We start from the raw sequence: 55,149 nt of genomic DNA, 5'->3' as shown, positions 1-55,149 counted from the left end.
CACTGACCAGGACGTTCTGCAACGGCATCGGCAGCGGGTCGGGCGCCCCCTCGGCGTCCCAGGCGTCGGTCCACCGGCTCTTGAGAATCCGCGCCGGCTTGCCGGAGTAGATCCGCCGGCGCACGGTGTCGGCCGATGTCGCCGCCAACAGCGCCTCTTGGATCACCGACGGTCCGGCGCCGCTGCGCACCCCGAGGTCGTATTCCTCGGCGGTCAGGAAGGCCGAGCCCATCCACACCCCGGATGCGCCCAGCGCCAGTGCGGCGGCGACCTGCCTGCCGGTCCCGATGCCGCCGGCGGCCAGCACCGCGGCCCGGTCGGAGACCGCATCCACGATCTCCGGCCACAGCACCACCGAGCCGATCTCGCCGGTGTGCCCGCCGGCCTCGTGGCCCTGGGCGATCACGATGTCCACGCCGTTGTCGGCGTGACGCTGCGCATGCTTGGCCGAGCCGGCCAGCGCGGCCACCGGCACCCCGGCGGCGTGCGCCTCATCGATGACGTCCTTGGGCGGCGAGCCGAGCGCGTTGGCGATCAGCTTGATCGGATGGCGCAGCGCGACTTCGACGTGGGACCGCGCGATCGAATGCAGCCAGCCCAGCGTGCCTTCATTGCGCGCGGCGTCCTCGGGCAGCGGCGGCACACCGAGGTCGGCCAGCGTCTTGGTGACGAAATCCCGGTGCGCCTGCGGCACGAGCTTGTCGATGTCGACGGCGGTGCCCTCGGTGGGGATCTTCGCCGGCATCACCACGTCGACGCCGTACGGCTTACCGTCGGTGTTGGCGTCCATCCATGCCAGGACGGCCTCCAGGTCGTCGGGATGGTTGAACCGCACACAGCCCAGCACGCCCATGCCGCCGGCCCGGGTGACCGCGGCGGCCACCTTCTCCGACGGGGTGAAGACGAAGATCGGGTACTGGATGCCGAACCGGTCGCACAATTCGGTGTGCATCAGCTGGCGGCACCCGCGTGCTTGGCGTGCACCTCGTCGGCCGGGCGCAGTTCGGTCTGCTGCTTGGCCCAGCTGTAGTCCGGCTTGCCGGCCGGCGAGCGCTTGACCTCGTCGACCAGCCACAGGCTACGAGGCACCTTGTAGCCGGCGATCTCCTTGCGCACGAACGTATCCAGCTCGGACAGTGTTGGCCGTGCTCCCTTGCGGGGCGCGACCACGGCGGCCACGTGGTTGCCGAAGCGCGGGTCGGGCACCCCGACCACCAGGGCGTCGAACACGTCAGGATGGCCCTTGAGCGCGGCCTCGACCTCTTCGGGGTAGATCTTCTCGCCGCCACTGTTGATCGACACCGAGCCGCGGCCCAGCATCGTGACGGTGCCGTCGGCCTCGACCTCGGCGTAGTCGCCGGGAATCGCGTAACGCACGCCGTTGTAGGTCCGGAACGTCTCGGCGGTCTTCTTCTCGTCCTTGTAGTAGCCGACCGGGATGTTGCCCTTCTTGGCGATGACACCGCGCACGCCGGAGCCGGGCTTGACCTCGTTGCCGTCCTCGTCGAGGACGACGGTGCGGTGGTCGATGCTCACCCGGGGACCACCCATGTGGTGCTCGCCCTTGGCCACGATGCTGGTGCCGCCGAAGCCGGTCTCCGAGGACCCGATCGAGTCGGTGATCACCCGGTTGGGCAGCAGCTCGAGCAACTTCTCCTTGAGGCTGGTGGAGAACAGCGCCGCGGTGGAGGCCAACAGGAACAGCGACGAGAAGTCGTATTCCTTGCCACTGTCCAGGGCGGCCTGCAGCGCGTCGAGCAGTGGCCGCGCCATGGCGTCACCGGTGAAGAACAGCAGGTTCACCTTGTGCTCGTGGATGGTGCGCCAGACCTCGTCGGCGTCGAATTCGGGTGAGAGCACCGTGGTTTGGCCCGAGAAGATCGACATCCAGGTGGCCGACTGGGTCGCGCCGTGGATCATCGGCGGGATCGCGTAGCGGACCATCGGCGGGTTCTCGGCCGCCGCCCGGGACAGGTCGTATTCGTCCTTGACGAACTCACCCGTGGCGAAGTCGGTGCCGCCGAACAGAACCCGGTAGATGTCCTCGTGGCGCCACATCACGCCCTTGGGGAAGCCGGTGGTGCCGCCGGTGTAGAGCAGGTAGATGTCGTCCTCGCTGCGCTCGCCGAAGTCACGCTCGGGTGAGCTCTCGGCGAGTGCGGAGTAGAACTCGACGCCGCCGTACCGCTGGTAGTCCTTGTCGCTGCCGTCCTCGATCACGAGGATCGTCTTGACGTCCGGGGTTTCGGGCAGGACGTTGGCGACGCGGTCGGAGTACTGCCGCTCGTGGACCAGCGCGACCATGTCCGAGTTCTCGAACAGGTACCGCAACTCGCCTTCGACGTAGCGGAAGTTGACGTTGACCAGGATCGCGCCGGCCTTGATCGTGCCGAGCATCGCGATCACGATCTCGATGCGATTTCGGCAGTACAGCCCGACCTTGTCGTCCTTCTTGACGCCGTGGTCGAGGAGGTAGTGGGCGAACCGGTTCGCCTTGTCCTCCAACTCGGCGAAAGTGATTCGGTCCTCGCCGCAGATGAAGGCAACGCGGTCGGGCACGGCATCGATGGCGTGTTCGGCTAGATCGGCTATGTTCAGGGCCACGGCACCCAAATTAGAACGTGTTACATTTCCTGACAAGTCTGTGGCAAAGATGCTGGAAGGCAGATACCCGTGAGCGAGCCCGAAAAACAAGCCGACGCCCTCATTGAACAGCGCGGACACACGCTGATCGTCACGCTGAACCGGCCCGAGGCGCGCAACGCCCTGTCTACCGAGATGCTCTCGATCATGGTCGACGCGTGGAACCGCGTCGACGAGGACCCCGAGATCCGGACCTGCATTCTGACCGGTGCCGGCGGATACTTCTGCGCGGGCATGGACCTGAAGAACGCGACCAAGGCGCCTCCCGGCGATTCGTTCAAGAGCGGCGCGTTCGACCCGACGAAGATCGAGGGCCTGCTGAAGGGCCGTCGGCTCACCAAGCCACTGATCGCGGCCGTCGAGGGCCCGGCCATCGCGGGCGGTACCGAGATCCTGCAGGGCACCGATATCCGGGTGGCCGGTGAGAGCGCGAAGTTCGGCATCTCCGAGGCCAAGTGGAGCCTGTACCCGATGGGCGGCTCCGCGGTGCGACTGCCTCGCCAGATCCCGTACACCATCGCCTGCGACCTGCTGCTCACCGGACGCCACATCACCGCCGCGGAGGCGCTGTCCTACGGGCTGATCGGCTATGTGGTTCCCGACGGGACCGCGTTGCAGAAGGCCCTCGAGATCGCCGAGGTCATCAACAACAACGGCCCGCTCGCCGTGCAGGCGATCCTCAAGACCATTCGCGAGGCCGAGGGCATGCACGAGCTCGAGGCGTTCAAGCCCGACACCGCCAACGGCATCCCGGTGTTTCTCTCCGAGGACTCCAAGGAAGGCCCGCTGGCGTTCAAGGAGAAGCGCGCCCCCGTCTGGAAGATGCGCTAGCCGCCCGCCGTCTGCGCCGCGGCGACCTTCTGCGCGGCGAACCCGGCGGCCTCGGCTGTCATCCCGTTGACGGCGTACGCCTGGTGGGCGCCGTTGTCGCCGCCGCCCGTGGTGGAACAGATCGGGTCGTCGGGCACGCACTGGTCGATGGTCTTGGCCGCGTACAGGTCACCGACGGTGATCGGTGGAGCGGTGCGGTCTATGCTGTTCAGGAAGCCGTTGGACGGTTTGCCGAACAGCGCCACGGCGGCGACGTGGTTGGCGATCTCGGGCGGCATGGGCCCGGTGATGCCGTCCGGCGGGACGTAGCCGTCCGGAATCTTGTCGGCGGTGACGTAGCCGACCACCGCCGCACCCTGGGAGTAGCCGCCGAGCACCATCTTGGTGTCCGGGCAGCGACCCGCCATGTCGCGGACCCGGTTACTGGCGTCGATCACCCCGTCGGCCGCGGTCGAGAAGTTCAGCGAGGCCGGGTAGTTCACCGGGTAGACGTCGACCGATTTGCCACCGAGCTCGGGCTCGGCCCGCAGCTGGTCGGTGAACGCCTGCCCGATGCCGCCGACGCCCGGCGGCTCGAACGTCCCGCGCGCGAACACCACCTCGACATCGGGACACGGTTGCGCTGCCGCGGTCGGGATGCCCGCCGGAGCGAGCACGACGGACGTGACGCTCAGCATTGCGGCGCAGAACAGCCTGCGCAGGTATCGGGCTCGGTCGGATTCGATGACGTTCATGTCGCCCCACAGCTCGTGACGGTGTTGCCCCGGGCACGCCACACCGCGATGCCCGGGGAGTGGGGTCGTGGTTCCCGAAAGTGGCGCCGCCCAAACAACGGAGCGTGTGGGCGGCGGCCAACTAGGCCAGCACAGGCGCCGACGGGGTGAACACCACCGGCATTGCCTCCAGACCGCTGACAAAGTTCGCCGGCCGCAGCGGCAGGGCGTTCTCGTCGGCCAGCCGCAGGTCGGGCAGCCGCTCGAGAATCTTGCGGACCATCGTGGTCAGCTCGAGACGGGCCAGTTGGTTACCGAGACAGAAATGTGTGCCGAAGCCGAAAGCCAGGTGGCTGTTCGGATTCCGGTCGATGCGGAAGTTCTCCGGATCACCGAACACCGACTCGTCGAAGTTCGCCGCCTCGAACATCAGCAGCATCTTCTCGCCCGCACGCAGCTCGGTGCCGTGGAACTCGACGTCGCGCATGGCGGTGCGGGCCATGTTCTTCACCGGCGAGGTCCAGCGCAGCATCTCCTCGATCGCGCCGGGTATCAGGTTCGGATCGGCAACCAGCTGCTGCCACTGATCCCGATGGCGCACAAGCTGTTCGGTGCCACCCGACAAGGTGTGCCGGGTGGTCTCGTCCCCACCGATGAGAATCAGCAGGGTCTCGAAGATGATCTCGTCGTCCGCCATCCGCTGGCCCTCGACCTCGGAGTTCACCAGGATCGAGAACAGATCATCGGTCGGTTCGGCCCGGCGCTTGGCGATGGTCTCGGTGGCGTAGGCGGAGTAGCCGGCGAAGGCATCCATGACAGCCTGCAGGGTTTCGGCGTCGGCGGCCGAGTTCAGCCCGCACACCAAGTCATCGGACCACTTCAACAGCGTCGAGCGCTCCTCGGGCAGCACACCGAGCATGTCGCCGATGACGGCCATCGGCAGCGGGGCGGCGATGTCGCGGACGAAGTCGCACTCGCCTCGTTCGCAGACCGCGTCGATCAGTGTGTCGCACAGGGTGTCGATGCCGGCGACCTTGTCCATCACCCGCTTGCGGGTGAAGCCCGCGTTAACGAGCTTGCGGCGCAACAGATGTCCGGGATCGTCCATATCGATCATGTAGGGCATGCCGGGCTGGTCGGGCCGGATGCCGCCGGTGTTGGAGAACGTCTCGGGGTCACGTTCGGCCTCGATCACCGCCTGATAGGTGGTGGCGGCCGCCAATCCGTTGCGATCGCGAAACACCGGCTCATTGGCCCGCATCCAGCGATAGGCGTCGCGCGCGGCGCCATCGGCATAGAAATTGCCGTCAGTCAGATCAACATTCGGCTTGGCCGGGGCCAGTGTGCCTGTCATCTATTTCCCTCCATACTTCGGTCCCCGCAAGGTGTCAAAGCGGATTACAGTGGCCGCATGTCTGATTCGCAGCACACCATCGCCGGCACGGTGCTCACCATGCCGGTGCGAATTCGCAAGGCCGACGTGCACACCGCGATGTTTTCGGTTCCGGCCGACGCCGCGCAGCGCCTGATCGACTACAGCGGATTGCAGGTCTGCCAGTTCCGGCCGGGCCGTGCGGTGGTGACGCTGATGCTCGCCCGCTACATCGACGGCGACCTGGGCAAGTACCACGAATTCGGCACCTGCGTGATGGTCAATCCGCCGGGTTCGGATGCCCGCGGACTGCGGGCTCTCGGCGACGCGGCGGCGTTCATCCATCACCTGCCGGTGGACCAGGCGTTCACCCTGGAGGCCGGGCGCACCATCTGGGGCTTCCCCAAGATCATGGCCGAGTTCACCGTGCGCGACGCCAATCCGTTCACCTTCGACGTCAGTGAGGGCGGATCCTTGATCGCCGGAATGGAATTCCGCCGCGGCCTGCCATTGCCGTCGCTGCGGCCGCGTAGCCAGGTCCTCAAGACCTACACGTTCTCCGACGGCACCACCCGCGAGGTGCCCTGGGAGATGCGCAACTGCGGGGTGCGCTTCCGGCCGGGCGGCGCCACCCTGCGCCTGGGCGACCACCCGTACGCCAAAGAACTGGCCACCCTCGGTCTGCCCAAGCGCGCGATGGTGTCGGGCTCGGTCGCCAATGTCGAGATGACGTTCGGCGACGCCCACATCCTGCGCTAAGCGCAACGTCATCCGGTCAATCTAGAGCCCTGGCTAGACAACTCGCAAGAAGTGTCTACAACAGGGCTGCGGCCTCGCGGATCTGTTCGGGGGTGCGGGCGCCGATCACCATCATGGTGACGCCGGCGGCTTCCCAGGCGACGATCTGCTTGCGGACGTAATCGATGTCGCCGACGATCGCGGAGTCGTCGACCAGTTCGTCGGGAACCGCCTTGGCCGCTTCGTCCTTGCGGTCTGAGCGGAACAGCCGGGTGACCTCGTCGACGACGTCGGCGTAGCCCATCCGCCGGTAGACGTCGGCGTGGAAGTTGGTGTCCTCGGCGCCCATTCCGCCCATGTAGAGCGCCAGGTGCGGCTTGATCAGATCCATGATCGAGGCCCGGTCATCGGTGACCACCACCTGGGCGGTCGCGCAGATCTCGAAGTCCTCGCGGCTGCGCCGGGCACCGGGCCGGGCGAACCCTTCGTCGAGCCACTCGTTGTACATCGGCGCCAGCCGCGGGGAGTAGAAGATCGGCAGCCAGCCGTCGCAGATCTCGGCGGCCAGCGCGACATTCTTGGGGCCCTCGGCACCGAGCATGATCGGGATGTCGGCGCGCAGCGGATGCACGATCGGCTTGAGCGGCTTGCCCAGACCGGTGGTGCCCTCCCCCGACAGCGGCAGCGGGTAGTGCGGGCCTGCGCTGGTCACTGGGGCCTCGCGGGCCCAGACCTGGCGGATGATGTCGATGTACTCGCGGGTGCGGGCCAGCGGCTTGGGGAAGCGAGCCCCGTACCAGCCCTCGACCACCTGCGGGCCCGACACACCCAGACCGAGGATGTGCCGGCCGCCGGACAGATGATCCAGCGTCAGCGACGCCATCGCGCACGCCGTGGGCGTGCGCGCCGAGAGCTGGACCACCGAGGTGCCCAGCCTCATCCGGGTGGTTTCGCGGCCCCACCAGGCCAACGGCGTGAACGCATCCGAACCCCACGCCTCGGCGGTGAACACCGTGTCGAAGCCGGCCTCCTCGGCCGTCGCCACCAATTCCGCGTGGTTGGTGGGGGGTTGTGCGCTCCAGTATCCGAGTTGCAGACCTAGCTTCATCGGTGCCGCCTTTCTGTCCGGGACACGGTCCTTGCCACGATTCTTAGAACCTGTTCTACTCGATGCTGTGACCACCAGCCAAAGCAGCCCGGTGCAGATCGACACGCATCAGAAGCCCCTTTCGGCACCGCTGAAGCTGTCATTCGACTACACCCGTTCAGTCGGACCACTCCTCAGCCAGTTCTTCACCGCCCTGCGCGGGCGACGCATCCTCGGCGTCCGCGGTTCGGACGGTCGAGTGCTCGTACCGCCCGCTGAGTATGACCCGGTGACCTATGCGCCGCTGACAGAGGTCGTCCCGGTCGCCAGCGTCGGCACGGTGCTGTCGTGGACCTGGCAGTCCGAGCCGCTCGAGGGACAACCGCTCGACAAGCCGTTCGCCTGGGCGCTGATCAAACTCGACGGCGCGGACACCGCACTGCTGCACGCGGTGGCCGTCGAGTCATCGGACGCGATCAGCACCGGTGCGCGGGTCCATGCCCACTGGGTCGACGAGCCGGTCGGGGCGATCACCGACATCGCCTACTTCCTCCCCGGTGACGAGCCGGAGCCGGTGTCCGACGAGCCCGACGACCGCGAGCCGGTGACCATCCTGGTCTCACCGAGCAGCATCGAAATCCAGCACACCGCATCGCTTCCGGAGAGTGCGTTCCTGCGCGGGCTCGAAGACGGCAAGCTGCTCGGCGCCCGCACCGGCGCCGACGGCAAGGTGTACTTCCCGCCCAAGGAGGCCGACCCGGCCACCGGCCTGGAGCTGGACAACTTCGTCGAGCTGCCGGACAAGGGCACGGTGACGACGTTCGCCATCATCAACATCCCGTTCGCGGGCCAGCGCATCAAGCCGCCGTACGTCGCGGCATACGTGCTGCTCGACGGTGCCGACATCCCGTTCCTGCACCTGATTCAGGAGATCGACATCGCCGACGTGCGGATGGGCATGCGGGTCCAGGCGGTGTGGAAGCCCCGCGAGGAATGGGGCCTCGGGATCGACAACATCGAGTACTTCAAACCGACCGGCGAACCCGACGCCGAGTACGACACCTACAAGCACCACCTCTAAAGGGATTCGCCACATGACATTTCGCGATGTAGCGGTCGTCGGCTTCGCGCATGCTCCGCATGTCCGGCGCACCAGCGGCACCACCAACGGCGTCGAGATGCTGATGCCGTGTTTCCATCAGCTCTACGAAGAGCTCGGCCTCAAGCAGACCGATATCGGCTTCTGGTGCTCCGGCTCGTCGGATTACCTTGCCGGCCGCGCCTTTTCGTTCATCTCGGCCATCGACTCGATCGGTGCCGTGCCGCCGATCAACGAGTCGCACGTCGAGATGGACGCGGCGTGGGCTCTCTATGAGGCCTACATCAAGATCCTGACCGGCCAGGTCGACACCGCCCTGGTGTACGGCTTCGGCAAGCCGTCGGCGGGCACACTGCGCCGGGTGCTGGCGCTGCAGACCGATCCGTACACGGTCGCCCCGCTGTGGCCGGACTCGGTGTCGATGGCGGGCCTGCAGGCCCGCCTCGGCCTGGACTCCGGCAAGTGGACGGCCGAGCAGATGGCACAGGTCGCCTTGGACTCCTTCGCCGTCGCCGAGCGCACCGACTCCGAGAAGCCGGCGAAGAGCATCGACGAACTGCTGGCCAGGCCGTACTTCGCCGACCCGCTGCGCCGCCACGACATCTCCCCGATCACCGACGGCGCGTCGGCAATCGTGCTCGCGGCCGGTGACCGGGCCCGCGAGCTGCGGGAAAACCCGGCGTGGATCACCGGTTTTGAGCACCGCATCGAGACCCCGATCCTGGGCGCCCGCGACCTCACCACGTCGCCGTCCACCGCGGTGTCGGCTCAGGCCGCGACCGGCGGAGACGCCGGCTCGATCGAGGTGGCCGAGATCTACGCCCCGTTCAGCCATCAGCAGCTGATCCTCACCGAGGCGATCGGACTGCCGGCGTCGACGAAGATCAACCCCTCGGGGGGCGCGCTGGCCGCCAACCCGATGTTCTCGGCCGGCCTCGAGCGGATCGGTTTCGCCGCTCAGCACATCTTCTCTGGTTCGGCCGGCCGCGTGCTGGCGCATGCCACGAGCGGCCCTGCGCTGCAACAGAATCTGGTCGCGGTCATGGAGGGGAAGTAGTCATGGCGGAAAAGAAGCTGGCTGCCGTTCTCGGTACCGGACAGACCAAGTACGTCGCCAAGCGCAAAGACGTCTCGATGAACGGTCTCGTTCGCGAGGCGATCGACCGGGCGCTCGAGGACTCGGGATCGACGTTCGACGACATCGACGCGGTCGTCGTCGGCAAGGCGCCCGATTTCTTCGAGGGCGTGATGATGCCCGAGCTGTTCATGGCCGACGCGGTCGGCGCGACCGGCAAGCCGCTGATCCGGGTGCACACCGCCGGTTCGGTCGGCGGGTCGACCGCGATCGTCGCCGCCAGCCTGGTGCAATCGGGCAAGTACAAGCGCGTGCTGACCATGGCGTGGGAGAAGCAGTCCGAGTCGAACGCCATGTGGGCGTTGAGCATTCCGGTGCCTTTCACCAAGCCGGTCGGTGCGGGTGCCGGTGGCTACTTCGCACCGCACGTGCGGGCCTACATCCGCCGCTCCGGCGCCCCCACGAATATCGGTGCGATCGTGGCGGTCAAGGACCGCCTCAACGGGGCCAAGAATCCGCTGGCCCATTTGCACCAGCCGGATATCACCGTCGAGAAGGTGATGGAGTCCCCCATGTTGTGGGATCCGATCCGCTACGACGAGACCTGCCCGTCCTCGGACGGCGCGGCGGCCATGGTGATCGGTGACGAGGAAGCCGCCGACGCCCGCGTCGCGGCGGGTCACCCGGTCGCCTGGGTACACGCCACCGCGCTGCGTACCGAGCCGCTGGCCTATGCCGGCCGCGACCAGGTCAATCCGCAGGCCAGCCGCGACGCGGCCGCGGCGCTGTGGCGGGATGCCGGAATCACCAGCCCGATCGACGAGATCGACGTGGCCGAGGTGTACGTCCCGTTCTCCTGGTACGAGCCGATGTGGTTGGAGAGCCTCGGCTTCGCGCCCGAGGGCGGCGGCTGGAAGCTCACCGAAGCCGGCGAGACGGCCATCGGCGGCAAGATTCCGTTCAACCCCTCCGGCGGCGTGCTCAGCTCCAATCCGATCGGGGCCTCAGGCATGATCCGGTTCGCCGAATCGGCGATCCAGGTGATGGGCAAGGGCGGCGATCACCAGGTGGAAGGCGCACGCAAGGCACTGGGTCACGCCTACGGCGGCGGCGCGCAATATTTTTCGATGTGGGTGGTCGGCTCCGAGAAACCAGCCAAGCCAGCATCATGACCCGCATGCAGTACACGGTCAGCATCGCGTTCAGCCCGCTGGACCAGCTGATCGAAATCGCCAAGGCGGCTGAGGAACTCGGCTTCGACAACATCGCGCTGCCAGACTCGATCTTCTATTTCGAGAAGCAGTCCGTCGACTATCCCTACACCGCCGACGGTAAGCGGATGTTCGACGAGAACTCGCCCTGGGTCGATCCGCTGATCCTGGCCGGCACTCTGGGTGCGGTGACCTCGACGCTGCGCTTCTACACCAACGTGATGAAGCTCGGCTCGCGCAACCCGCTGCTGCTGGCCCGCCAGGTCGGGTCGGTGGCGAACCTGACCAACAACCGGTTCGGCTTCGGTGTCGGGATCGGCTGGGCCCCCGAGGAATTCGAGTGGTGCGGGGTCCCCTATGCGAAGCGCGGTAAGCGCGTCGACGAGATGATCGAGGTCCTCAAGCTGGTGCTGGCCGGCGGCATGGTCGAGTTTCACGGCGAGTTCTACGACTTCGACCGGCTGCAGATGAGCCCGGCGCCGTCGCAGCCGGTCCCGTTCTACGTCGGCGGCCACACCGAGGTGGCACTCAAGCGCGCCGCCCGCGTCAGCGACGGCTGGACCAGCGCGATGATGACCTGTGACCAGCTGGCCGAGACGATCGGCAGGCTCAAGAAACTGCTGGCCGAAAACGGCCGCGCCGACGACCCGTTCGAGTATCAGGCCGTCTGCATCGACAAGTTCGGTGTCGACGGTCACCGTGATCTGCTCGCGGCGGGGGTCACCGACTACATCGGCATCCCGTGGGTGTTCGAAGGTCTGCCCTTCGACGCTCCGGTCGGCAAGAAGATCGACGCGATGAAGCGGTTCGCCGACACCTACATCCATTCCGGCTGGCAGGACCGAGCATGAGCACACCGGCCCACGAGGCGGGCCGCCGCTCCCGCGAGGCGGCCACGGCGCACGACAAGGACGCCTGGCTGGCGGTGTTCGCCGACGACGCGATCGTCGAAGACCCCATCGGCCCATCGCATTTCGATCCCGAAGGCAAAGGCCACCGCGGCAAGGACGCGATCGCGAAGTTCTACGACATGGCGATCGCACCGAGCGCGCTGACCTTCAACTTCGAGAAGACATATCAGTGCGGCAACGAGGAGGCCAACGTCGGCCACATCGTGATCGAGTCCAGCGGCTACCGGGTGATCGCCGAGGGTGTGTTCACCTATCGCGTCGACGACGACGGCAAGATCGTCGCCCTGCGCGCGTATTGGGAACTCGACAAGGCGACCGCAAGCGCGCAGAAGATCTAGGCGTTCACTCGCAATGAGCTAGGCAGCCGGGGCGGGCGCCTGCGCATAGGCCGCGGGCCACTGCGCGGGCGCCGATGGCGCGAGCGAACAGGCCGCACACATGGTGGCGCCGATGGTGGGATAGCCACACGCCGGGCAGATATCGAGTGCCATCATCATCCCTTTCACGCAAGACGCCTTGTCAGGTAGCGCGGAGATACCCTGCGCGGTGCGCGGCCAAACGCATTGCACTCGGCGACGACGGTGCGCGCTGGGGTCAGATCTCGTGGAAGTCGGCCAGGTAGCGCCGGGCCAGATCCTGGTAGGCCTTCGGGTTGAGGTTCACCCAGACCTCGGCACCGGTTCCCGCGATCGGCCCCTTGACCTTCGCGGGCGCACCCGTGACGAGAACCTCGGCCGGGATGTGCGTGCCGCCGACCACCAGCGAGTGCGCGGCGATCATGCTGCGGGCACCGATCACCACCCCGTCGAGCACCGTGCAGTGGTTGGCGATCAGCGCCTCGGCGCCGACATGGGCCCCGTGCACCGTGCACATGTGCGCGATGGTGGCTCCGGGGCCGACGTCGACCGGGATACCGGGCGGGGCGTGCAGCACCGAGCCGTCCTGCACGTTCGCCTCCTCCCGGATGACGATCGGCGCGTAGTCCCCGCGCAGCACGGTGTTGAACCACACCGAGGCGCCGGCCTCCACGGTGACGTCTCCGATGAGCACCGCGGTCGGCGCGACGAACGCGGTGGGATCCACCCGGGGCGATCTGCCCTCGAACGAGTACATCGGCATCGTTCAGATATACCGCACGTGCACTGGGTAATCCCCAGCTAGCGTGCCCGGCGATTGCGCGATCGGACGGTAAAACTGTAACGTGTTCTAGTTAGAGACGACGAGTGGAGGCCTTGAGGTGACTACCGGTATTCGCGAGATCGACACCGGGACCCTGCCGGACCGGTATGCCCGGGGCTGGCACTGCCTGGGCCCGATCGCTGACTACACCGACGGCAAGCCGCACCCGATCAACGCCTTCGGGACGAAGCTGGTGGTCTTCTCCGACTCCCAGGGTGCGGTCCACGTGCTCGACGCGTACTGCCGTCACCTGGGCGGAGACCTGTCCCAGGGCACCGTCAAAGACGACGCGCTGGCCTGCCCGTTCCACGACTGGCGGTGGGGCGGCGACGGCCGGTGCAAGCTGGTGCCCTACGCCAAGCGCACCCCGCGGCTGGCCCGCACCCGGTCCTGGGAGACCGATGTGCGCAGCGGCCTGCTGTTCGTCTGGCACGACCACGAGGGCAATCCGCCGCAGCCCGAGGTGCGGATTCCGGAGATCCCGGAGTACACCAGCGGCGAGTGGACCGAGTGGAAGTGGAACTCGATGTTGATCGAGGGCTCCAACTGCCGCGAGATCGTCGACAACGTGACCGACATGGCGCACTTCTTCTACATCCACTTCGGCTTGCCGACGTACTTCAAGAACGTCTTCGAGGGCCACATCGCCTCGCAGTACCTGCACAACGTCGGCCGGCCCGACGTCACCCTCGGCGGCTCGGCCTACACCGAGTCCCACCTGGATTCCGAGGCGTCGTACTTCGGTCCGTCGTTCATGATCAACTGGCTGCACAACAACTACGGCGGCTTCAAGGCCGAGTCGATCCTGATCAACTGTCACTACCCGGTGACCCAGGACTCGTTCATGCTGCAGTGGGGTGTGATCGTCGAGAAGCCCAAGGGCATGGACGATTCCATGAGCGAGAAGCTCTCCGACGCGATGGTCACCGGCGTCAGCAAGGGCTTCCTCCAGGACGTCGAGATCTGGAAACACAAGACCCGCATCGACAACCCGCTGCTCGTCGAGGAAGACGGCGCCGTCTACCAGATGCGCCGCTGGTACCAGCAGTTCTACGTCGACGTCGCCGACGTGACACCGGACATGACCGACCGCTTCGAGCTCGAGGTCGACACCGCACCCGCCAACGAGAAGTGGCAGGTGGAGGTCCAGGAGAACCTCAAGAAGCAAGCCGAGTCCGAAGGACAGCCGACCCAGGTGTGACTATGAGCCCCGAGGAACCGCTCGACGTCGACGATCTGGCGCGGTCCATGCTCCATCTTCTCGGCGTGCACGAACACGACGAGCCGCACGAGCACGACGACGGCGCCCCCGGACCCTGGTCCAAGGCACCCGATTTCGCCTCCGATCCGCAGCGCGCGGCCGCCATGCACGAGGCCACCCGCAAAGACCGGGAGCGCTACCTGTCCGCCGGTCTGGTCGAGGTGGACTGCCGGTACTGCCACATCGCGGTGAAAGTCAAGAAACTCGGCGCCGCACACACCGCGGTGCAGTGGAGCAGCGAGGCCCAGCAACGCTGCGCCTACTTCACCGAGATCCGTGAGGCCGGCGGATCCAGCGCGCGCACCCGGTCCTGCCCGAGGCTCTCCGACAGCATCAGGCACGCCGTGGCGGAGGGCTGCCTGGAGGAGTACTCCAGCGCCCCCGCCCCCGGCGACGGCTAGGCCGCTACAGGCCCTTGAAACGCTCCTTGACCTGCTCTTCGGTCAGGCCGTAGTCGGCCAGCGAGTAGGTGTGCTTCGGCGCCCTCGGGCCCTGCTTGCTCTCCTCATCGGTGCGCTGGATCGCCGCTCGGGCTTCCTCGGTCATCTCGATACCGAAGTGCGAGTAGATGTTCTGCACGGTGCCCATCGGATCGCGGATCAGCTCGAAGTAGTCCACATCGCAGAACTGGGCCGGATTGTGCTTGGCCCGTTCGGCATTGAACAGCTCCAGCCCGCGCGACCACGTCTCCAGCGAGTCAGCCCCGATGACGTCGCCGGTGAACGTGTTCGACCAGCCCTCGGTGGTGTGCTGAGCCAGCGAGCACATCGAGGCCATGATCGTCTCGGCCGGGCGATGGCACTGCAGGATCAACGCGTCGGGATAGACCGCGAGCACCGCGTCCAGCGCGAACAGGTGGCTGGGATTCTTGAGCACCCAGCGCTTCTCGGGATCGTTGAGCCCGATCAGTTGCAGGTTCTTGCGGTGCCGCTCATAGGACTTCGTCCAGTCCTGCTTCGACAGCCACTGCGCGTAGGACGGCACGTGCGCGAGCGTCTCGTAGGAGACCGAGTGCACCGACTGTCGCAGCAGCTGCCAGCACTCCTCGACCTCGTCGGCGGTCATGTAGTGCAGCCCGGTGTAGTCCGGGTTCTCCGCGTGGGCCTTGGCGAACTGCGCATCGATCTGCTGGAAGACCGGGTTGTCCTTCCAGGTCTCCCGCGGCGGGCGGGGCTGCGGGAACTCCGCGAGCCACAGCTCCAGGCCCTGGTGGCGCGGGTCGCCGCACAGCAGGCGGTGCAGCGCGGTCGTGCCGGTGCGCGGCAGTCCGGTGACGAAGATCGGCCGCTCGATCGCGACGTCGGCGTGCTGCGGATACTGCTTGAAGGCTGCTTCGGACATCAGCCTGGCCACCAACGCGTTTCGCACGAAAAACCGGTGCATCTTGCTGCCGATCTCGGTGAGGTCCGCTTCGTTGCGGAACGCATCGAGGAGCACGCGCAGTGCTTCCTGGTAGTTGTCGTCGTCGACGCCGAAATCGTCCAAGCCGCTGGCCTTGACGGCCGACGCCTTCAGGCTTTCGACGCTGAGGAAGTCGCTCATCAGTTGTGATACTCCCCGCAGTTGACGTCCAGCGTCTGGCCGGTGATGCCGCTGGACAGATCGCTGGCCATGAACAGGATCGCCGAGGCCACCTCGTCCTCGGTGGGCAGTCGCTTGAGGTCGCTGTTGACCGCGGCCGCCTTGTAGATCTCGTCGACGGTCGTGCCGTACTTGCTGGCCTGATGCTCGAAGTAGCCCTGCAGGGTGCCGCCCCAGATATAGCCGGGCAGAACCGAATTCACTCGAATGCCCTGCGGACCGAGTTCACTGGCCAGCGATTGGGACATCGACAGCAGCGCCGCCTTGGCCAGCTTGTAGGCGCCCTGCTTGGGATCGGAGTGCCGCAGCACCATCGAGTTCACGTTCACCACCGAGCCCTTGGCCTCGACCAAAGCCGGGGTGAAACCCTGGATCAGCCGCAGCGCGCCGAGCACCGTGAGCTCAACCGTCTCGCGGATGTGGTCGAACGAGGTGTTGGCGAAGGGCTTCATCGACGGCACCTTGAACGCGTTGTTGATCAGCACGTCCACCTTGCCGTAGGCGGCCAAGGTCTCCTTGACCAGGTTGTCCACCTGTGCCTCGTCGGTGATGTCGGTGCCCACCGACAGCGCGCGCCGGCCGAGGTCGGTGACCTGCTTGGCCACATCGTCCAGACGCCCGACCGTGCGAGCCGCCAGCACCAGGTCGGCGCCTTCCTCGGCACATCGGCGCGCCAGCGTCGTGCCCAGCGCCGGTCCGACGCCGCTGATCACGACGACTTTGTTCTCGAGCAAGCCGGCCATGTGTTATCCCACCATCCTGTTGCCAATTAGTTTCTGACGCAGCGCAATCCGCTCACGCCAGTCGTCATCGGAGATCTTGTTGTGCTCGTAGTAGGGCAGCTTGTCGGCCACCGACGCCAGGTCGACCAGCTCCAGGGTGGGGCCGTCAGCCTCGGTCAGCTCACGCGAGACCCGCTGCCACCGGAACTGGAGGTAACCCTTGGCATGCCCGAGGGTCTCGACCCAGTTGGTCACGCCGGGGTTCTGGTCGGCCACCACGATGCGGATCTTGCCGTCCGGATCGGCTTGCGCCTGAGTGCCGTTCAGCGACGTCTGGTGGTTGATGTAGTCCAGCGAGATGTACCACAGGCTGCCGAGCTGGAACCCGAGGTAGGGAGCGTCGGTCACCGGCAGCGTGAGGATCAGGGCCTGGTCCGGCGTGATGTCGTAGTGCCCCACCGACGAGTACTGGGTCGCCAGGCCACCCGGGGTGAGCCGCGGCGCGGTCAGGGTGTTCACCGGCAGGTTGTCGTAGAACCACTTCGGGAACTGCAGCCAGGTCTTCACCCGCTGCACGAGTTGCTTACCCGCGGTCGCCCAGCGCTTTTCGATCAGTTCCTTCGTCAGCGGCGGCGGTGCGGTGCCCGCGGTGTCGGTGCGGGCGATCGCGAAGCTGCCACGCTGGGCCGACCAGTCGTTGTAGACCTCCCGAATGACCAGCTGCGCGTTGGTGTCCGGGGTAAAACGCCATTCGAACGTGCCGTCGGCGGCGATGTCGAGCCGGCGATCGTCGAAGGCCGTCTCACTGTCCGGGACCACCTTGTCGGTGTACTCGCCGCCGAGCAGCTGGAAGCTGACGTCGGTGGTGGTTCCGCGTTTACCGGTGACGACGTACTCGTGGCCGGCGACCACCCTGGTGCCGAAGTACATGGTGTCGGGATTATCCAGACCCATCTTGGTGAACGGGCCGGTTCCCGAGTGCAGGAAGGGGTGGTCGCGATCGAAGTCGAACGCGACGTGCGTGCATGCCGCGACGCAGCCCGCCAGGTATTGCAGGCCCTCCAGCAGGTCTGCTTCGCTCTCGATGAACGAGGCTTCGGAGACCAGCCGTTCAGACTCGGCAATGGCATCCACGAATGGCTGGGAGTACATCGACATCGACCGCCTCGCGTTTCAATATTGGACCGTATCGGTACGTTCTCCGACTGAGACTAGAACGCGTTCCAGTGGCAGTCAACCAAGTCAACGGTCCATATCTGGAATAGGACGGTAGGATTTTGCAATGCCCGATGCGTGCAGTCCTGGTCGGTCCTCGCCCCCCACGCAGCGCGTGGTGGCGATTCTGGATTTCTTGGCCAAGCACCCGCAAGAGCGGTTCGGCCTCTCGGAGCTGGCCCGGCAGTTGCACCTGGCCAAGCCGACCTGCCTCGGCATCGTGACCACCCTGACCGACTCGGGGTATCTGGTCCGCGATGCCGCCGACAAGACCTATCGGCTCGGACCGAGCCTGATCGCGCTGGGCCACCTCGCGCAGGAATCCCTGCGCGTGAACCCGGCGGCCCGCGCCGAACTGAGCCGCCTGTCGAAGGCCTTCGACACCACCGCGGCCCTGGCCGCCGTCGTCGACGACCGGATCACGCTGCTGGAACTTGTTGGTCCGCCCGGCTCCGACGTCGGCGTGAGAGTCGGGCAGAGCTACCCGTTCGCCCCGCCGGTCGGCCTGATGTTCGTGTTGTGGGACGACGAGGCACTGCGCAGCTGGCTGGACAGAAGGGACCCGACCATCCCGTTGCGCACCGAAACACAGCGCCTCGATCGCGTCATCGCCGAATGCCGCACGGCCGGCTACCTGGTCGAGCGGCTGACCCCCGGCGGTCGGCGGCTCTATTCGCTGATGGCCGGCATGTCGAGCACCCTGCCTGACGAGCTGCGCGCCCTGCTGGGCGAGCTGATCTCGGACATCGGCGAGCGGGTCTACCTGAGCAGCGAGGCCGAGGGCGCCCGTCAGCGCCACGACGTCAGCGTCATCTCGGCACCGGTCTACGACCACCACCACCGGCAGGCGATGGTGGTGTCGCTGCAGATCGGCCGCGCGCTCACCGACTCCGAGATCGCCAAGCACGCCCGCGGCCTGGTAGCGAGCGCCGACGCGCTCACCGCTCAGCTCGGCGGCACCAAACCGCATTGGTGATCTCGCGGGGCCCGCGGGAGGCGGCGGCTACAGCTCGCCGATGACCACCAGGGCCTCGGCCGGCTCCACCTGCAGACCGCACTGGTTCTGGAAGTCGACCAGCGGCGCCTTGATGGCCCGGATGTCGTTGGCCTGGTCCGGGTGGTCGTTGAAGTAGGTGTTGAACGCCCCGATGGCCGAGAACGCCGACTGGCGGGTAGCGTCGATCAGGGCCTGGTTGGCGTCCGGGTGCGCGGCGAAGTAGTCCGACAGGTTCTTGGTGACCGAACTGATCGTCGACGACAGACCCGCCGCCGAACAGTCCGGCGCGGGCGCGGGCGCCGGCTCGGCATTGGCGGACGGCATCGACACGACACAGGCCGCTCCGGCAGCCAGCACGGTCACAACGGCACGACGAACTCCCATGGTGGTTCTCCCTTCACGCCGCGCGGCAGTACTGTCGCGCGGTCACTGTCAGGAACGTCGCGGCGGCCTGCAGGGGTGTTACCCCCGGCCGCGGCGGCTAGTTGACCGCCGCGAGCGCGAACGGCAGCACGTCCGACACCCCGGCGCGGCGCAGACAGCGCGCCGCGGTCGTCATCGTCCACCCGGTGTCGGTGAGATCGTCGACCAGCAACACCGGCCCGGAGACCTGCGCCAGGTCGGCCGCGGCGGGCTCCTGCCAGGCGTCGTGGAGTGCGGCGACCCGGTAGGCCGAGTTCGCCGCGGTGACCGGTCGCCGGGTCGCGCGGTAGTGCAGCGTGCCCAGATTCCTCAGCCGGCCGACCTCGGCGAGACGATCGACCAGCGATCCGATCAGCACCGGGCGCGTCGCCGAGTCGAGCCCCATGACGGCTGCGGGCCGCGTCTGCCACGGCCAGTCCGCCAGCACCGCGATCGCGGCGCGGACGAACTCCTCGGGCACCGGGCCGTCGGGTGCGTCCAGGAGGCGACGCAGCCGCACGCCCCAGCCCAGGTCCGTCAGCCGGCCGATCGTGCGGCCCGGCAGCGGTCCGTCGTCGATGCGTCCACTGAGGTCCACCCCGAGGCTGGCCATCCCGGTCGGCCAGATCCGCCGCGGCGCGAGCTCGACACCGCACTGCTGCAGCCGGCCGGTGGCCGCCTCGAGCGCCCGCTCGTCGACGTCGGCGGTGAACCGCGACCCGGCACAGTTGTCGCACCGACCGCAGCGGTCGTCGGGGGACAACTCCGGGTCGTCGAGCTGCGCGCGCAGGAACGTCATGCGGCAGCCCGCGGTGCTCTGGTAGTCGAGCATGGCCTGTTGTTCGCTGCGCCGGGCGGCGTCCAGCGTGCGATACCGCTGTTCGTCGTAGCTCCACGGCTGACCGGTGCTGATCCAGCCGCCTTTCACCCGCTGCACCGCGCCGTCGACGTCGAGCACTTTGAGCACCATCTCGAGTCGGCTGCGGCCCAGATCCACCAGCGGCTCCAGCGCGGGAGTGGACAGCGGACGGTCCGGTTCCAGCGCGTCGATCACCCTGCGCACCAACGATTCCGGCGGGAACGCCACCGAGGCGAAGTAGCTCCAGATCTCGGCGTCCTCGTGCCCGGGCAGCAGGATCACCTCGGCGCGGGCGCTGGCGCGGCCGGCGCGCCCGACCTGCTGGTAGTACGCGATCGGCGACTGCGGAGCGCCGAGGTGGATCACGAAGCCCAGATCCGGCTTGTCGAATCCCATCCCCAGCGCCGAGGTGGCCACCAGGGCCTTGACCCGGTTGGCCAGCAGGTCGCTTTCCATCTGCTCCCGTTCGGCGGGATCCGACGCCCCGGTGTACGCCCCGACCTGATGGCCCTGCGCGCTCAAAACTGCCGCCAGATCACGCGCGGCGGCGACCGTGAGCGTGTAGATGATGCCCGACCCCGCCAGTGAACCGAGTTGGGCCGCAATCCAGGCCGCGCGGGCGGCGCCGGTGGGCACCTTCACCACCGACAGGTGCAGGGACTCGCGGTCCAGGCCCCCGCGCAGCACCAGGGTGTCGGCCCCGCCGACACCGAGCTGGGCGGCCACGTCGCCGACGACGCGGTCGTTGGCCGTCGCCGTGGTGGCCAATACCGGGATGCCTGCACCGAGTTCGGCGATCAACGTCCGGATCCGCCGGTAGTCGGGCCGGAAGTCGTGTCCCCAGTCGGAGACGCAGTGCGCCTCGTCTACCACGACCAGACCGGCGTCGGCAGCCAGCGACGGCAGCACCTGCACGCGAAAGTCCGGGTTGTTCAGCCGCTCCGGACTGACCAGCAACACGTCGAGGTCACCGGCGGCGACCTGGCGGTGGATGTCGTCCCACTCGGTGACATTGCCGGAGTTGATGGTGGCCGCCCGCACACCGGCGCGCTGCGCGGCGCTGACCTGGTTACGCATCAGGGCCAGCAGCGGCGAGACGATCACCGTGGGTCCGCGGCCCTGCGCGCGCAGCAGCTTGGCGGCGATGAAGTAGACCGCCGATTTCCCCCAGCCGGTGCGCTGCACGACCAGGGCGCGGCGCCGATGGACCACCAGGGCCTCGATGGCAGTCCACTGGTCGTCACGCAACACAGCCGCCGGACCGGCCAGCTGTTCGAGGATCTGTTGCGCGTCGGCCCGGGTTGCGGTCATGCCGCCTATCGTGCCCGGAGACGACGACACGCTACGAAGAGGAGGCAGCCTCTCGTTCGCGCTTGATCTCCAGCGCGATGTCGATCAGCTGATCCTCCTGGCCACCGATCAGCTTGCGCTGGCCGACGCGCAGCAACAGCTCGTGAGCGGGCACGCCGTAGCGTTCGCCCTGACGAACCGCGTGCTTGAGGAAGCTGGAGTACACCCCGGCGTAACCCATCACCAGTGCGTTGCGGTCCAGCAGGCACTCCGCCGGCATGGCGGGCGCGACGACCTCTTCGGCGGCGTCGGCGATCTCGAAGAAATCGATACCGGTCTTGACACCGATCTTGTCGAACACCCCGACCAGCGCCTCGACCGGCGCGTTGCCGGCTCCGGCCCCGAAACGCCGGCAGGAGCCGTCGATCTGCTTGGCACCCGCTCGGACGGCTTCGACCGAGTTCGCCACGCCGAGCCCGAGGTTCTCGTGGCCGTGAAAGCCCACCTGGGCATCGTCACCCAGTTCGGCGACCAGCGCGGCCACCCGGTCGGCGACACCTTCGAGTACCAGGGCGCCGGCGGAATCCACCACGTAGACGCACTGGCACCCAGCGTCGGCCATGATCCGAGCCTGCGCGGCCAGCTTCTCCGGGGAGATGGTGTGGCTCATCATCAGGAAGCCGACGGTCTCCAGGCCCAGCTCGCGGGCCAGCCCGAAGTGCTGGATCGACACGTCGGCCTCGGTGCAGTGGGTGGCGATGCGGCAGATCGAGCCACCGTTGTTCTGCGCCTCCTTGATGTCCTCCTTGGTGCCCACACCCGGCAACATGAGGAAGGCGATCTTGGCTTCCTTGGCCGTCTCGGCCGCGAGCTTGATCAACTCCTGCTCGGGAGTCTTGGAGAACCCGTAGTTGAAGCTCGAGCCGCCGAGCCCGTCACCGTGGGTCACCTCGATGACCGGGACACCCGCGTTGTCCAGTGCCCCGACGATGGCGCGGACCTCGTCCTTGGTGAACTGATGCCGTTTGTGGTGGCTGCCGTCCCGCAGGGAGGTGTCCGTCATCCGGACGTCCCAGCTGGCGTCGAACCAGACGTCAGTGCTCATGGCGCGTCTCCTCCTCATCGCTCGTGCCTCGCTCTGCATCGTCGATCGCGCGACTCATGCTTGTGCACCTCCCGAGACCGATGCGCGCTCTTTAGCGATTTCTTCGCCGACCTTGGTGGCCGCGGCGGTCATGATGTCCAGATTTCCAGCGTAGGGCGGCAGGTAGTCCCCGGCACCCTCGACCTCCACGAATGTGGTGACCACGAAATTGCCGCCGTTGACCACCGACGGTTCGTCGAACTGCGGCTCGTTGAGCAACCGATAGCCGGGCACGTAGGTCTGAACCTCGGCGACCACGTCCTTGATCGACTGTGTGATGGCGTCCCGGTCGGCGTCCTCGGGAATCGCGCAGAAGATGGTGTCGCGCATGATCATCGGCGGATCCGCCGGGTTCAGGATGATGATCGCCTTGCCCCGCTTGGCGCCACCGATGACCTCGACGCCCGCGCTGGTCGTCTTGGTGAACTCGTCGATGTTGGCCCGGGTGCCCGGTCCCGCCGATGCCGAGGACACCGACGCCACGATCTCGGCGTAGGGCACGTCGACGACGCGGCTCACGGCGTAGACCATCGGGATCGTGGCCTGGCCCCCGCAGGTGACCATGTTGACGTTCGGGGCGTCCAGGTGCTGGCGCAGGTTCGCCGGCGGGATCACCCCGGGGCCGACCGCGGCCGGAGTCAGGTCGATCGCCCGGATGCCGGCCTCGGCATAGCGCGGGGCGGCGGCCTTGTGCACGTAGGCGCTGGTCGCCTCGAACACCAGGTCAGGCTTCTCCGACTGCGCCAGTAGCCAGTCGACACCCTCGTGGCTGGTTTCCAGGCCCAGCTTGCGGGCCCGCGCCAGGCCCTCGCTCTCCGGGTCGATGCCGATCATCCAGCGCGGTTCGAGCCAGTCCGAACGCAGGAGCTTGTAGAGCAGGTCGGTGCTGATGTTGCCCGACCCGACGATGGCAACCGAACTCTTCTGGGGCATGAGGTGCTCCTCTTATTCGAATGACAACCGGACTGAACCCAGCCCGGCGAAGTCGGCGACGAAGTGGTCTCCGGGGCGGGCGTCGATGGCCCGGGTGCACGACCCCGGAAGCACGATGTCGCCGGCCTTCAGCCGTACACCGAAGCTCTCCACCTTGCGGGCCAGCCAGGCGACCGCGGTGACCGGATTGCCCAGCACGGCATCGCTGCGGCCCTCGGCAACCACCTCGCCGTTGCGGGTGAGCACCGCGTCGATGGCTTTGATATCCACGTCCTTGGGCGACACCCGCTCCTTGCCCAGCACGTAGCCCGCCGACGACGCATTGTCGGCGATGGTGTCGCACAGCGCGATCTTCCAGTCCGTGATCCGGGTGTCGATGAGTTCGATCGCCGGGGCGAAGGCCGCCGTGGCGGCCAACACGTCGTCCTCGGTGCAGCCCGCACCGGGCAGGTCGTCGGCGAGGATGAACCCGACCTCGACCTCGACCCGCGGGAACAGGTAGCGCCCCGCGGGCACCGGCTTGTCCTCGAACACCTCCATATCGGCCAGCAGGTGACCGTAATCGGGCTCGTCGACACCCATCATCTTCTGCATGGCTTCCGACGACAGGCCCACCTTGTGGCCGACCACCCGGGCGCCTTCGGCGATCCGCTGCCGGATGTTGATGAGCTGGATCTCGTAGGCGTCGACCACGTCGATATCGGGGTGATTCGCGGTCAGCGGCGTCATGGGGACGCGCGTGCGCTCCGCTTCGGCAAGGTCGGCGGCAAGTTCGTCGCGCGTCGAAACGCTCAACATTCCCGGGAGTCCCATCGTCGGTGTGACCGGGGCGAACGGCGCCCGGTGCGGGCAATTCTAGTGCTGTCCGGAGGCCGGCGGGGTAAGCGTTCCGCTGACCGGAAAGGAGGGGTCAGTAGCGCCCGGACGGGGCAATTCTATAACGTGTTCTAGTATGACAGCTCAGGAGTTCGACGTCGTCGTCGTCGGAAGTGGTGCTGCCGGCATGGTCGCCGCACTGACCGCCGCTCACCAGGGATTATCGGCAGTCGTCGTCGAGAAGGCCGCACACTTCGGCGGCTCGACCGCCCGCTCGGGTGGCGGTGTGTGGATCCCCAACAACGAGATCCTCAAGCGCGACGGGGTGACCGACACCGCCCAGGCCGCTCGGACCTATCTGCACACGATCATCGGTGACGTGGTCGAGCCGGAGCGCATCGACACCTACCTCGAGCGCGGCCCGGAAATGCTGTCGTTCGTGCTCAAGCACACGCCGCTGAAGCTGTGCTGGGTGCCCGGCTACTCCGACTACTACCCCGAGGCACCGGGCGGCAGAGCCGGTGGGCGCTCGGTGGAACCCAAGCCGTTCGACGCCAAGAAGCTGGGCCCCGACGAGAAGTTCCTGGAGCCCGCCTACGGCAAGGTGCCGCTCAATGTCGTTGTCATGCAGCAGGATTACATGCGGCTCAACCAGCTGAAGCGCCATCCCCGCGGGGTGCTGCGCAGCCTGAAGGTCGGCGCCCGCACCGTATGGGCCAACGCCCGCGGCAAGAACCTGGTGGGCATGGGCCGCGCGTTGATCGCTCCCCTGCGCATCGGCCTGCAACAGGCCGGTGTTCCGGTACTGCTCAACACCGCGCTGACCGACCTCTACGTCGAGGACGGCGTCGTGCGCGGGATCTATGTGCGGGATACGACCGGCCCGGAAGCCGCTGACCCGCAACTGATCCGCGCCCGCCGTGGCGTCATCCTGGGCAGCGGCGGCTTCGAGCACAACGAGCAGATGCGGGTGAAGTACCAGCGCGCTCCGATCACCACCGAATGGACGGTGGGCGCGGCGGCCAACACCGGCGACGGGATCGTGGCGGCCGAGAAACTCGGCGCGGCACTGGATCTGATGGAGGACGCCTGGTGGGGGCCGACCGTCCCGCTGGTCGGCGCTCCGTGGTTCGCGCTGTCGGAGCGCAACTCCCCCGGCTCGATCATCGTCAACCTGGCGGGCAAGCGGTTCATGAACGAATCGATGCCCTACGTCGAGGCCTGCCATCACATGTACGGCGGCCAGTACGGCCAGGGGCCCGGACCCGGCGAGAATGTGCCTGCGTGGCTGGTGTTCGACCAGCAGTACCGCGACCGCTACATCTTCGCGGGATTGCAGCCCGGACAACGGATTCCGAAGAAGTGGATGGAATCGGGTGTCATCGTCAAGGCCGACACCCTCGACGAGCTGGCCAAGGTCACCGGACTGCCGGCCGATGCCTTCCTGGCGACCGTCGAGCGGTTCAACGGCTTCGCCCGCTCGGGCAAGGATGAGGACTTCCACCGCGGCGAGAGCGCCTACGACCGCTACTACGGCGATCCCACCAACAAGCCCAACCCCAACCTCGGCGAGATCAAGAACGGGCCGTTCTACGCCGCGAAGATGGTTCCGGGTGACCTGGGGACCAAGGGCGGCGTCCGCACCGATGTCCACGGCCGGGCGCTGCGTGACGACGGCTCGGTGATCGAGGGCCTGTACGCGGCCGGTAACGTCAGCGCGCCGGTGATGGGTCACACTTATCCCGGCCCCGGCGGCACCATCGGCCCCGCGATGGCGTTCGGGTATCTGGCGGCGCTCCACATTGCAGGGAAGGGCTGACATGCCGATCGATCTGTCCGTCGCGCTCGGTGCCGAGCTGGAACCCGTCGAGTTCTCCTGGACGAGTAGCGATGTGCAGCTCTATCACCTGGGGCTGGGCGCAGGCGCGGATCCGATGGACGCCAAGGAGCTGCGTTATCTCGTCGACCGCACCCCGCAGGTGCTGCCCACCTTCGGCAACGTGGCGGCCAGTTTCCATATGACCGAGCCCCCCGAAGTGAAGTTCCCCGGCATCGAGATCGAACTGAGCAAGGTCCTGCACGCCAGCGAAGCAGTGACGGTGCCGGCCCCGCTGCCGCCCAGCGGCACCGCGCGCTCAGTCCAGCGATTTACCGAGATCTGGGACAAGGGCAAGGCGGCGGTCATCGTCAGCGAGTCGACGGTGACCGATCCCGACGGCAACCTGTTGTGGACCACCAAGCGGTCGATCTTCGCCCGCGGCGAAGGCGGCTTCGGCGGTGAGCGCGGCCCGTCGACCTCGGTGGCCGCCCCGGATCGCGCACCGGACTACGAGATCTCGGTGCCGGTGCTGCCCCAGCAGGCGCTGCTGTACCGGCTGTGCGGTGACCGCAATCCGCTGCACTCCGATCCCGAATTCGCTGCGGCGGCGGGCTTTCCGAAGCCCATCCTGCACGGCCTGTGCACGTACGGGATGACGTGCAAGGCGCTGGTGGACACCCTGCTGGACGCCGACGTGTCGGCCGTGCAGACCTACGGCGCCCGCTTCGCCGGCGTCGTCTACCCCGGCGAGACCATCAAGGTCAATGTGTGGAAGGACGACGGCCGCTACGTCGGCGTGGTCACCGCGCCGAGCCGCGACGACGCCGTGGTGCTCTCCGATGTGGAGCTGATCCCGGTCTGAACCCCCGGCCGACCAGGCCACGAAGCGATGCGCGGTGGACGTCGAGTTTTTCCATAACGTCGCGCATGTGGTCCTCGCCACTGTAGGAACTTAGGCGAGGCAAACTTTCATGCCGCTACGGAAGGAAACCACATGAACATCGCGCAGGCCTCTACGGTCGGCTTGATCGGTGTCGCATTGCTGATGGGCACCGCCGCGGTCGGCTGCAGCAGCGACGAAAAAGAGTCGTCGTCGTCCTCCTCGTCCTCGGCGTCCTCGGCGGCAGCGACCTCGTCGGAAACCGCTTCGGAGACCACGAGTGCCGAAGCGACCGCCGCCCCAGCCGGTGACTACAGCAAACTGCTCCTCAAGGCTTCGGACATCGACCCGAGCTTCGTCGCGAGCGAACCCACCATCAATCCGAACGGTCTGAACGGCGTCGTCCAGACGATGACCAACCCCGGCAAGAACGAGACGATCGTCTTCGCCATCGTCGTGAGCGAGGACGCCGCCGGGGCGCTCAAGGCGCTGGACTCGGCCAAGGCAGAGCTGCCCAAGGAAGTTGACGCCGCCCCGCAACCCGCCGAAGTCGGTGACGGCGGCAACGGCATCATCGCCGCCGGCAAGTCGCCGGATGGCACGAAGGCGATCACCGAGGTGTACTTCACCCAGGGCAAGGCGCTGGTGAACGTCGAGTTCTCCAGCGAGCCGAACGACCCGGTGCAAAACGACACCGCCCTGGCCATCGCCACGATGCAGGACACCCAGGTCAAGAACAACCTGACCTGAGTTCAGGCTTCGCGCGACAGTAACGCCACGGCGCGAGATCGCGGATTTTCCCACCGTGGCGTTACTGTCGGTGCGCCACGGCCACTCGGCGTTCCGTGGCGCGGAACGATCGCCCGCCCGCCCGCAGCGCCTTGCCACAGTTCTTCTGGTCGAGGCGGAAGGGATCGCGATGGCACACGAGGCAGTGCACCACGTCGCCATCGCGGGCACGGACACGTGTTTCGAGGTGGTCGAGGGCGAACGGATCCTGGGTGCAGCGCTGCGCGCCGGGGTGTGGATTCCGTTCGAATGTGGCTGGGGCAGTTGCGGCACCTGCAAGATGACGCTCGTCGACGGTGAGGCCCAGACGCTGTTCACCGGCGCACCCGCGATCAGTCCGCGCGACGCCCGCCGCAACCGCATCCTGGCCTGTCAGAGCACAGCGAAGTCGGACTTGGTGGTGAAACCGACCTGGGTCGAGGCCGCGGCCCGCGACGGACTGGCCACGCAGCGGTATCCGGCGGTGCTCACCGAACGCCGGGAGATCGGGCCCGCCATCTTCCGCCTGGTCTTCACCCTTGATTCACCCGCGTCCTTCCACGAAGGTCAGCACGCCGTCCTCGAACTCGGCGACGGGCTGCGCCGCTGCTACTCCATGTCGAACCGACCCGGGTCCACCGAGGTCGAGTTCGTCATGAAGCGCTATGCCGGTCACGAGGGCAGCGAAGCGGTCTCCGCGCTGGCCCGAGGATCGGGCATCTACCTCGAAATGCCGTACGGTGACATGTGGATTCGCGATGGTGACCACCCGGTGTGCCTGGTGGCCGGGGGCACCGGTATCGCACCCATCCTCGGAATGCTGCGCGGTCTGGCCGCAGCCGGTGCGGACCGGCCGGTGCGGGTTGTCTACGGCGCCAACATCCACGATGAGCTGGTGTGCTGGCAGGATCTCGCAGTTCTGATCGAGCAGCTGCCGGACGCCGAGTTGGTCGGAGCCTTGACGACGGCTCACGCCGGGTGGAACGGGGTGGAAGGACTGGTCACCCATGCCCTGGAACCCAGGCTGCCCGACCTGGCCGAGGCCGAGTTCTACATCGCCGGGCCGCCTGTGATGACCAACTCAGTGACCGCGCAGCTGACCGCGGCCGGAATACAGCTCAACCGAATCCGCTACGACAGCTTCGGATAGCCCTAGTCGCTGTCGGCAGCGATCTGCATGACCACGGCCTTGGGCTCGGTGAAGAACTCGCGGCTGAAGTTGCCGCCTTCACGTCCGATGCCCGAGTCACCCACCCCGCCGAACGGGGCGCGCAGATCGCGAATGAAAAAGCAGTTCACCCAGACGGTTCCGGCCGTCAGCTGCGCCGACACCCGGTGTGCCCGGTTGAGGTTCTCGGTGAAGATCATCGCGTTGAGGCCGTACCGGGTGTTGTTGGCCCGGGCCACCGCCTCGCGCTCGGAGTCGAACGGCAGGACCGCAACGACGGGCCCGAAGATCTCTTCACACACCAGCCGCGAGGTGTCGGTCAGATCCGTCACCACGGTGGGCTTGACCACCCACCCCTCGCCGCGGCCACCGGTGCGGATCTTGCCGCCTTCGCTCTCGACCAGATCCAGATAGCGAGACACCTTGGTGTAGTGCTCTTCTGATGCCAACGGCCCGAACTCGGTGCGGTCGTCGGCAGGATCGCCGATCACCAACTTCTCGGCGGCCTCGACATAACGATCGAGGAACGCATCGTAGATGTCGCGATGCACGAACAGCCGACTACCGGCCAGGCACACCTGGCCTGCGTTGCGGAAAATCGCCTGGACCGACCACGCCACGGCGTTGTCGATGTCCGCGTCGTCGAAGACGATGTTGGCACCCTTGCCGCCGAGTTCCAAGCTGATCGGGATCAGGTTGGCGGCAGCGGCTTTGGCGATGATGCGCCCGGTCCCCGATTCTCCGGTGAACGTGATGCGGTTTACGTCCGGGTTCTCGGTCAGGGCCTGCCCAGCCGAGTCCGGACCATACCCGTGCACGACGTTGAGCACGCCGGGTGGCAGGCCCGCCTCCAGCGCCAGTCGCGCCATGATGGTCGCGGACGCCGGGGTGTCCTCGGCCGGTTTGAGGACGACGGTGTTGCCCCACGCCAGGGCGGGAGCGATCTTCCAGGTCTCCAGCATCAGCGGGAAGTTCCACGGCGCGATCGCCGACACCACACCGGCGGGCTCGAAGCGGGTGTAGCTGTGGTGGCCGGAGTCCATCGGCAGCGTCTCGCCGGTGGACAGCCTGGCGTGGTCGGCGAAGAACCGGAAGTTCAGCGCTGATCGCGCCACGTCGTGGCGGGCTTGGGTGATGGGTTTGCCCATGTCACGGGAGTCCGCCGAGGCCAGCTCGTCGGTGTGCGTATCCAGCAGATCAGCGAGGCGATTCAGGAGCCGGCCGCGCTCGGTGAAACCCATTCGGGGCCAGGGTCCCTCGTCGAACGCCTGACGCGCGGCGCGCACCGCGGCATCAGCCTCGGGCCTCCCGCCCAACGCGATCCGGGCCCACGGCTGGCGAGTCCAGGGATCGATCGAGTCGAATCGTTGCCCGCTGTCCGGAGACGATTCGACGCCGTCGATCACATGGCCGAAGAACGGCAGATCCGTCATGGCTTCTCCTGATTCGCCCGTTCCTGCAATGTCACATCGCCTGCCGCCCAATGGGTCTTGGGAACCTCATAGAGCACGACGCGGATGTTCGGCGGCGGCGCGTCGACCGCCTCCGCCACCGCGGCGGTGATCTTGCTGATCAGTGTCCGAAGTTGTTCGGGGCTGCGGCCCGCGGCCAAGGTCACCTGAACAAGTGGCATCACTGTCCTCCGGAGATGAAGATCGAACCCAGCGTGCTGAAGTGGAACGTCGTGCGCGAGCCGGGACCCGCGGGCAGTGCGTCGGTCATGCCGCCGGTGAGCACGAGCTGGCCCGGTTCGATCGCCTTGCCGCGACGGCCAAGATCGTTGGCGGCCAAGGCCAGCGCTTCGGCCGGGTGATTCTGCACCGCGGCGCCGGTGGCCGAGTCGACGACCTTGCCGTCAACCTCCACGAGTACGGCCTCCAGAGCAAGGTCGATATCGTACGGGTCGCGCGCCACCGGTCCGAGCACGAAGGCACCGGAGGAGGCGTTGTCGGCGATCACGTCGGTCAGGGTGAACCGGAAGTCGCGGTAGCGCGAGTCGATGACCTCGGCGCCGGCGTACACGGCCTCCACGGCAGTCAACGCCTGTGCCGCTGTCACACCGGGGCCCGCGAGCCGGCTCTTCATGACGAACACGATCTCGGGCTCCACCCGGGGATGGATCAGCAGGCGCTGTGGAACCGGTTCTCCCGCAGGCAACACCATCGCGTCGGTCAGCCATGCGACCAATGGCGAGTCGACGTTCATCCGGCGTTGCTTGGCCCGGCTGGTCAACCCGAGTTTGACCCCGATCAGCGTCTCGCCTCGTGCTTGCCGGCGGCGCAGCGTCTCGTCCTGGACCGCGTAGGCCGTGGCGACGTCGAGGTCAGGCCACTCGTCGGTGATGGGGTCACGGTCGAACCGGCAGTCCTCGGCCGCCAGCAATTCGGTCGCGGCCCGCTCGACCGACCACCCCGTCATCGCTGCTCCCCTCGTGGCGCGATGACCGCGGTCACCGAGCCCAGCCCGGCCATGGTCGCGGTGACGACATCGCCCGGCGCGAACGAGATGGACGCGGTGATCGACCCGGGCAGGATCACGTGGCCGGCGGGCAGCACCTCGCCGTGCTCGCCGAGCGTATTGGCAAGCCACGCCAGCGAATTCAGTGGGGACCCAAGCACGGCGCCACCGGCGCCGGTGCCGGCCACCTCACCGTTTCGATGCAGCACGCACCCGCCCAGCCGCACATCCACCTCACCGAGCCCGCGCGCCGTGCTGCCCAGCACCACACCGCCACTGGAGGCGTTGTCGGCAATCGTGTCGACGATCCCGATCTGCCAGTCGGCGATGCGGGAATCGATGATCTCCAGCGCGGGCAGGACGAAGTCCACCGCCGCCGCGGCGTCCGCCACCGTGACTCCGGGACCGGCCAGATCGCGGCCGAGCACAAACGCCACCTCTGGTTCGGCGCGCGGCTGCAGAAAGCGCTCAGCGGGGAGCGGGGTGTGCTCGGCGAAGAACATATCGTCCATGAGGTGCCCGAAATCCGGCTGCGCCACCTTCATCTGGGCCTGCATGGCGGGGCTGGTCAGACCCACCTTGCGGCCCAGCACCCGGCGGCCGTCGGCCAGCCAGACATCGACCTGGGCCAGTTGGATTCGGTAGGCGTCGTCGATGGTCAGGTCGGGGTAAGCCGACACCAACGGCGCGACGGGCTGACGGGTTCGGTAGGCCTGCAACAGGGATCGGGCCGATGTGTCGACGGCCTCGGCTGTGTCGGGGACAAGTCCGGTTCCGGCGTATTGCACATCTCGGACTCTAAGCAGCCCAGCGGCTATCCAGGAGGCGCGTTCCGGGCCGCGGAACGCTCACGCGACGGGCTTCAGGCGGACCGGAACGCGTAGCGCGCGGCGTACTCGGCCGGATCCCACACCGCGGCCCCACTGGCCGCCAGCGCCGTGACCGCACGCCACTGCACGATCCACACCCGGGCGGCGTCGTCGAGCACCCATTCACAGTCGACCGGCCGGCCGGCCAGGTCTGCGACGGCGCGCACCTGCTCGGCGAGAGCCAGCGCCTCGTCGGTGGTCAGGGCCGCGGTGAGCGCCCGGTCGGCGGGCAACTCGACGTGTTGCATGCGCCGATCCTCGCTGTAGACCAGGGCGATCTTCTTGTCGCCGGTCTCATAGCGCAGAACCCTTCCGTCGTCGGCGATTTCGATGCGGTCTGGAATGACCACCCCCTGGACCACCGGCTCGCCGAACCCCCAACTGCCCTCGATGACCAACCGGTCGTCGCGACCGGTGACGGGATCGACGGTGAACGCGACCCCCGAGCACCGGGCGGGCACCATCAGCATCACCCCGACGGCCATCGACGGGCTCGGGTGGTTCGCCCCCAGACGCTCCCGGTAGGCCACCGCCCGTTCGCTGTTCAGACCCGACCAGCATTCCTGTACCGCGGCCACCACCTGGTCAGCGCCCCGCACCCCGAGGAAGCTGTCGTAGATCCCGGCGAAGCTGGCCTTGGTGCCGTCCTCGTCGACGGCCGAGCTGCGCACCACGACGGGCTTGTCGCTCCCGGCGCACAACCGCTTGTAGGCGGTCGCGATCTCGGCGGCCAGGTCCCGGCTCATTCCGTCGGCGCTGCTCTCATACCCGGACGGCGTCACCACGAATCCCGGGGGCACGTCGAAGCCGTGCCGGACAAGCTGCCCCAGCCTGCCCATCTTCGGACCGGCATTCTCGGCGTCGGCCTGCGCGAGGTCGATGACCGTGCTCATTGCGCACCCCTCAGGATCGTGACGGTGCCTGTCGCACCGTCGACGTGAATGTCGTCGCCGTCTCGGATGGTGGATGTCGCCACTCCGCACGCGGTCACCGTCGGCACGCCATACTCGCGACCGACGATCGCCGCGTGCGACAAGGTGCCACCGCTGTCACAGACACATCCCGCGATCCAGCTGAATGCCAATGTCCAACTGGCCGAAGTTGATTCGCAGACCAGAATGTCGCCTGTACTGAGCTTGTCCAGGTCACCCGCCTCACGGATGACCTTGGCCCGACCGCGTGCGCTCCCCTGCGCCGCCGGAATGCCGTGCAGCGTCGTCACCCGCACGCCGGCCGCTTCGGCTCGTACCGCCTCCATATAGCCGCGATCCAGTCCGTAGATCTCGATCAGCAGCGGGTCGTCGATGGCTTCGGGCACCGCGCCGAGCATCTTCGGCATCTCCGCGCGACGGCCGTGCCAGTGGTCGAAATACTGCCGGCGCGCCTCGATGGTCTTCTGCATCCCGTAGTAGCCGCGCTGGCGTTCGGCGATGTCGAGCAGTTCGGGCCAGAACAGGAACATCGTGTCGTCGTAGCGGTCGGTGCCCAACCGCTCGGCGAGTTCGAGGGCCACCCAGCGCACCGGGAGCGACGCGCGCAGATCGATGTAGTAGTTGTGGTCGTCCTGCCACCACGGGAAGTTGGCGTGCTGCACCGAGATCAAGCCGGCGTCGAACACCTGTTGCTCGCGACGGGTCAGTCGGCCACGCGCCTCGTCGATCGCAGTCTCGCGTTCCTGCACCGCAGCGGCGTGGGCGGCATCGAAATCGTGCGGGTGGTCTTGGCGCAGGAACTCCGCGACGGTACCCAAGACCGGGATCGGGTCTTCCTTCCAGCTCGGCAGCGCGACATCGGCGGTGCCCGCGGTGCGGTCGCCGTACACGTCGAGGAATGTGGTCAGCCGACCCAGCCACGCCCGCCCGGCGTCGTCGCGGTCGAGCGCGGCGGCCAGCCCGTCCGGGGCCGTCGCGGCAAACACCATGTCCAGCCCACCGGATCGCGCGTCGGCGGCGAGTTGCCAGAGCGCCCGGTCAGTTTCACTGATCTTGGTCTCGTAGCCCTGGAGAAATTTGGCGACGGTGCCCGCGTCGAAACCCAGTTCGCGGCACACACCGCGGAACCCGAGATAGTTGGACAGCAGCGGGTACATCATCTCGAAGTGGATCTCGAACAGTCGCCGGTAATAACACCGCGCCTCCACGAGCATCATCGCCAGTTCGTCATCGGAGAGTGCGGCTATGTCGCGGGAAGCCATTGACTGCCAGCCGATTTCGATCTCCGCACGGCGCTGGCGCCAGATCAGGTCGAATCGGTCCAGAAAACCCGGAAGATAGGCCCGCATCCGGCGGTCCCTGGCGGCGATCTCCCGCTTGTTGCGGACCGGAACGACCGCCGCGTAGGTGTGGGTGCCCGCTATCCGTTGGGTCATACCGCGGCCCTGCGGCAACGGCATCTGCTCGGCCGCCCACTGGGTGCCCCAGGAGTAACCGTCCTCGTTCCAGATCATGCCGAGCGGCGTCAGGCCACGTGCCCAGTGAAAATCGAGAAACCAGAACCGGTCCTTGTCGGCTGCGGTGAAGCTGCGGAACGGTTCGACGATGTAGGGCGAATGGCCGAACGACGGGGCGAAGCCGGGATACCACTCGTCGGTGAAGAAGTCCTCGATGCTCAACATGACGTTGACACCGCCGCGATGCCGGGCATCGAGGCGGTCCTAGCTCCCCCAGGGCACGAGCCGGCCCAGGCGGCGTGCGGCCTCCACGACCAGCCGAGTGAACTGCTGCTCGCAGCGGTCCATCACCTCGGTGCGGCCCACGATCGACAGCGCCGCCCGGGCCCGCCCGCCGCCGTCATAGATCGGGGCGGCGACCGACATGGCCCCGCTGGCGACCTCGTCGCGGTTGATGGCGACACCGGCCCGCCGGATCTTGGCCAGGGTCGCATCCCACTCTTCGACGCTGCGAACCGAGTTCGGCGTGATCGCGGGGAAGGACGCGCGCCGACGTGCTTCGGCGACCGCAGGGTCGAAGGCCGCCAGCACCTTGCCCGTCGCCGAGCAGTGCGTGGGGAAGCGGCGCTCGGGCAGAGTGTCGAAGATGTCCAGGCCTTCACGGGACTGCAGGCGTTCCAGGTGGACCACATCACAGCCGTCGGCGATTCCGAGGTGGATGGTGTGGCCGGTGCGCTGCCGCAGATCTTCCATGATCGGCAACGCAGCCTGGCGCAGCCGGCTGCGGCTGACCGAGAGCTGGCCGAGTTCGTAGAGGTGCAGACCCAGCCGGTAGCGACCGGTATCGGGGTTCTGCTCGACGAATCCGCGGCCGGCCAGCGTGGACAGCATCCGGTGGGCGCTGCTCTTGGCGACACCCAGGCTGCGGGCCACTTCCGAGACGCCCAGCTCGTCGTCGCTCATGAAGCAATCGAGGACGTCGAGCGTGTTGGCCACCGACTTCAGCGCATCGTCACGATGCCGGGGAGCCACCGGCGGTCCGGACCGACTTCGGTCGGCAACGCTCATACCTGCTCCCGTCGCGTGGTGTGCGTGCAAAGTATGAACCACGTCACTCACCTCCAGAAGGGTCTTTGGTCCGTTCACAGCCGGGACGGGACAAGAAATCGGCGACCAGCGCGGTGAACGGGCCGGACCGCTCGATCTGGGTCCAATGCCCGCATCGGCCGAATACGTGCAGTTCAGAGTCGTCGATGAGCTCGTGTAGCCGCAGCGACGTGGCCAGCGGGATGACCTTGTCGTCGCGGCCGTGCACGATCAAGGTCGGCACCTGGAGCGCGGCGATCTGCTCGTGCGGGGTGCTCAGCGCGTCGACCCAGCGCTGCCGCGGCGCAGGGAACATCGCGGCGAAAGACTCCTGGAATCCCGGCCGGATGCTGGCCTCGTAGCGCACCTGTGCCAGTTCGTCGGTGACGAGTTCTCGTGAATACGCGAAGTGGTCGAGCATCTCGCGCATGGCGTCAAGGGACGGCTGGTAGCCCCACACCGCGTCGAGTGCTTCGGTGATCGGGAACGGAACACCGACGCTGCCCATGAGGACCAGGCGGCTGACCCGCTCCGGTTGGCTGACCGCCAGGCGCAGCGCTACCGCCCCGCCGAAGCTGTTGCCCACCAAGGACACTGCCTCGAGACCCAGAGCATCCAAGAAGCCCGACAGTTGGTCAACCCAGTTCTGCAGGGTGTAGCTGAAGCCGATGGGACGGTCGGTGAAGCCGAATCCGACCATGTCCGGGGCATAACAACCGAACCGCTCCGCCAGGGCCGGAAGCGTCAACCGCCAGTTCGCGTAGGCCGTCACCCCTGGCCCGGAGCCATGGACGAATACCACGGGCTCACCCGTTCCGGTCTGCAGATAGTTCGTCGAGATACCGTTGGCGACAATAGTTTTCCCGATCTCCGGGGCCGCGAACGCGGTCACGAAGTCCTCAGCAGAGGGCTACGTACGCCACCGGACCTGTCAGAACTGTCGAAGAAGTCCTCGCGATAGATGTCCCGGGGGAACAGCCGCTTGCTCATCAACATCCTCAGGGCCGCCTCGACCATCGGCGGCGGTCCGCACAGGTAGGCGACGTGTCCCGCGCAGGTCTCGAAATCGGCGTCGACGGCGTCGGTCACGTTGCCGTGCCGGATTCCGTTCACCTCCTCTTGCGACAGCACCGGCCGATAGCTCAACTGCCCGTTCGACGCCGCCTCGAGATCGGTGAAGTAGTCGACGTCGTAGAGGTCGGCCTCGGTCCGGGCGCCGTGATAGAGGTACAGCCGATGCGGAGCACCGGTTTCCAGCACGTGGCGCACCATCGCCTTCAGCGGTGCCAGGCCGGTGCCGCCACCGATGAGGATGGCCGGCTCACTGCGGTGTTCGCGCAGGAAGAACCGGCCGTACGGACCGGACAGCGTGACCTCGTCCCCCTCGGCGAGACCGGCGAACACCCAGCCGTCGGTGGCCAGACCACCGGGTGTGCGACGAATGTTGAGTTCCAGCATGTTCGTACTGGCCGGCGGCGTGGCCACCGACCAGCTGCGGGTCACCGAATGCCCGGGGATCCGAACCTGGACGTACTGACCGGGGTTGAGCGCGATATCGCCGTCGAGGCGGAGTTCGACGCGGCGAATGTCGTTGGCGCAGTCCTCGATGCGGGTCACGGTGCCGATGAAATCGCGCACCGGGTGGAAGACCACCCCGTCTTCCTCCTCGACGTCGGCCTCGATCGTGACGTCGCTCTTGGGACGTGCCGTGCAGATGAGCGCCTTGCCCTCGGCCCGCTCCGAATCCAGCAGCGCGAATGCCGAGGCCTCGCCGAGATCGACATCACCTTCGACGACCTCGACCTTGCAGGTGGCGCACGTGCCGTGGGTACAGGCGTGCGGAAGGTTGACGCCCTGACGCAGGCAGGCCTCGAGGATCGACTGGTCCTCTCGGCAGGACACCTCGACGCCGAGAGGTTCGACGGTGATCGTGTGGGTGTGGGTCACCTCACGATCGTGCGGCCGGCCCGCCGTGGCTCATAGCAGCGTTCCGCTATCCGGACCGGCTGCCGAAAAACCCTTACCGAAGTGCGGCTGCGCCCGCCTCGGCGACGGCGCGGTCCTGCTCGGCGCTGCCACCACTGACCCCCACCGCTCCGGCGAGCGCGCCGGCCGAACGCACGGCGACCCCGCCGGCGAACACGATCAGCCGGTCCGTCTTGACGATGCCGGCCAGCAGGGCGGGCTCGCCGGAGATCACGTCGAACCACTCGTGGGTGGCCAGGCCACCGAACGCTGTGACCGTGTAGGCCTTGTCCTGCGCGATCGATACCGACAGCAGGGGTGCATCGTCCATCCGGGCGAACGCCAGCAGGTGCCCGGACCGGTCGGTGACGGCAACGCAGACCGCCACCCCCAATTCGGCCGCCGCGGCCAGGCTCCGGTTCAGCACGCACCGCGCGCCGGTCAGGGTGAGGGTGGGGACGGCGGCGACGGTGGCCTCGTCGGCAGCCACCTGTCAGGTGACGACCGCGGTGAAGCGCTCGTTGAGCTCGCGGCCGATGTAGAAAATACCCTTGGCCAGCTGCTCATTGGTCCAGGTGATGGTCGGGAAGTCCGGGAAGGTCTGGTAACCGCCGGCGAATACCTCGTTGCGGTTGCCCGAGGGATCGAAGAAGTAGATCGTCTGCCCGCGGGTGATGCCATGCCGGGTCGGCCCGATGTCCACCGACACATCGTCCATGGCGAAAAGATCTCCGGCCTTGAGGATTTCGCTCCAGTCGCCCAGCTGGAACGCGAAGTGGTGCAGCTTGCCGTTAGGACCCTTGATCAGCGCGATGTCGTGGGGGGTGTTCGTGCAGAACATCCATGACCCCATCAGCTCACCCTCGTCGGACTGGTCGGTGACCCAGCGCTCGGCAGGCCGGAAGTCCAGAACCTCTTTGAAGAATCGTTCGGAGGTGTCCATGTCCTCGCAGCAGATCAGCGCGTGATCGATGCGGGGCACACCGACGCCGACCAGGTCGCGTGGCCACGCCTCGGGGTTCAATGTCCCGGTGGCGGTTCCGGTCTGCTCGGCCTCGTGGTACAGCTCGACCACATGATCGGACGGCAGTACGATCCGCAGACCGTCGCTGATGGCCAGGTTTTCACCTTTGCTCATCCGCTCGGTGATGGCACCGAAAGACTGGGCCCGCTTCTCGTAGGTCTCGATGTCCTCGGGGCGTTCGACCTTGTAGCCGAGCTTGACCAGTCCCACGCCACCGTCCTCGAGCACCACCGAGTGATGGTCGTACTCGTCCCAGGCCTTCAGGAACACCTTCCCGGGCTGTTCGGCGACCTTCTGCATGCCGAGGGTGTGGCAGTAGTGACTCAGGGCGTCGTCCATGTCGGTGACTCGGGCGTGGACGTATCCCAGACGCATGACACTCATTGGACTCATGTTCCTTTCGCTTGGAAGAACAGGGGGCTGCACAGCAGCTGGTCGTCGGTGCCGAGACGGATGATGACGTCGGTCACCGGAACCGCCCGGCAGCTCAGGCAGACACCGGCGTCCCGGTCACTCTCGGGCAGAACAGTTTCGGCGACGGTCTTGGGATAGGTCACCAGGCCGGAGACGAGGTGCACCTTGCACACCCCACAACCTCCGCGCCGGCAGCCGAACTTGTGGGTGTAGCCCCGCCGGCACAGGGCTGCGAGAATCGGCTCACCCGGCCGGGTCTCGACCGCCACTTGGTAGCCCTCGACCGACACCGCCGGCATGTCAGCCGACCTGGAACGACACGGTGTGCTTGTGTCCGATCCCGAGTTCGCTCAGCGACGCGTCGGCGCGGACCCGCAGCGGGATGTCGTCGACGAACCAGTCGCGTTCGGAGCCTGGCTCGAAATCGGGGTCGGATGCCGCCCACGGTTCGACGACGGTGCTGACGAACTCCCCGAACGGCATGGCTGTGGGGACACGGAATGTCGCCGCCGCAGCCAGGAACGTGTTGTCACGCCACCAGACGTGGACCAGTTGGTCGTCGCCGTACAGCTCGGCACGTGAGCGTGACGGGAACTTGTACTCACCGATGGCGCGCACGCTCATGTCAGCCACCGACTTTCGCGGTCTCGACCCCGGACCCGCTGTGCCAGCCCAGCCAGTTCTGGTTGTCGACGGAACCGAGGTACTCGCCCCCGTCGCCGTCTTGGATGCCGTACCAGTCCAGTACCTCCGGCACGCTCGGGCCACCGCAATTGCCTTGGAATATCTGGTGCACGGGCAGCCAGGCTTGCACGTACTTTTCCGGCTCGCGCTCGAAGATCCACTGGCAGCCGTCGGAGCAGAAGTTGAAGTTCTCGCCCTCGAACTCGCTGTGGCGCTGGCACAGTGTGTTCGGGTCACCGGGTTCGGTGAGGAACATCGGGAGTTGGCACACCTGGCACAGCTGCGGCAGCCCCTGGAAGAAGAACCGGCCGCCGTTCTCGGCGACCCGGGCGGCCTTCTCCCACTTCGGCCGATAGATGGTGTCGAACGTGCCGGGGTACTGCTCGGCGAACCAGGCCATCTCCTCGGGTTCGGGGATGGTGGTCGTGAAGGCGGCCGCGAACGAGAACTGGTACAGCGTCCAGTACACCTGGTGGCTGTAGATATCCTTCTCGGCGATCGCATGCTCGACGTGGCGCGGTGGCCTGATGCCGTAGTAGGCCAGATCCGGGAAAAGCCCGTTCAGCATTTGCTTTTCGAAGTACAGCTCAAAGGCTTCCTTCCAGCTGATCACCTTCTTGGGCAGCATGTAGTCCATCATTCCGGCGATCAGCGAGGTCAGCCGATATCCGCGCCAGAACCACTTGTCGATCCAGGCCTGCACGATCGGGACGTTGGCTTCATCCTGCTCGAGCAGGAACTTGATGGCCTCCAACCCGAAGGTCATGTGCCGGCTCTCGTCGCTCTGCGCGGAGAAGCCGAACGTCATCGTCGAGAGGTCGCCGTTGAAGCTCGCGCCGCTCATGAACGGAACGAACAGCAGGTTGGTCAAGAGATATTCGAAGGAGAATCCGATGGCGATGAGGAATTCGAACGGGCCGGCAGTGACGGCATCCTCGAAGAACGACTTGGGCACCGACAGGTACCAGACCCGATCGAACTGGTCGAAGGCGTTGTGCAGACCGCTGTAGTACCTGTTGTAGTTCGACAGGGTGTGAATCTGGGTCTGAGCGTGCCGCATCTCGTCGAGGGACTGGCACAGTGCCGCGAAACGCGGCCCGGCGCCGTTGAGTTCGCGCCCCAGGTAGGCGAAGTGGCGGTGCGCCGTGTACTCCAGCGAGGTCACACCCTGCAGGAAAAGCTTCATCGCGTTGAGGTAGCGGGCGTCGGTCAGGCTCAGGTGCCCCTGCGACTGGGCGAATCCGTCGAGCACGGCGTAGAGCCGCTTGTCCTTCTCCGCCTGGTACTTGAAGTACGAGTCCACGGTGAGACGGAACGGATCCTCCCACTTCGACCAGTCGTGAACCTTGATGCCTTCAAAGGTGGTGTGCGGGAACATGTCGTCCTCGCTCACGTAGGTGGGATCCCATGACAAATCACGGGTCAGCGCCGAGTAGCGCGCTTTCATTGACATCTTCGCCATCACTATGTCCTTCGAAATTCGTTGAAGAGGTTGGATATTGGTGGACTAGTGGTCCCAGCTGATGACGATCTCGTCGTCGTCGTAGTCGCTGATGTTGCCGTAGTAGGAGACGATCGACAGCTGGAATTCGTGGGTCTCCCACTCCCGGCCCAGTTCGTCCTCGATGGTCTCGCGTTTGATCACGAGCTTGCCCGGCGAGTTCACCTTGATCAGGCCGGGCAGGTGGGTCACCCGCATACCGGGGTTGTCCTTCTCGATCGCGGTCACCATTCGCCGGACGTCCTCCCCGGACTCCTGCAGGTCGACGCCGACCTCACGCGTGGCGGTCATCTCAGGCCTCGATTCCGCTGGCGCGCAACGTCACGTTGACGGTGTCGGCGGTGCTGGCGACGAACTTCTCGGCACCGACGTCGGCGAGGGCGTCCATCTCCTGGGCCAGGTCGATCACCGCCGCGGTGGCCTGGGGCAGATACCGTGCGACCGTCGCCTGCAGCACCTCGACGTTGGCCGCGCCGTGTTCGGGATCATTGACCCATGCGCTGATCAGCGGATCCAGCCACTTGCGCTGATCGGTCCACCAGACTCCGAGCTGCTGGGTCAGCAGGCTGTAGGCGCCCGCCCCAGAGAGCAGTGCAGCCTCGTCGAGGTGCGCGGTGAGCAGGGGGTAGATCAGCCGGTCGCAAAGATCCAACCCGATGTTCGACAGCGCCCAGTCCGGCTCGACCAGCAGTTGCTCGATCAGCCGGCGCAGACCCTGCAGGCCGGGATGGTCCAGCCACGCCGGCTTAGTGGTGGCCAACACCGCATCGGAGTTGTCCCCCAACGCAATACCGATCCGGCTGAGGATCTGCGCGTTGCCGATCCGGTCGAAGGAGGTGTAGGTGAAGACCTGCTCGATCGTGGTGCCGTAGGCGAACCGGCCTCCCTCGACACTGATGAGCTGCCCGCCGGACTCGTAGTAGCGCAGTGGCAGAACGGTTTTCGCCACAAGGTCCTGCCACGACTGTGGCATCTTCGCCAGCAGCCCACGGTCGACGACATAGCTCAGGTTGCGACCGAACGCCTCGTGCAGCGTCGCCCGGTTGACGACATACGGCGTGTAGTAGAACTGCCGCGGGTCGGTGTAGGAGTCCGGGTCGGAGAGCTTCAACGCCGAGTAGTCGGCATCGTAGATCTCGTGGTGCGGGTCCCACAGCGGCCGGTAGTGGAAGTGCTCGGTGGACTGGATGCCGACCGAACCTTCCTCGTAGCGGGTGGCCGGCCGGTCACCGTAGCGCTTGATCAGGGGCGTAAACGTCTGGCGAACAGGTTCGATGACCTGCTGGCGAAGCTCGAACTGCACGGGCAGCCTCCGGATTCCTCGTGGTGGCTCGGTGGATTAGCAAAAGAATGTCGATGCGACGGCGATCACAGTGCCAACGTTCCGGTTTCCGGAACGGGGGTGTCGTCCCGGTCTTCTCCCTCGACGCCGACGAGCAGCAGGATGAGCTTTTCCACCTGGTCTGCGCCGGTCAGCTCGACGTTGCCCAGATGCCGTGAGCCGATGCCGTAGAGGTGACCGACGGCCACGTCGTCACCGATGGTGGTGACGATCCGGGCCTGCCGCGGCCCGTAGGTGAGGGCGAACGACAGCGCTCCGACCCGCACGTCATCGGTGAGCTCGATGCGCTCGAGGTCGTTGGCCGTCAAGACGACGTTGGCCTCGCACACCAGTTGTTCGGCCAGCGACCGGCATTCGACGTGCGCGTCGGCACCGATCGCGGCGGGCAACCGCCTGCTGGCCTGGATGTCGGGCAGGTCCACGTCGGTGGGGAGATCGAGAACCTCGCTCACCCGCAGCATGAAGGGCGTCATTCGCGCAATTGTCTGCGGCTGTGACCGCCGTCTCCCCGTGCGGTTCCGCGTTGCGGAACGTCAGCCCAGCGCCCAGACGACCCGGACCCGCTTGTTGCCGTTCCTGCTTGCGGAACAAATTCGGCGTCCGCCGTGACGCCGTTGAGATAGTTCCGACCAGCAAGTGTGACCCAAACCACGACCGAGGGTTCCCGATCCCCCGGACCACACAGGAAGGCAGATCTGATGCCGCAACTAGCCCGTTCGGACTGGTACGACCTGACGCGGGACATGAACTGGAACTTCTCGTACGTCACCGACGAGCAGGTGTTCCCCGAGGAGATGTCCGACAGCTTCGGCGTGCCGAGAGAGGCCTGGTGGAAGTGGGACGAGCCGTACAAGATCACCTATCCGGAGTACGTCGACATCCAGGCCGGTAAGGACACCAGCGTCTACGCCATCAATTCGGTGGTGAACCGCTCCAAACTCTTCGACCAGCTCGACCCGGGGTGGAAGTCGGCGATCCTGGCGCACTACGGCGCGATCGCGGTCGCCGAGTACACCGCCGGCATGGGTGAGGCACGGATGGGCCGGTTCGGCCGGGCGGCCGCGTGGCGCAACATGGCCATGTACGGGACGCTCGACGAGACCCGGCACGGCCAGATCCAGACATACTTCCCCTACACGCTGCTGGCCAAGGAACCGAAGGCGGACTGGGCCCACAAGGCGTACCACACCAACGAGTGGGGCATCATCGCCTCACGCTCGCTGTTCGACGACATGTTCGGCGGCAACGACGCGGTGTCCACCGCCATCCAGCTCACCTTCTGCTTCGAGACCGGGTTCACCAATCTCCAGTTCCTCGGAATGGCAGCGGACGCAATGGGAGTCGGCGACATCGAGTTCAGCTCGCTGATCTCCTCGATCCAGACCGACGAAGCCCGGCACGCCCAGCAGGGTGAGCCCACGATGAAGATCCTCATCGAGAACGGCCGCAAGGACGTCGCACAGAAACTCATCGACCACATGTTCTGGCGGTCCTGGAAGATCTTCTCGCTGCTGACCGGGCTGTCGATGGACTACTACACCCCGCTCGAACATCGCAGGCACTCCTTCAAGGAGTTCATGGACGAGTGGATCAACAAGCAGTTCGTGGACCAGTTCCGCGACTTCGGTCTGGAAAAGCCGTGGTACTGGGATGACCACTACCTCAAGGAGAACAACTGGCTGCACCACGCCTATCACCTGGGCGTGTGGTTCTGGCGGCCGACCGTGTGGTGGAACCCGGACGCCGGTGTCTCACCGCAGGAGCGCGACTGGCTGGAGGAGAAGTACCCCGGCTGGAACAACTCGTTCGGCAAGTACTGGGACGTCATCACCGAGAACGCCCGTTCGGGCAACATCCCGATGACCTACCCGGAGACGCTGCCGATGGTCTGCAACATCTGCCACGTGCCGGTGTGCACCCCCGCCGGATTCGACGCCGGATATCTGGACAGCCCGGCACCGCTGATCCACGACCACAACGGCCGCCGTTACACGTTCTGTTCGGAGCCGTGCAAGTGGATCTTCACCCAGAGCCCGCAGCGATTCGGCGGTCACCTCGGCATCGTCGACCGGTTCCTGGCCGGAATGATCCAGCCGCCCGACCTGAATGGCGCACTGGCGTACATGGGCATCTCGCCGGAGGAGGCGGGCGTGGACGCCACCGACTTCGCGTGGGCGCATGCGCCGGCCCCGCTGGTGATCGCGCGCTGATCTCCGAAGACCTCAGAAAGGACATCGAAATGGCATTGATGCCGGTACAGGGCCAGGTCTTGGGCGACTTCGTCATCAACCTGGTGCCGATCGACAGCGAAGACAGCATGGACGTGGTGGCCGAGAAGATCGCCTACCACTCGGTCAACCGACGAGTCGCCAAGCAGGACAAGCCGTTACGTGTACGCCATCACGGACACGTGCTACCGCGCGACGCGACCGCGGAGAGCGCAGGGGTGGGCGCGTTGGATTACCTCGAGGCGTTCTACTCCGACGGTGCGCCGTGAGCGAATCGGATCTGCGCTGGTATGACGTCGCGGACCTCGACGAAGTCTGGGAGGGCGAGGTCCTCGACTTCGAGGTGGCCGGCGAGGAGGTGATGGTCGCCCACCTGCTCGGCGGCGACCTGCGCGCGTTCCAGGGCATGTGCCCGCATCAGGAGATTTCGCTGCTCGACGGCCAATGGGACCCCGACACAAGCGAATTGACCTGCGGCGGCCACTCCTGGGTGTTCGACCTTCGGACCGGCAAGGGTGTCAATCCCGCAGGTTGCCAGCTGTTCCAGTTCGCGGTCCGGGTGGCCGACGACAAGATCCAGGTCGGTGTGCCCCAGGACGGGCAACGGCACTACAACCGCGACACCGTCAACACCACCAGCGCCCGCGAGGAGGGCAAATGACCGCGACCGATGAGCATGTGAAGCGTGTGGGGCCGATCATGCGCGGTGTGGACGGCGAGCTGTGCGACGCCGTGATCAACGCCATCGAGGACGACAACCCGGACGCCGAGGTGGAAGTCGACGACCAGGGCGGCTACGTCAAGATCACCACACCGTGGCGCTGCCGGCTCACCCGAGCCTCACTCGAGCGTGAGCTCGGACGGGATTTCCGCCTGTCCGATATCGAAATCAACCTGGCCGGGTTCGCCGGCCGAATCCTCGTCGGCGACGACGAGATCGTGTGGCATCTGGATAGAGAGGCGTGATCGTGGCGAGCAACCGGCGCACTACCAAGACGTGGAGCCTGCTCGGCGACGTCAAGCGCAAGCCGAGTCCGTACGAGGCGGTCACCGCCAAGTTCCACTACCACTTCAGGCGCGACCCCGCGCCGTTCGAGATGGATCCGGAGACCCCGATCAACAAGTGGTATCTGCGCAACCGTGAGGGCTCGCCGCTGATGCTCGACGACTGGGAACAGTTCCGCGACCCGCACAAGCTGACCTACAAGGACTACGTCGCCACCCAGCGGGACCGGGAAACCTTCGTCGACGGTCTGATCGACCAGGCCGAGGCGGCCCATGCCGCCCGGCAGCTGAGTCCCGGCTGGGTCGGCACGCTGCGGGACCTGTTTGTCCCGCTGCGCTTTCCGCTGCACGCGTTACAGATGGAAGCGCTCTATGTCGGCCAGATGGCGCCGTCGTCGTTCATCACCAACTGTGCGTATTTCCAGGCTTCCGACGAGTTGCGGCGCACCCAGCGCATCGCCTACTGGACCAAGCTGCTCTCGATATCCCACGGCGACGAACTCGCCGAGACCACGACCGCCCGCGGTCCGTGGGAGTCGGCAGCCCACTGGCAGCCGCTGCGCAAGGTGGTCGAAGAGATGCTGATCGCCTACGACTGGGGCGAAGCGTTCACGGCGCTGAACCTCACGGTCAAGCCGATGCTCGACGCACTGCTCAACGAGCAACTCGCCGCGCTGGCCGCCGCCAACGGCGATCAGTTCCTGGCCCAGCTGTTCACCGAGTTCGATCTCGACAGCAAGCGGAGTCAGGACTGGAGCCAAGCTCTGGTCGCCTACTCCGTGGACCGAGATCCAGCACTGCGCGAGGTGTTCGACGGGTGGCTGGCGCGCTGGCAACCCGCGGCGAAGGCGGCGGTCGATGCGCTTGCTCCGCTGTTCGGTTCGGCTCCAACGCCGTTGGCGCCCGAGATGGTGTCCCACAACGTCGCGCGGCGCTACGCCAACTTCGTCGAAGAATGCGGGCTGACCGTCCACAACCAGGCGTCGGTGTAGGGCCCGCCGGAAGAGAGTGAGAAAGTCCGTGTCCTCGTTGCTCAACGGTGCGCGCCTGGCTGCTCGGATGGCGCTGCAAGTGCTGACGGTTGCGATGGCCGTCGTGCTGGTGCTCCCAGCCCTGACCGCCCCGCCGGCGTCCGCCGACGAATCCAAGTACCTCGAGTTCTACACGCCACCGGACCCGCTACCCGCCGGCAGGCCCGGCGACCTGGTCCGGTCCGAGCCGATGAACTTGGTCTACGAACCGTCGGGCCAGCTCGGCAGCTGGGTCGCCACCGGGACGCGGATCATGTACCGCACCACCAATGCCAAGGGGCAGCCGGTGGTGGCGACCGGGGTGTACCTCGAGCCGGACAATCCATGGCCCGGGAAGGGTCCCCGACCGTTGATCGCCTACGCGCCGGGACCGTACGGCATCGGTGAGCAGTGTGCGCCGTCACGGTTGATGGATCAGGGGATTCACTTCTCGCAGGGGTTCGACCTGACGTTCAACTACGAGGAGACCTTCCTGGCCACCATGGTGGCCCGCGGCTATGCCATCGTCGTCGCCGACGGTGTCGGGATGGGCGTGCACATCCCCGGTGGCCCGGAGTTCGCCAACCGGCTCTCGGCCGGCACCGGATTGCTCGACGCCGCGCGGGCAGCCATGCAGTTGCCCGGGACGTCCCTGGATCCCCATGGGCCGGTGGCCTTCTGGGGCTGGCTGACGGGTGGCCAAGCGGCCGGGTCGGCGGTGGAGCAGGCGGCCACCTATGCGCCCGAGCTGAACATCGTCGGCGCGGCGTTGAACACGCCGGTGGCCAATCTGTCCCTGATGCCGCCATATCTCGACGGCAACCTGCTGGTCGGCGCGCTGGGTTATGTGCTCAACGGCATCGTCAACGCCTACCCGGAGACCGCGGAACTCCTCATGGGCACGCTGACTCCGCGCGGTCTGCACTTCGTGCAGTGGTCGTCGTACATCTGCCTGGTGCAGTCGGTGGCCGACTTCGGGTTCCGGCACTTCTACTTCCCGGACAACACCGGGTGGTTCAACGTGAATCCGGCGGATCTCTTCGGCAACGACCCGGTGAAGAGCCTGCTGTTGGCCCAGAACCTGGGATCGCTGAAACCAACAGGGCCGGTGTATATCTCGACGAACCGGTTTGACACGTTCAACCCGTATCAGGCGTCGGTCGACGTGGCCAACCAGTGGTGTTCGCTGGGTGGTGACGTACAACTGTGGACCAACGAGGAACCACCGTTCCTCAACAAGGTATCGGTGAACACCTTGCTGCCGTACTTCGTCGACGGCGAGCGCTCAATGCAGTGGCTGTCCGACCGGTTCAACGGACTGCCGACCACACCCAACTGTGGGCACGTGGACTCGAACGTCTGACGCGCAACTCGAACGTCACACCAGAGTCACGCCGAGCGCCGGAAGCCACTCTGGTGTGACGTTCGACGAGCGATGGCATCCCGCACCCGCCGGATGACGTCACCCCGCCGATCGCCTGCCAAGACCCGAATGACAATCCATCCCAGCTCTTCCAGCTTTTCGCGGCGCCGCGAGTCCCATGCGTACTGCAATCGGTCGGTGCGGTGCTGCTGTCCGTCGTACTCGGCGGCCACCTTGATGTCCTCCCACCCCATGTCCAGGTAGGCGATCAGTTCGCCGAACTGGTCGTGAACCGGAATCTGGGTCTTCGGCCGGGGCAGGCCGGCATCGATGAGGAGCAGGCGCAGCCAGGTTTCCTTGGGCGACTGCGCTCCCCCGTCGACGAGCCGGAGGCTCTGGCGGGCGACGCGAATGCCGCGCCGGCCCGGGTATCGCTCGGCCAGCGCCAGAGCCTCGCCTGCATCCATCGACGTGGCGCGAGCCAGGGCGTCCAGAGTCGGTAGTGCGATGCCTGGCGAATACCAAGACGCGAGATCAAGCGCGGTCCGCAGGGGTGTGGTGACCGGCATTCCGTCGACTAGTTGGATTTCGGCATCCCCGAGCCGATCTCCGTGAATGGCCACACCGGCCATTCGATTTCTGTTGTCGTGGATGAGGTCGACGGGCACGCTGTCGTCGATCCACTTCGCACCATGCAGTGCCGCGGCGGAACGCCCAGCGATGACGGCCTTGCGTCCGGACCACAGCCAGCCTGCACGAGCCGAATCACGCGCGGTCAGCTCTGCGCCGGCCGCCATGTACACGTCGGGGAACAGACGTACGAACCGCCGTCTCAGATCGCTCTTGGTGACGGCTCCGGCCGCGACGGCCTCGCTGCCGATAAATGGGTCACTCATGGCGGCAGTGTGCCGCCAACCACCGACAACCCCCGCGAACGTCACGCCAAGGTCACACTGCACGCCCAACGCAACACTGGTGTGACGTTCAGCGCAAAAGGTGAGAAACCTAGCCCAGGATCAGGCCGGAGGTCGGTACGCCGGTGCCGGCGGTGACGAGCACGTGCTCGACGTCGGGCACCGGATTCACCGAGGTGCCGCGCAACTGCCGGACGCCCTCGGCGATCCCGTTCATTCCGTGGATGTAGGCCTCGCCGAGCTGGCCACCGTGGGTGTTGATCGGCAGCCGCCCGCCGATCTCCAGCGCGCCGTCCTTGATGAAGTCCTTGGCGTCACCTTGGGCGCAGAACCCCAACTCTTCCAACTGGATCAGCGTGAACGGGGTGAAGTGGTCGTAGAGGATCGCGGTCTGGATGTCGGCCGGCGTCAGCCCGGACTGCTCCCACAGCTGCCTGCCGACCAGACCCATCTCCGGCAAGCCCAGCTCGGGACGGTAGTAGCTGGTCATCGAATACTGATTCGGGCTCGAGCCCTGCGCCGCGGCCTCGATCACGGCCGGCCGATGCTTGAGATCCTTGGCACGCTCGGCCGAGACGATCACCAAAGCAACACCGCCATCGGTCTCCTGGCAGCAGTCCAGCAGCCGCAGCGGCTCGGCGATCCACCGGGAGGCCTGATGGTCTTCGATGGTGATCGGCTTCTCGTAGAAGTACGCCTTCGGGTTGTTGGCGGCGTGCTTGCGATCGGCGACCGACACCGCGCCGAAATCCCGGCTGGTGGCCCCCGACAGGTGCATGTAGCGCTGCGCGATCATCGCCACCTGCGCCGCGGGCGTGGACAGCCCGTGCGGGTAGGAGAACGAGTTGTCCACCCCGGTGGAATCGGCGTTCTCGACCAGTCGCATCTGCACCTGGCCGAACCGCATCCCGGAGCGCTCGTTGAAAGCCCGGTATGCCACAACGCAATCCGCGACGCCGGTGGCCACCGCGATGGCCGCCTGCTGCACCGTGGCGCAGGCCGCGCCGCCGCCGTGGTGAATCTTGGAGAAGAACTTCAGATCCCCGATCCCGGTGGCCCGTGCGATCGCGACCTCGGTGTTCGAGTCCATCGTGAACGTCGTCATGCCGTCGACGTCGGCCGGTGTCAGACCCGCGTCGGCCAGCGCGTCGAGCACCGCCTCCGAGGCCAGCCGCAGCTCGCTGCGGCCGGAGTTCTTGGAGAAGTCGGTGGCACCGATACCGACGATCGCCGCCTTGCCGCTCAACCCGCCCGGCATCAGGCGGCACCGATCGTCAGTGTGGCGTTGGCGATCACATGATCGCCAAGGCTGTTGCTGCCGACAATTTTCAGCGTGATCAAGCCGTCCTCCACTGCGGTGACCTCACCGGTGAACGTCACCGTGTCGTAGGCGTACCAGGGCACGCCCAGACGCAACCCGATCGACTTGATCACGGCGGTCGGCCCGGCCCAGTCGGTGATGAACCGCTGCACCAGACCGGTGTCGGTGAGGATGTTGACGAAGATGTCCTTGGAACCCTTGGCCTGGGCCTTGTCCCGGTCGTGGTGGACATCCTGGTAGTCCCGGGTGGCGATCGCCGTCGAGACGATGAACGTCGGGTCGCCGTAGAACTTCAACTCCGGCAGCTTCGTGCCGACTTCAATTGCAGGCGCGCTCATTTGGCCGGCTCCCACGCGTAGTTGGTCCACGCGGGCCCGACGTCGTTCGCCGGGAAGTCGATGTACATTGCGCGAACGGGCATTCCGATCTCCACTGTCGAGGGGTCGACGTTGCGCAGCTCACCGAGCATCCGCACACCTTCGGCGAGTTCCACGAGCGCGATCACGAAGGGCAGAGTCCGCCCGGGCACCTTCGGCGCGTGGTGCACCACGAAGCTGAAGACGGTGCCTTCGCCGCTGGCGACGACGTAGTCGGTCTCCTGCTCCTTGTCCAGCCACAGCGCGGGCACCGGCGGATGCACCAGTGTGCCGTCGTCGCGCTTCTGGATGCGCAGTTCGTGCGCGTTGACGCCGTCCCAAAAGAACTTGGTGTCCTTCGAGGACGCCGGACGCATCGCGGAATCGGCGTCGAGATCGTCCGGCACCGATGAAGAGGTAGCGGGGGCCGCCTCCGATTTATCGGCGGGGATGAACTTCATGATGCGCCACATCATTTCGGCCACATCTTCGTCACCGACCGACCAGGTGATGGTCTGGGTGATGAAGAACGCCTCGCCCAGCGCGGTCCGCTTCGGACCGACGACGTCGGTCAGCTCCGCCGCGACGCTGACCTCTTCGCCCTGGCGCAGATAGCGATGATAGGTCTGCTCGCAGTTGGTCGCCACGACGCCGACATAGCCTGCGTCGTCGAACAATTCGATGATCTTGCCCAACGGGTCGTCGTCGGGGCGGACACCGCCGAGACCCATCATCGTCCACACCTGGATCATCGCCGGCGGAGCGACCAGACCTGGGTGACCGGCCGCCTTGGCCGCGGCCTCGTCGACGTAGATCGGGTTCTTGTCACCGATCGCGTCCAGCCAGTGGTCGATCATCGGCTGGTTGACCGGATGCCGGCCCACCCGGGGCTTGCTCTTGCCCTCTGCCTTGACCCGCTCGGCGGCCGCCTTGATGTCGTCGACGGCGCTCACCGCGGGACCCTCGGCACCTTCAGGCCGGAAGCCGCGATCATCTCTCGCATCACCTCGTTGACTCCACCACCGAATGTGATCACCAGATTGCGCTTGGTCTGGCTGTCCAGCCATTCCAGCAGCTCGGCCGTCTCGGGATCGGCGGGATTGCCATGGGCGAAGACGATCTCCTCGGCCAGCCGGCCCGCGTACTGGATTCGTTCGGTGCCGAACACCTTGGTGGCGGCCGCGTCTGCGATGTCGATGTCCTCACCGGATGCCGCGACCTGCCAGTTGAGCAGTTCGTTGATCCGCCACATGGCCTTGAGCTCACCCAGCGAGCGCTTGACGTCAGCGTGATCGAGGGGGGTGTCCCCATTGCTGCCAGGCTTGGCCGCCCACTCATGCACCTTGTCGTACAGCGCCGCAAACCGGCCGGCCGGACCGAGCATCACCCGCTCGTTGTTGAGCTGGGTGGTGATCAGCCGCCATCCGCCGTTCTCCTCGCCGACGAGCATGTCGGCGGGCACCCGCACGTCGTTGTAGTACGTGGCGTTGGTGTGGTGGGCGCCGTCGGACAGGATGACCGGCGTCCACGAGTAGCCCGGATCCTTGGTGTCGACGATCAGAATCGAAATACCCTTGTGCTTCACGGCATCCGGGTCGGTGCGGCAGGCCAGCCAGACGTAGTCGGCATCGTGTCCGCCGGTGGTCCACATCTTCTGGCCGTTGACGATGTATTCGTCGCCCTGCTTGACCGCCGAGGTCCGCAGCGAGGCCAGATCAGTGCCGGCCTCCGGCTCGCTGTAGCCGATCGCGAAGTGCACCTCACCGGCCAGGATCGCCGGCAGGAACTTCTTCTTCTGCGCCTCGGTTCCGTACTGCTGCAGCGTCGGTCCGACGGTCTGCAGAGTCACCGCGGGCAGCGGTACGTCGGCGCGCTGGGCCTCGTTGACGAAGATCGACTGCTCGATCGGTCCGTAGCCCAGGCCGCCGTACTCCTTGGGCCAGCCGACGCCGAGCTTGCCGTCGGAACCCATCCGCTTGATGATCGCCCGGTAGGCCTCGTTGTGCCGGTCGGACTCCATCGCCTTGGCTTCCTGCGGCGAGATCAGATTCGAGAAGTATTCCCGCAGTTCGGCTTGCAGCTGCTTCTGCTCGGGTGTCAGCTCGATGAACATTTACGCTCCCACCAGTTCGAGACGGTGTGCCTTACCGCCCAACAGCCGAGTCAAATCCTTGATCGACGAGTAGTACCGATGCATCGGATAGGTGATGTCCATGCCCATGCCACCGTGCAGATGGTGGCAGAGTTGCATGACCGGAGGCGCCTGCGACGCCACCCAATAGCCAAGGATGTCAATATCTTCGGTGGCGTCCCGGCCCTCGGAGAGCAACCAGGACACCGACGTCGACGCCAGCGTGATGGTCCGCGAGGCGATGTAGATCTCGGCGAGCTGCGCGGCCACGGTCTGGAAGGTCGACAACGGCTTGCCGAACTGGTGCCGGTTGGCGACGTAGTCGGCGGTGAGCCGCAGTGCGCCGGCCACCAGCCCGGACGCGAACGCACCGACAGCCGCCACGACCAGCTGATTGAGCCGGTGCACGGAATCGTTGCCGCCCAGCACGTCCGCCTCGTCGACGGGAGTGTCGGCGAAGGTGACGACGTATTCGTCTGCGTGGGTGGCCGACGGGGTCTTGGTCAGGCTCACGCCGGATGCCTTGGGCGACACCACGACGACCCCACTGTCGGTGCTGACGACGATCCACTCCGCGGTCCCCGCGTAGGGAACGCCGACCTTGGTGCCGTTGAGCGTGCCGCCCGCCAGCCGGGTCGCCGGCCGCTCAGGCAGCGCGTGACCCGGCTCGTTGAGCGCGGCGGTCAGCACCGCACCCTTGGCGACACCGGCCAGGTAGCGATCCTGTTGGGCGTCAGACGCCAGATCCAGCAGCGGGAGCAGCCCCAGCCCCAGCGTCGCGAACGCCGGACTGACGTTGCCGAACCTGCCGACCTGGGTGAGCGCCGACGTGATCTCGGCCAGTCCGAGACCGTCACCGCCGAGCCGCTCCGGGACGCCGAAGGCCATGATTCCGCCGGCGACCAGCGCATCCCAGCTGTTGTCCCGCTCGAGGGCGGATGTCACCACGTCGGTGACAGCCTGCTGCCCTTCTTCCGGACTGAAGTCCACGAAGAATCCTCCTTGATTCTTTCTGAAGGCGGTTAGACCGATGCCCCGGTGTAGTCGACCTGCCAGTGCTTGATGGCGTTGAGCCATCCCGAACGTAGCCGCTCGGGAGTGCCGGCCGAGGTGAGATCGGGCATGTGGTCGGCGACGGCGTTGAAGATCAGGTTGATCGTCATCTTGGCCAGGTTGGCCCCGACGCAGTAGTGCACGCCGGTACCGCCGAAGCCGACGTGCGGGTTGGGGTTACGCAAGATGTTGAAGGTGTTCGGATCCTCGAAGACCTCTTCGTCGAAGTTGGCCGAGCGGTAGAACATCACGACCCGCTGGTCCTTCTTGATCTGCACGCCGGACAGTTCGACATCCTCGGCGGCGGTGCGCTGGAACGCGGTCACCGGGGTGGCCCAGCGGACGATCTCGTCGGCCGCGGTCTCCGGGCGCTCCTTCTTGTAGAGCTCCCACTGATCCGGGTTGTTGGCGAAGGCGATCATGCCGTGGGTGATCGAGTTGCGGGTGGTCTCGTTGCCGGCCACGGCCAGCATCATCACGAAGAAGCCGAACTCGTCGTCGGAGAGCTTCTCACCGTCGATGTCGGCGTTGATCAGCGCCGTGACGATGTCATCGCCGGGGTTCTTGCCCTTCACCTCGGCCATGTGCATGGCGTAGGCCAGCACCTCCATCGAGGACTGCTTGGGGTCGACGTCGAACTCTTCGTCACCGTTGCCGGTCATCTCGTTCGACCAGCGGAACAGCTTGGCGCGGTCCTCCTGCGGCACCCCCAGCAAATCGGCGATCGCCTGCAGCGGCAGCTCGCAGGCCACCTGCTCGACGAAGTCACCGCCGCCCTGGGCGGCCGCCTCCTTGGCGATGATCTGGGCCCGCCGGTTGAGCTCGTCGCGCAGCGCGCCGATGGCCCGCGGCGTGAACCCTTTGGAGATGATCCGGCGCAACCGGTCGTGGTATTCGCCGTCCATGTTGAGCATGACGACCTTCTGCAGGTCGATGTCTTCGCGCGCCATCTCGTCCGGGAACTGCGGAATCGCGGTGTTGGGCGAGGACAGGAAGACGTCGTTGCGACGCGAGACCTCTTTGACGTCCTTGTGTTTGGTGACGACCCAGTAGCCGCCGTCGTTGAATCCGCCCTTGCCGATAGCCTGTTCGCACCACCAGATCGGCGCGACCCGGCGCAGTTCGGCGAGCTCCTCCACCGGCAGCCGCTTCACAATCAGATCCGGATCCAGGAAGTCGAAGCCCGCGGGGATGTTGGGGGTTGGCATGGTCATGCGCTCCTCAATATGACGTGTTCTAGCCCGGATTTTTCGTGGAATGTTGACTGTGGGGGTGTGTAGATAAGCGAAAGTGCCTGTCCTGCAAGGAATAATTGGACTTCTC

58 protein-coding genes (1 of these 58 only partly in view) are annotated in these 55,149 nt (G+C 66.4%); 20 read left to right on the top strand and 38 right to left on the bottom strand.

Annotated features, from left to right (window positions below):
- Together MSZK_RS24505 and MSZK_RS24500 are read right to left on the bottom strand one after the other, a co-directional pair.
- On the bottom strand, positions 1-952 hold the 5' portion of the coding sequence (locus MSZK_RS24505) for a nitronate monooxygenase family protein (protein ID WP_099251131.1). It extends 170 nt beyond the left edge of the window; 952 of the gene's 1,122 nt are visible here — the first part of the coding sequence; the start codon lies at positions 950-952; its stop codon lies off the left edge, out of view.
- Positions 952-2,613, bottom strand: a complete 1,662-nt coding sequence (locus MSZK_RS24500) for an acyl-CoA synthetase (protein ID WP_199203470.1) — start codon at positions 2,611-2,613, stop codon at positions 952-954. The genes MSZK_RS24505 and MSZK_RS24500 overlap by 1 nt, the downstream gene beginning before the upstream one ends.
- A gap of 60 nt (positions 2,614-2,673) precedes the next feature.
- Here MSZK_RS24500 and MSZK_RS24495 point away from each other — a divergent pair, with 60 nt between their 5' ends.
- On the top strand, positions 2,674-3,474 hold the full coding sequence (locus MSZK_RS24495) for a crotonase/enoyl-CoA hydratase family protein (RefSeq protein WP_099251129.1): 801 nt from the start codon (positions 2,674-2,676) through the stop codon (positions 3,472-3,474).
- On the opposite strand, the gene MSZK_RS24490 is transcribed toward MSZK_RS24495, so the two are convergent.
- Together MSZK_RS24490 and MSZK_RS24485 are read right to left on the bottom strand one after the other, a co-directional pair.
- Complete coding sequence (locus tag MSZK_RS24490; RefSeq protein WP_233211500.1) at positions 3,471-4,151, bottom strand: cutinase family protein; 681 nt, start codon at positions 4,149-4,151, stop codon at positions 3,471-3,473. The genes MSZK_RS24495 and MSZK_RS24490 overlap by 4 nt on opposite strands.
- 178 nt (positions 4,152-4,329) lie before the next feature.
- Positions 4,330-5,541, bottom strand: coding sequence for a cytochrome P450 (locus MSZK_RS24485; protein ID WP_099251127.1), 1,212 nt, complete (start codon positions 5,539-5,541; stop codon positions 4,330-4,332).
- 57 nt (positions 5,542-5,598) lie between these two features.
- Between MSZK_RS24485 and MSZK_RS24480 the strand changes: the two genes are divergently transcribed.
- The gene (locus MSZK_RS24480) at positions 5,599-6,318 is read left to right on the top strand and encodes an acetoacetate decarboxylase family protein (RefSeq protein ID WP_199203469.1); all 720 of its coding nucleotides are present in this window, start codon (positions 5,599-5,601) and stop codon (positions 6,316-6,318) included.
- A gap of 55 nt (positions 6,319-6,373) precedes the next feature.
- Here the strand turns inward: MSZK_RS24480 and MSZK_RS24475 are convergent, their stop codons facing one another.
- Positions 6,374-7,405 (bottom strand): LLM class F420-dependent oxidoreductase, encoded by a 1,032-nt coding sequence (locus MSZK_RS24475; protein WP_099251126.1) that lies wholly within the window; start codon positions 7,403-7,405, stop codon positions 6,374-6,376.
- A 67-nt stretch (positions 7,406-7,472) separates the two neighbouring features.
- Between MSZK_RS24475 and MSZK_RS24470 the strand changes: the two genes are divergently transcribed.
- The 5 genes from MSZK_RS24470 to MSZK_RS24450 are packed head-to-tail and all read left to right on the top strand — an operon-like array spanning position 7,473 to position 12,018.
- Positions 7,473-8,465, top strand: a complete 993-nt coding sequence (locus tag MSZK_RS24470) for a Zn-ribbon domain-containing OB-fold protein (RefSeq protein WP_233211497.1) — start codon at positions 7,473-7,475, stop codon at positions 8,463-8,465.
- A gap of 13 nt (positions 8,466-8,478) precedes the next feature.
- Entirely contained in the window at positions 8,479-9,540 is a 1,062-nt protein-coding gene (locus MSZK_RS24465) for a thiolase domain-containing protein (protein ID WP_099251125.1), read from the top strand.
- 2 nt (positions 9,541-9,542) lie between these two features.
- A complete protein-coding gene (locus MSZK_RS24460; protein ID WP_099251124.1) occupies positions 9,543-10,730 on the top strand; it encodes a thiolase domain-containing protein in 1,188 nt (395 codons plus the stop codon).
- Between the two features lie 5 nt (positions 10,731-10,735).
- On the top strand, positions 10,736-11,620 hold the full coding sequence (locus MSZK_RS24455; protein ID WP_099251210.1) for a TIGR03619 family F420-dependent LLM class oxidoreductase: 885 nt from the start codon (positions 10,736-10,738) through the stop codon (positions 11,618-11,620).
- Complete coding sequence (locus tag MSZK_RS24450) at positions 11,617-12,018, top strand: nuclear transport factor 2 family protein (RefSeq protein ID WP_099251123.1); 402 nt, start codon at positions 11,617-11,619, stop codon at positions 12,016-12,018. Before MSZK_RS24455 ends, MSZK_RS24450 begins: the two co-directional genes overlap by 4 nt.
- Positions 12,019-12,274: 256 nt before the next feature.
- Here MSZK_RS24450 and MSZK_RS24445 read toward each other — a convergent pair whose 3' ends face one another.
- Positions 12,275-12,799, bottom strand: a complete 525-nt coding sequence (locus MSZK_RS24445) for a gamma carbonic anhydrase family protein (protein ID WP_099251122.1) — start codon at positions 12,797-12,799, stop codon at positions 12,275-12,277.
- 118 nt (positions 12,800-12,917) lie between these two features.
- Between MSZK_RS24445 and MSZK_RS24440 the strand changes: the two genes are divergently transcribed.
- Positions 12,918-14,060 carry a Rieske 2Fe-2S domain-containing protein gene (locus MSZK_RS24440; protein WP_099251121.1) on the top strand — a complete coding sequence of 381 codons (1,143 nt, stop codon included), beginning with the start codon at positions 12,918-12,920 and terminating at the stop codon, positions 14,058-14,060.
- A gap of 2 nt (positions 14,061-14,062) precedes the next feature.
- Positions 14,063-14,521, top strand: coding sequence for a hypothetical protein (locus tag MSZK_RS24435; RefSeq protein WP_099251120.1), 459 nt, complete (start codon positions 14,063-14,065; stop codon positions 14,519-14,521).
- A 4-nt stretch (positions 14,522-14,525) separates the two neighbouring features.
- Here the strand turns inward: MSZK_RS24435 and MSZK_RS24430 are convergent, their stop codons facing one another.
- The 3 genes from MSZK_RS24430 to MSZK_RS24420 are packed head-to-tail and all read right to left on the bottom strand — an operon-like array spanning position 14,526 to position 17,575.
- Entirely contained in the window at positions 14,526-15,662 is a 1,137-nt protein-coding gene (locus MSZK_RS24430; RefSeq protein ID WP_099251119.1) for a sulfotransferase, read from the bottom strand.
- Positions 15,662-16,444 (bottom strand): SDR family oxidoreductase, encoded by a 783-nt coding sequence (locus MSZK_RS24425; protein WP_099251118.1) that lies wholly within the window; start codon positions 16,442-16,444, stop codon positions 15,662-15,664. The genes MSZK_RS24430 and MSZK_RS24425 overlap by 1 nt, the downstream gene beginning before the upstream one ends.
- A gap of 3 nt (positions 16,445-16,447) precedes the next feature.
- The gene (locus MSZK_RS24420) at positions 16,448-17,575 is read right to left on the bottom strand and encodes a hypothetical protein (protein ID WP_099251209.1); all 1,128 of its coding nucleotides are present in this window, start codon (positions 17,573-17,575) and stop codon (positions 16,448-16,450) included.
- A gap of 130 nt (positions 17,576-17,705) precedes the next feature.
- On the opposite strand from MSZK_RS24420, the gene MSZK_RS24415 reads away from it, so the two are divergent.
- Positions 17,706-18,614 carry an IclR family transcriptional regulator gene (locus tag MSZK_RS24415; RefSeq protein ID WP_099251117.1) on the top strand — a complete coding sequence of 303 codons (909 nt, stop codon included), beginning with the start codon at positions 17,706-17,708 and terminating at the stop codon, positions 18,612-18,614.
- Positions 18,615-18,641: 27 nt separating this feature from the next.
- Here MSZK_RS24415 and MSZK_RS24410 read toward each other — a convergent pair whose 3' ends face one another.
- From MSZK_RS24410 to MSZK_RS24390, 5 genes are all read right to left on the bottom strand, one after another.
- Entirely contained in the window at positions 18,642-19,019 is a 378-nt protein-coding gene (locus MSZK_RS24410; protein ID WP_099251116.1) for a hemophore-related protein, read from the bottom strand.
- A 97-nt stretch (positions 19,020-19,116) separates the two neighbouring features.
- Positions 19,117-21,207, bottom strand: coding sequence for a RecQ family ATP-dependent DNA helicase (locus MSZK_RS24405; protein ID WP_099251115.1), 2,091 nt, complete (start codon positions 21,205-21,207; stop codon positions 19,117-19,119).
- 31 nt (positions 21,208-21,238) lie between these two features.
- Positions 21,239-22,291, bottom strand: coding sequence for a 4-hydroxy-2-oxovalerate aldolase (gene dmpG / locus MSZK_RS24400; protein ID WP_099251114.1), 1,053 nt, complete (start codon positions 22,289-22,291; stop codon positions 21,239-21,241).
- A gap of 54 nt (positions 22,292-22,345) precedes the next feature.
- Complete coding sequence (locus MSZK_RS24395; protein WP_099251113.1) at positions 22,346-23,263, bottom strand: acetaldehyde dehydrogenase (acetylating); 918 nt, start codon at positions 23,261-23,263, stop codon at positions 22,346-22,348.
- Between the two features lie 12 nt (positions 23,264-23,275).
- On the bottom strand, positions 23,276-24,061 hold the full coding sequence (locus MSZK_RS24390; protein WP_099251112.1) for a 2-keto-4-pentenoate hydratase: 786 nt from the start codon (positions 24,059-24,061) through the stop codon (positions 23,276-23,278).
- A gap of 154 nt (positions 24,062-24,215) precedes the next feature.
- Between MSZK_RS24390 and kstD the strand changes: the two genes are divergently transcribed.
- From kstD to MSZK_RS24370, 4 genes are all read left to right on the top strand, one after another.
- Positions 24,216-25,898: a 3-oxosteroid 1-dehydrogenase gene (kstD, locus tag MSZK_RS24385; RefSeq protein ID WP_099251111.1), complete on the top strand. Its 1,683-nt coding sequence runs from the start codon at positions 24,216-24,218 to the stop codon at positions 25,896-25,898.
- Between the two features lies 1 nt (position 25,899).
- Positions 25,900-26,760: a MaoC family dehydratase gene (locus tag MSZK_RS24380; RefSeq protein WP_099251110.1), complete on the top strand. Its 861-nt coding sequence runs from the start codon at positions 25,900-25,902 to the stop codon at positions 26,758-26,760.
- Positions 26,761-26,892: 132 nt separating this feature from the next.
- Positions 26,893-27,528 carry a hypothetical protein gene (locus MSZK_RS24375; RefSeq protein ID WP_099251109.1) on the top strand — a complete coding sequence of 212 codons (636 nt, stop codon included), beginning with the start codon at positions 26,893-26,895 and terminating at the stop codon, positions 27,526-27,528.
- A 169-nt stretch (positions 27,529-27,697) separates the two neighbouring features.
- Positions 27,698-28,696 (top strand): 2Fe-2S iron-sulfur cluster-binding protein, encoded by a 999-nt coding sequence (locus MSZK_RS24370; protein WP_142390000.1) that lies wholly within the window; start codon positions 27,698-27,700, stop codon positions 28,694-28,696.
- Positions 28,697-28,698: 2 nt separating this feature from the next.
- Here the strand turns inward: MSZK_RS24370 and MSZK_RS24365 are convergent, their stop codons facing one another.
- From MSZK_RS24365 to MSZK_RS24285, 17 genes are all read right to left on the bottom strand, one after another.
- Positions 28,699-30,147 (bottom strand): aldehyde dehydrogenase, encoded by a 1,449-nt coding sequence (locus tag MSZK_RS24365; RefSeq protein WP_099251107.1) that lies wholly within the window; start codon positions 30,145-30,147, stop codon positions 28,699-28,701.
- Complete coding sequence (locus MSZK_RS24360; protein WP_099251208.1) at positions 30,144-30,347, bottom strand: 2-hydroxymuconate tautomerase; 204 nt, start codon at positions 30,345-30,347, stop codon at positions 30,144-30,146. The genes MSZK_RS24365 and MSZK_RS24360 overlap by 4 nt, the downstream gene beginning before the upstream one ends.
- Entirely contained in the window at positions 30,347-31,132 is a 786-nt protein-coding gene (locus MSZK_RS24355) for a 2-keto-4-pentenoate hydratase (protein WP_099251106.1), read from the bottom strand. The genes MSZK_RS24360 and MSZK_RS24355 overlap by 1 nt, the downstream gene beginning before the upstream one ends.
- Positions 31,129-31,959, bottom strand: a complete 831-nt coding sequence (locus tag MSZK_RS24350; RefSeq protein ID WP_099251105.1) for a 2-keto-4-pentenoate hydratase — start codon at positions 31,957-31,959, stop codon at positions 31,129-31,131. Before MSZK_RS24350 ends, MSZK_RS24355 begins: the two co-directional genes overlap by 4 nt.
- Before the next feature lie 74 nt (positions 31,960-32,033).
- Positions 32,034-32,933, bottom strand: a complete 900-nt coding sequence (locus MSZK_RS24345; RefSeq protein WP_099251104.1) for a PEP/pyruvate-binding domain-containing protein — start codon at positions 32,931-32,933, stop codon at positions 32,034-32,036.
- Positions 32,930-34,654 (bottom strand): PEP-utilizing enzyme, encoded by a 1,725-nt coding sequence (locus MSZK_RS24340; RefSeq protein WP_099251103.1) that lies wholly within the window; start codon positions 34,652-34,654, stop codon positions 32,930-32,932. Before MSZK_RS24340 ends, MSZK_RS24345 begins: the two co-directional genes overlap by 4 nt.
- Positions 34,655-34,693: 39 nt before the next feature.
- Positions 34,694-35,497: an IclR family transcriptional regulator gene (locus MSZK_RS24335; protein WP_233211496.1), complete on the bottom strand. Its 804-nt coding sequence runs from the start codon at positions 35,495-35,497 to the stop codon at positions 34,694-34,696.
- A 43-nt stretch (positions 35,498-35,540) separates the two neighbouring features.
- Positions 35,541-36,407, bottom strand: coding sequence for an alpha/beta fold hydrolase (locus MSZK_RS24330; RefSeq protein WP_099251101.1), 867 nt, complete (start codon positions 36,405-36,407; stop codon positions 35,541-35,543).
- Entirely contained in the window at positions 36,404-37,462 is a 1,059-nt protein-coding gene (locus tag MSZK_RS24325) for an NADH:ubiquinone reductase (Na(+)-transporting) subunit F (protein WP_099251100.1), read from the bottom strand. Before MSZK_RS24325 ends, MSZK_RS24330 begins: the two co-directional genes overlap by 4 nt.
- A 73-nt stretch (positions 37,463-37,535) precedes the next feature.
- Positions 37,536-37,970 carry a heme-binding protein gene (locus MSZK_RS24320; protein WP_233211495.1) on the bottom strand — a complete coding sequence of 145 codons (435 nt, stop codon included), beginning with the start codon at positions 37,968-37,970 and terminating at the stop codon, positions 37,536-37,538.
- A gap of 3 nt (positions 37,971-37,973) precedes the next feature.
- Complete coding sequence (locus MSZK_RS24315) at positions 37,974-38,888, bottom strand: catechol 2,3-dioxygenase (RefSeq protein ID WP_099251099.1); 915 nt, start codon at positions 38,886-38,888, stop codon at positions 37,974-37,976.
- 5 nt (positions 38,889-38,893) lie between these two features.
- On the bottom strand, positions 38,894-39,217 hold the full coding sequence (locus MSZK_RS24310; RefSeq protein WP_099251098.1) for a 2Fe-2S iron-sulfur cluster-binding protein: 324 nt from the start codon (positions 39,215-39,217) through the stop codon (positions 38,894-38,896).
- A gap of 1 nt (position 39,218) precedes the next feature.
- The gene (locus MSZK_RS24305; protein ID WP_099251097.1) at positions 39,219-39,542 is read right to left on the bottom strand and encodes a phenol hydroxylase subunit P4; all 324 of its coding nucleotides are present in this window, start codon (positions 39,540-39,542) and stop codon (positions 39,219-39,221) included.
- A 1-nt stretch (position 39,543) separates the two neighbouring features.
- A complete protein-coding gene (locus MSZK_RS24300) occupies positions 39,544-41,064 on the bottom strand; it encodes a YHS domain-containing protein (RefSeq protein ID WP_199203468.1) in 1,521 nt (506 codons plus the stop codon).
- A 45-nt stretch (positions 41,065-41,109) separates the two neighbouring features.
- The gene (locus MSZK_RS24295) at positions 41,110-41,394 is read right to left on the bottom strand and encodes an MmoB/DmpM family protein (protein WP_099251095.1); all 285 of its coding nucleotides are present in this window, start codon (positions 41,392-41,394) and stop codon (positions 41,110-41,112) included.
- Position 41,395: 1 nt separating this feature from the next.
- Positions 41,396-42,406, bottom strand: a complete 1,011-nt coding sequence (locus MSZK_RS24290) for a phenol 2-monooxygenase (protein WP_099251094.1) — start codon at positions 42,404-42,406, stop codon at positions 41,396-41,398.
- A 65-nt stretch (positions 42,407-42,471) separates the two neighbouring features.
- Positions 42,472-42,918 (bottom strand): hypothetical protein, encoded by a 447-nt coding sequence (locus tag MSZK_RS24285; protein ID WP_099251093.1) that lies wholly within the window; start codon positions 42,916-42,918, stop codon positions 42,472-42,474.
- Between the two features lie 225 nt (positions 42,919-43,143).
- Between MSZK_RS24285 and MSZK_RS24280 the strand changes: the two genes are divergently transcribed.
- The 6 genes from MSZK_RS24280 (at position 43,144) to MSZK_RS24255 (ending at position 48,051) form a co-directional block, all read left to right on the top strand.
- Positions 43,144-44,655 (top strand): aromatic/alkene/methane monooxygenase hydroxylase/oxygenase subunit alpha, encoded by a 1,512-nt coding sequence (locus MSZK_RS24280; RefSeq protein ID WP_099251092.1) that lies wholly within the window; start codon positions 43,144-43,146, stop codon positions 44,653-44,655.
- A 29-nt stretch (positions 44,656-44,684) separates the two neighbouring features.
- Positions 44,685-44,942 (top strand): toluene-4-monooxygenase system B family protein, encoded by a 258-nt coding sequence (locus tag MSZK_RS24275; RefSeq protein ID WP_142389999.1) that lies wholly within the window; start codon positions 44,685-44,687, stop codon positions 44,940-44,942.
- Positions 44,939-45,334, top strand: coding sequence for a Rieske 2Fe-2S domain-containing protein (locus tag MSZK_RS24270; RefSeq protein WP_099251091.1), 396 nt, complete (start codon positions 44,939-44,941; stop codon positions 45,332-45,334). Before MSZK_RS24275 ends, MSZK_RS24270 begins: the two co-directional genes overlap by 4 nt.
- On the top strand, positions 45,331-45,639 hold the full coding sequence (locus MSZK_RS24265) for an MmoB/DmpM family protein (protein WP_099251090.1): 309 nt from the start codon (positions 45,331-45,333) through the stop codon (positions 45,637-45,639). Before MSZK_RS24270 ends, MSZK_RS24265 begins: the two co-directional genes overlap by 4 nt.
- Before the next feature lie 2 nt (positions 45,640-45,641).
- A complete protein-coding gene (locus MSZK_RS24260; RefSeq protein WP_233211494.1) occupies positions 45,642-46,670 on the top strand; it encodes a toluene hydroxylase in 1,029 nt (342 codons plus the stop codon).
- A 67-nt stretch (positions 46,671-46,737) separates the two neighbouring features.
- Entirely contained in the window at positions 46,738-48,051 is a 1,314-nt protein-coding gene (locus MSZK_RS24255; protein ID WP_099251205.1) for a lipase family protein, read from the top strand.
- Positions 48,052-48,077: 26 nt separating this feature from the next.
- Here the strand turns inward: MSZK_RS24255 and MSZK_RS24250 are convergent, their stop codons facing one another.
- From MSZK_RS24250 to MSZK_RS24220, 7 genes are all read right to left on the bottom strand, one after another.
- Positions 48,078-48,947 carry a hypothetical protein gene (locus tag MSZK_RS24250; protein ID WP_099251088.1) on the bottom strand — a complete coding sequence of 290 codons (870 nt, stop codon included), beginning with the start codon at positions 48,945-48,947 and terminating at the stop codon, positions 48,078-48,080.
- Between the two features lie 109 nt (positions 48,948-49,056).
- Complete coding sequence (locus MSZK_RS24245) at positions 49,057-50,223, bottom strand: lipid-transfer protein (protein ID WP_099251087.1); 1,167 nt, start codon at positions 50,221-50,223, stop codon at positions 49,057-49,059.
- The gene (locus MSZK_RS24240) at positions 50,223-50,624 is read right to left on the bottom strand and encodes a MaoC family dehydratase (protein ID WP_071950280.1); all 402 of its coding nucleotides are present in this window, start codon (positions 50,622-50,624) and stop codon (positions 50,223-50,225) included. The genes MSZK_RS24245 and MSZK_RS24240 overlap by 1 nt, the downstream gene beginning before the upstream one ends.
- The gene (locus MSZK_RS24235) at positions 50,621-51,595 is read right to left on the bottom strand and encodes a bifunctional MaoC family dehydratase N-terminal/OB-fold nucleic acid binding domain-containing protein (protein ID WP_099251086.1); all 975 of its coding nucleotides are present in this window, start codon (positions 51,593-51,595) and stop codon (positions 50,621-50,623) included. The genes MSZK_RS24240 and MSZK_RS24235 overlap by 4 nt, the downstream gene beginning before the upstream one ends.
- Positions 51,592-52,755 carry an acyl-CoA dehydrogenase FadE29 gene (gene fadE29 / locus MSZK_RS24230; protein WP_099251085.1) on the bottom strand — a complete coding sequence of 388 codons (1,164 nt, stop codon included), beginning with the start codon at positions 52,753-52,755 and terminating at the stop codon, positions 51,592-51,594. Before fadE29 ends, MSZK_RS24235 begins: the two co-directional genes overlap by 4 nt.
- Positions 52,756-53,763, bottom strand: a complete 1,008-nt coding sequence (locus MSZK_RS24225; RefSeq protein ID WP_099251084.1) for an acyl-CoA dehydrogenase family protein — start codon at positions 53,761-53,763, stop codon at positions 52,756-52,758.
- Between the two features lie 32 nt (positions 53,764-53,795).
- Positions 53,796-55,034 (bottom strand): cytochrome P450, encoded by a 1,239-nt coding sequence (locus MSZK_RS24220; RefSeq protein ID WP_099251204.1) that lies wholly within the window; start codon positions 55,032-55,034, stop codon positions 53,796-53,798.
- Positions 55,035-55,149: the final 115 nt, after the last annotated feature.

The organism is Mycobacterium sp. shizuoka-1 (genome assembly GCF_002723835.1).
In the GTDB taxonomy this organism is placed as follows: domain Bacteria; phylum Actinomycetota; class Actinomycetes; order Mycobacteriales; family Mycobacteriaceae; genus Mycobacterium.
This window is presented reverse-complemented; position numbering and strand designations above follow the sequence as displayed.

What these genes read in the sequence shown, in the direction of transcription:
- MSZK_RS24490 (WP_233211500.1), bottom strand. Translation starts at nt 4,151, where the DNA reads ATGCTGAGCGTCACGTCCGTCGTGCTCGCTCCGGCGGGCATCCCGACC.
- MSZK_RS24485 (WP_099251127.1), bottom strand. Translation starts at nt 5,541, where the DNA reads ATGACAGGCACACTGGCCCCGGCCAAGCCGAATGTTGATCTGACTGAC.
- MSZK_RS24480 (WP_199203469.1), top strand. Translation starts at nt 5,599, where the DNA reads ATGTCTGATTCGCAGCACACCATCGCCGGCACGGTGCTCACCATGCCG.
- MSZK_RS24475 (WP_099251126.1), bottom strand. Translation starts at nt 7,405, where the DNA reads ATGAAGCTAGGTCTGCAACTCGGATACTGGAGCGCACAACCCCCCACC.
- MSZK_RS24465 (WP_099251125.1), top strand. Translation starts at nt 8,479, where the DNA reads ATGACATTTCGCGATGTAGCGGTCGTCGGCTTCGCGCATGCTCCGCAT.
- MSZK_RS24460 (WP_099251124.1), top strand. Translation starts at nt 9,543, where the DNA reads ATGGCGGAAAAGAAGCTGGCTGCCGTTCTCGGTACCGGACAGACCAAG.
- MSZK_RS24455 (WP_099251210.1), top strand. Translation starts at nt 10,736, where the DNA reads ATGCAGTACACGGTCAGCATCGCGTTCAGCCCGCTGGACCAGCTGATC.
- MSZK_RS24450 (WP_099251123.1), top strand. Translation starts at nt 11,617, where the DNA reads ATGAGCACACCGGCCCACGAGGCGGGCCGCCGCTCCCGCGAGGCGGCC.
- MSZK_RS24445 (WP_099251122.1), bottom strand. Translation starts at nt 12,799, where the DNA reads ATGCCGATGTACTCGTTCGAGGGCAGATCGCCCCGGGTGGATCCCACC.
- MSZK_RS24435 (WP_099251120.1), top strand. Translation starts at nt 14,063, where the DNA reads ATGAGCCCCGAGGAACCGCTCGACGTCGACGATCTGGCGCGGTCCATG.
- MSZK_RS24430 (WP_099251119.1), bottom strand. Translation starts at nt 15,662, where the DNA reads ATGAGCGACTTCCTCAGCGTCGAAAGCCTGAAGGCGTCGGCCGTCAAG.
- MSZK_RS24425 (WP_099251118.1), bottom strand. Translation starts at nt 16,444, where the DNA reads ATGGCCGGCTTGCTCGAGAACAAAGTCGTCGTGATCAGCGGCGTCGGA.
- MSZK_RS24420 (WP_099251209.1), bottom strand. Translation starts at nt 17,575, where the DNA reads ATGTACTCCCAGCCATTCGTGGATGCCATTGCCGAGTCTGAACGGCTG.
- MSZK_RS24415 (WP_099251117.1), top strand. Translation starts at nt 17,706, where the DNA reads ATGCCCGATGCGTGCAGTCCTGGTCGGTCCTCGCCCCCCACGCAGCGC.
- MSZK_RS24410 (WP_099251116.1), bottom strand. Translation starts at nt 19,019, where the DNA reads ATGGGAGTTCGTCGTGCCGTTGTGACCGTGCTGGCTGCCGGAGCGGCC.
- MSZK_RS24405 (WP_099251115.1), bottom strand. Translation starts at nt 21,207, where the DNA reads ATGACCGCAACCCGGGCCGACGCGCAACAGATCCTCGAACAGCTGGCC.
- dmpG (WP_099251114.1), bottom strand. Translation starts at nt 22,291, where the DNA reads ATGAGCACTGACGTCTGGTTCGACGCCAGCTGGGACGTCCGGATGACG.
- MSZK_RS24395 (WP_099251113.1), bottom strand. Translation starts at nt 23,263, where the DNA reads ATGCCCCAGAAGAGTTCGGTTGCCATCGTCGGGTCGGGCAACATCAGC.
- MSZK_RS24390 (WP_099251112.1), bottom strand. Translation starts at nt 24,061, where the DNA reads ATGTTGAGCGTTTCGACGCGCGACGAACTTGCCGCCGACCTTGCCGAA.
- kstD (WP_099251111.1), top strand. Translation starts at nt 24,216, where the DNA reads ATGACAGCTCAGGAGTTCGACGTCGTCGTCGTCGGAAGTGGTGCTGCC.
- MSZK_RS24380 (WP_099251110.1), top strand. Translation starts at nt 25,900, where the DNA reads ATGCCGATCGATCTGTCCGTCGCGCTCGGTGCCGAGCTGGAACCCGTC.
- MSZK_RS24375 (WP_099251109.1), top strand. Translation starts at nt 26,893, where the DNA reads ATGAACATCGCGCAGGCCTCTACGGTCGGCTTGATCGGTGTCGCATTG.
- MSZK_RS24370 (WP_142390000.1), top strand. Translation starts at nt 27,698, where the DNA reads ATGGCACACGAGGCAGTGCACCACGTCGCCATCGCGGGCACGGACACG.
- MSZK_RS24365 (WP_099251107.1), bottom strand. Translation starts at nt 30,147, where the DNA reads ATGACGGATCTGCCGTTCTTCGGCCATGTGATCGACGGCGTCGAATCG.
- MSZK_RS24360 (WP_099251208.1), bottom strand. Translation starts at nt 30,347, where the DNA reads ATGCCACTTGTTCAGGTGACCTTGGCCGCGGGCCGCAGCCCCGAACAA.
- MSZK_RS24355 (WP_099251106.1), bottom strand. Translation starts at nt 31,132, where the DNA reads ATGACGGGGTGGTCGGTCGAGCGGGCCGCGACCGAATTGCTGGCGGCC.
- MSZK_RS24345 (WP_099251104.1), bottom strand. Translation starts at nt 32,933, where the DNA reads ATGAGCACGGTCATCGACCTCGCGCAGGCCGACGCCGAGAATGCCGGT.
- MSZK_RS24340 (WP_099251103.1), bottom strand. Translation starts at nt 34,654, where the DNA reads ATGTTGAGCATCGAGGACTTCTTCACCGACGAGTGGTATCCCGGCTTC.
- MSZK_RS24335 (WP_233211496.1), bottom strand. Translation starts at nt 35,497, where the DNA reads ATGAGCGTTGCCGACCGAAGTCGGTCCGGACCGCCGGTGGCTCCCCGG.
- MSZK_RS24315 (WP_099251099.1), bottom strand. Translation starts at nt 38,888, where the DNA reads ATGAGTGTCATGCGTCTGGGATACGTCCACGCCCGAGTCACCGACATG.
- MSZK_RS24310 (WP_099251098.1), bottom strand. Translation starts at nt 39,217, where the DNA reads ATGCCGGCGGTGTCGGTCGAGGGCTACCAAGTGGCGGTCGAGACCCGG.
- MSZK_RS24305 (WP_099251097.1), bottom strand. Translation starts at nt 39,542, where the DNA reads ATGAGCGTGCGCGCCATCGGTGAGTACAAGTTCCCGTCACGCTCACGT.
- MSZK_RS24300 (WP_199203468.1), bottom strand. Translation starts at nt 41,064, where the DNA reads ATGGCGAAGATGTCAATGAAAGCGCGCTACTCGGCGCTGACCCGTGAT.
- MSZK_RS24295 (WP_099251095.1), bottom strand. Translation starts at nt 41,394, where the DNA reads ATGACCGCCACGCGTGAGGTCGGCGTCGACCTGCAGGAGTCCGGGGAG.
- MSZK_RS24285 (WP_099251093.1), bottom strand. Translation starts at nt 42,918, where the DNA reads ATGACGCCCTTCATGCTGCGGGTGAGCGAGGTTCTCGATCTCCCCACC.
- MSZK_RS24280 (WP_099251092.1), top strand. Translation starts at nt 43,144, where the DNA reads ATGCCGCAACTAGCCCGTTCGGACTGGTACGACCTGACGCGGGACATG.
- MSZK_RS24275 (WP_142389999.1), top strand. Translation starts at nt 44,685, where the DNA reads ATGGCATTGATGCCGGTACAGGGCCAGGTCTTGGGCGACTTCGTCATC.
- MSZK_RS24265 (WP_099251090.1), top strand. Translation starts at nt 45,331, where the DNA reads ATGACCGCGACCGATGAGCATGTGAAGCGTGTGGGGCCGATCATGCGC.
- MSZK_RS24255 (WP_099251205.1), top strand. Translation starts at nt 46,738, where the DNA reads ATGGCGCTGCAAGTGCTGACGGTTGCGATGGCCGTCGTGCTGGTGCTC.
- MSZK_RS24250 (WP_099251088.1), bottom strand. Translation starts at nt 48,947, where the DNA reads ATGAGTGACCCATTTATCGGCAGCGAGGCCGTCGCGGCCGGAGCCGTC.
- MSZK_RS24245 (WP_099251087.1), bottom strand. Translation starts at nt 50,223, where the DNA reads ATGCCGGGCGGGTTGAGCGGCAAGGCGGCGATCGTCGGTATCGGTGCC.
- MSZK_RS24240 (WP_071950280.1), bottom strand. Translation starts at nt 50,624, where the DNA reads ATGAGCGCGCCTGCAATTGAAGTCGGCACGAAGCTGCCGGAGTTGAAG.
- fadE29 (WP_099251085.1), bottom strand. Translation starts at nt 52,755, where the DNA reads ATGTTCATCGAGCTGACACCCGAGCAGAAGCAGCTGCAAGCCGAACTG.
- MSZK_RS24220 (WP_099251204.1), bottom strand. Translation starts at nt 55,034, where the DNA reads ATGCCAACCCCCAACATCCCCGCGGGCTTCGACTTCCTGGATCCGGAT.